The organism is Rhizobium sp. GCM10022189 (genome assembly GCF_042656325.1).
Taxonomy (GTDB): domain Bacteria; phylum Pseudomonadota; class Alphaproteobacteria; order Rhizobiales; family Rhizobiaceae; genus Rhizobium.
This window is the reverse complement of sequence record NZ_JBHSOR010000046.1, coordinates 220256-275435: the sequence shown is the minus strand read 5'-3', so window position 1 is coordinate 275435 and position 55180 is coordinate 220256. Positions and strand designations below refer to the sequence as shown.

Below are 55180 nucleotides of genomic sequence, written 5' to 3'. Positions count from 1 at the left end.
CGCTGCAAAAGACGATGAAGGTCATGTCGGCCGTCATGTGGGATACGGCATTGCGCCCACCCGTCAGAATGGTCTCTCCGAGGCAGATGATGACGAAGAGGGCGCAGCGCTCGGCCATGTGTTCGCCGGAAACGCTTAGCGTTTCCTTTGGCGCGCTGCCGATGCCGGGCACGGGATATCGAAGCAGGGGAGCGGCATATTCGAAGGCGATTGCCAGTCCCCATAAGACAAGCCGCCATTCGAACTGCGCAAGGGCTCCGGCAGTCCAGAGACATCCCGCCGCCGCCGACCAGGCGGTCACGCGCAGGAACGTTTCCGCCGACTGCCGGTCCTGCGGGAAGAATGCCCAGGCGGTGAAGGCCGAACGCCCGGTCTGTATCAGCACGTAGATTGCAGCGAAGGGGAGCGCGTGTTCGCCAAATGCCTCGGGCAGCGCGATTGCCAGCAGGATGCCGGCAAGCATCAGCGCAAACAGCAGAAAGCGGACGGGCTCACGGTCCGTGTCGAGGAGGTTTGTAACCCATGTCGTGTTGATCCAGAGCCACCAGACGGCCAGAACCAGGAGGGCGGCCTCACCAATCGTCGCGGAGGTAAAGTCGGCGGCAAGCGTATGAGAGAGCTGAATCAGGCCGAACACAAAGACGAGGTCGAAGAAGAGTTCGGGAAAGCTCGCCCGCGATCTGCTCGCGTCCCGCTTTCGGATCCATTGCCTCCTGTCATCCCCCTGCTCCATTGCCACCTCTCAAGGATCCGCATAGCCGGCGCGGGCCGTTCCAACTTGCCGAGGTCATCTGCAAAATCCTCGATGAAGCCATGCACTGAAAGCTAGTGCGCAACGAATGATTGGCGAGAGCCACCTCATGGCTTGCCGAGGGCAAGTCGAACGAGGAGATCGCAACAAATCTCGGTGTGGGGATGGGCACTACGAAAGCCCATATGAAGGCTATCTATGAAAGGATCGGCTCTGACGGACGCGTTGCCGCCCCCGTCATCGCTCATTCGACACCGCTGTTTGCGACACTGCCGCCGTCTCAGGCGGCGTTCGGGTAGCGGGCCGCGTACCAGGCCTTGAACAGGCGGTACTGGTTTTCGAGGTGACGGCGCTGCGAGTCGCTCAGCCTGTCGGTCTCGTTGAAATGCAGCGTGTATTCCTTCTCGCCGTTCAGCACCATCAGATACTTGTAATGCAGGACGAGGTCCGGGCCTTCGTCATAGGTGGACAGGACCATCAGCGCCTCTTCGAGCTCGCGGGCGGCACTGCGTGCGGCGGCATCGCCCTTGGCTGCCTTTTCGCAGAGCGAGACGAGATGCAGCACTTCCTTCGGCAGCGCGTTACCGATGCCGGTGATGGCGCCGCCGGCACCGCAATTGACGAAACCGTGATAGACGCCGGTGTCGACGCCGACCATCAGCGTCAGCGCATCATCGCCCGACGTGATGTTTTCGGCGGCATAGGTCATGTCGCTCTTGCCGCCGAATTCCTTGAAACCGACGAGGTTCGAAAAGCGCGAGCGCAGGTCGAAGAACAGGTCGGCGCGCGTCGCAAAGCCGTAATAGGGGCTGTTGTAGATGACGGCCGGAAGGCCCTTGGCAGCTTCGAGAATCGCCGAAAAATGATCCCGCTGGGCCGAAACGGACGAACCGCGCGACAGCACGCGCGGAATGACCATCAGCCCCTTGGCGCCGACGGCCGCCGCATGGGCAGCATGGGCAACAGCCGACTTGGTATTGACGGCGCCGGTGCCGACGATGACGGGCACGCCCGCCTCGACGAGGCGCTTGACGCCCTCCTGGCGCTGCTCGTCCGTCAGCAGCGGCCAGTCGCCCATCGAACCGCAATAGACGACGGCGGACATGCCGAGGTCGACCAATTCCCTGCCCTTGCGGGCAAGCGCATCAAAATCAGGGGTACGGTCATCCTTGCACGGCGTCATCAGCGCCGGGATGCAGCCTTGGAATACGGAACCAGTCATCGCCAATCTCTCGCTCTCTGGAAATGCCTCGATTGCGGGGTTGATGAGGCATTTAGCACCTTGCCGACTTCTTGTCGACAAGAAAAATACAGAAAGCGGTTTCCGTTGGCGGCGCGGAGCGGCTGGCCCGACTACAAGACCAGCCCGGCATTGTGGCGGGAATCGGCGGTGATATAGGAGCGGATCTGCCGGACGATCTGATCGGCATGCGCGGAGGCGAGGCTGTCGGCGAGGACCACGTCGCGATGGATGATGGCCTGGATCATCTCCTCGTGTTCACCGACATACTGGCGCGGCAGGATATCGTTGAAGGAGGAATAATAGAGCCTGAGAATACGGCGGCCTTCATCGAGAAGCCGGGTGAAAAGCTCGACATAATAGCGGTTGCGGCCCGCCCGGGCGATGGCGATATGGAAATCGCGATTGGTCGATATCATGCCGAGTACATCGCGCTCGGCAACAGCGGCTTCGAAAGCCTTCTGCTCGACACGGATGGCGGCGATATCGCCCTCGGCATGGTTGGCCGCGGCAAGCCGGGTCGTGACGCGATACATCAGCGTCAGCGCATCGAAGAACTCCGGCAGGCCGAGAAAATCGATATTCGAGACGATCGTCGCGCGGTTCGTCAGCGTGGTAATCAGCCCCTCGGCGGCAAGCCTCACCAGCGCTTCGCGGATCGGCGTGCGTGACAGCGCGAAACGATCGGACAGCTGCTGCTCGTCGATAGGGCTGCCCGGCGGCAGTTTCAGTTCGATGATTTCGTTTCGAAGCGTCTCGTAAACCGTCGATACGCCGGAACCGCGCCGGTGCGTTTGCAGTTTTTCGGTCTCGTCCACGCGCCCATCGTCCTTTCAAGCAGCCGAGTTCACGCTCAGTCTACTAGCGAATCCACGGGTGGACTTCAAACTGAATATACTTTCTGTCGGCACGCCGAATTCTGAATGTTCTCTTCGCCGTTGCCGGAAAATCAGCGCCTATTCCTGCCTGCCCGGCTTGCCGACACGCAGCGCGTCGCTCAATTCCATGCGGGCCGTACCGATCAGCTGCTCCATCGCGAAACGCGCCGCGTCGGGCCGGCGCATGCGGATCGCATCCAGCACATCCTGATGCCGGGCGATCGCATAGTCGTGGCTCTGGCTTGCCCGGTTTGTCAGGCGGAAGCTGGCAAGCAGGGCGGCGCGGATGGCGGTGGCGAACTGGCGGAAAACCCAGTTGCCGCTGGCATTGATGATGGCGGTGTGGAATTCGAGGTCGGCCTGGCTCCAGGCTTCGTTGTCGCGGGCATTGGCCGCCACCATGTCCTCGAAGGCTTCGGCGATCTGGGCGAGCTGTTTTGCCGTGGCATTCGCCGCAGCCTGAGCGGCGGCGGCCGGCTCGAGGAGCTGGCGGGCATCGAGCAGCGAATCGTAGAAGCTGCGGTCGTCGCTGAATTCCAGCGTCGCATCGAGGACAAGCGGATCGAGATAGTTCCAGTTCTCGCGCGGCAGCACACTGGTGCCGGCGCGGGTACGCGAGCGCACCATGCCGAGGGCCGAGAGATATTGCATGGCTTCGCGCAGGCTGGTGCGGCTGACGCCATAGACTTCGGAAAGCTCCGCCTCGTTCGGCAGCAGCGATCCCTCGGCAATGTCGCCGGAGACAATCTGGCCGATGAGCTTCTTCAAAAGCTCCTCGCGCACGGTGCGCCGCCCCTGTTCGGGCTTTGTCACCGCGCTCCCCGTTCGCAGAAGTCCCGATCGCGTGCTCATTGCATCCCCCGTACTGCTCGCCTCGCCGTCACCATGAGCAGCGCCATGCTTTCTCATCAATGGACAACAGCAGACCCGGCTGGCTTCTCCCAAGAAATCTCATCGTCACGCGCGGCTGCCGCGTCCGGCGGCCGACGAACGCATATTGTCGAGCAGGACGGCGATCAGAAGAATAAGACCGCGCACCACATATTGATAGAAGGCCTGGATGTTGAGCAGGTTCATGACGTTTTCGGCAATGCCCATGATCAGCACGCCGACGATCACGCCCGTCATCGCCGCCCGGCCGCCGGCAAGCGAGACGCCGCCGAGCACGCAGGCTGAGATGACGGAAAGCTCGAGGCCGGTCGCCGCGTTCGGCTGGCCGGATGTGATGCGCGAAGCCAGCAGGATACCGGCAATCGCGCAGACGAGGCCCTGCAGCGCGAAGATCCAGATGCGCATGGTGACGACATTGACGCCGGCAAGGCGCGAGGCCTCCGGATTGCCGCCGATCGCCAGCGTGTTCTTGCCGAAGACGGTGCGGTTCAGCACGAAGCCGAAGACGATGAAGAGCAGGATCATGATCCAGATCGGCGTCGGCACCGTCAGGAAGCGCGACAGCGCCAGCTGATAGAAGGCCGGATCGTTGATGCCGACGGCGCGGCCGTCGGAAGCGATCAGCGCCAGGCCGCGGACAATCTGCATGGTCGCCAGCGTCGTGATCAGCGCATTGATGCGGAAGCGAGCGATCACCACGCCGTTGACGACGCCGACGATGCTGCCGCAGATCAAAGCGGCGAGCAGGCCGAGCGGAATGGAGCCGGTCGAGTTCGACACCATGACGGCGATCATGCCGGAGAAAGCGACGGTCGAACCTACCGACAGGTCGAAGTCGCGCGAGGCGAGGCAGAACATCATCGTGCAGGCGACGATGCCGATCGTCACCACCGACTGCAGGAGGCCGAGCATGTTGCGTTCGGTCAGGAAGCTCGGCACGGTCAGCGAGACGATCACGAAGGCGATCGCGAAGATCACCACCAGACCCTGTTCGCCGAGAAGGATTTTTTTCAACGCGTTCATGACTGCTCTTCCTGAAATTAGATTGTGCCGGCGGCGTTCTTGTCGGGCAGAGCCGCGGTCAGAATGCTGCGTTCGTCGAAATCGGCGCGCACCACATTGGCGACAACGCGGCCCTGGCACATGACCATGATGCGATCGGAAATGCCCATGACTTCGGGCAGCTCGCTGGAAATGACGACGATCGCCATGCCGCCGGCGGCAAGTTCGTAGAGGATTTCATAGATTTCCGACTTGGCGCCGACATCGATGCCGCGCGTCGGCTCATCGATGACGAGCACCTTGACGCCCTGTTCCGACAGCCAGCGGCCGAGAATGACCTTCTGCTGGTTGCCGCCCGAGAGATTGATGATGTCCTGCTTGCGCGAGGGCGTGCGGACCCGCAGCTTGGCGATGAACTGGTCGGCGACCGAGGCTTCCTTCTTCGGGTTCAAGACGCCGAAGGGCGAGAAGTGGCGGCGCGAGGAGATGGCGATATTCTCTTCGATCGAGCGACCCTGGATAATGCCGTCAAACTTGCGGTCCTCCGGGCAGAGCACCATGCCGGCACCGATCGCCGCCTTCGGATTGTTGGGGGAGACGGCCACGCCATCGATCGCAACGCTGCCCTGATGGCGCTGATCGGCGCCGTAGAGCAGCCGCGCCATTTCGCTTCGCCCCGCCCCGATCAGGCCGAAGAAACCGAGAATCTCACCCTTGCGGACCGAGAAGCTGATGGGGGTGCGAAGCTTCGAACCTGAGAGGTTCTTGACCTCGAGACGCACTTCGCCGAGCGGGCGCGGGCGCCAGCCCCAGATATTGCTGATCTCGCGCCCGACCATTTCCGCGATGATCTGTTCGCGCGTCGTCTCGGCAACTTTTGGATGATGGGCGGCAAGCCTGCCGTCGCGCAGCACCGTCAGGCTGTCGCAGAGACGGAAGATCTCGTCGAGGCGATGCGAGACATAGAGGATGACGGTGCCCTTGGCCTTGAGCTTGCCGATCAGCGAAAAGAGGATTTCGCTTTCACGCGATGACAGCGAGGAGGTCGGCTCGTCAAGCGCGATGACGCGCGCATCGAGCATGACGGCCTTGGCGATCTCCACCATCTGGCGGGCGCCGATCGACAAAGACGATACTTTTGCGGAAGGGTCGACGTCGATGCCGATGTCGTCCAGCCTGGCGCGCACCGTCTCGATCAGCACCTTGCCGTCGATGATGCCGGCCTTGCCGGGAAAACGGCCGAGCCAGAGGTTTTCGGCAACCGTCAGCTCCGGAACGAGCTGCAGTTCCTGATGGATGACGATGACGCCGGCATGGAAGGCATCGCGGACGGAGCTGTATTTCTGCTCGACGCCATCGATGAGAATGCTGCCTTCATCGGCGGACTGGTCGCCCGAGAGCACGCGGATCAGGGTGGACTTGCCGGCGCCGTTTTCGCCCATCAGCCCGTGCACGGCGCCTTTTTCAACGCCGAAGGAGACGTTGGACAGCGCCTGAACGCCCGGATAACCCTTGGAAATGGAATTGAATTCGAGGAAAGCCATCATCGCTCCGTCGAGAATATGCCCGGCGGCGGGACATGCCGCCGGGATGAAATCATCATCAGGGGATGATTATTCGATGCCGAGGTCCTTGCGAACCTTTTCATAGTCGCCGCGCAGGGCAAGCGAACCCGAGGTCAGCGTGACCTTGGCCGGCTCCTTGCCGTTGGCGATCCAGTCATACATGTCGAGGGCGGTTTCGTAGCCGTGACGCTTCGGCGAGATGATGACCGTGCCGAAGAAGCCGGTCGCGGACGGTTTCTTGAACTCGTTGATCGCCGATTCCGCACCACCGATGCCGACGCCGATCATGTTGTCGGCGGCAATGCCGACCGATTCCGATGCACGCACGGCGCCGAGTACGGCTTCGTCGTTGAGGCCGAAGGCGACCCAGTACTTGACGTCGGCGTGCTTGTTGAGAACGGTGGTCGCAGCATTGAGCGCTGCTTCCGTATCGGTCTTGGCCTGCGGGGCGTCATAGATGTTCTCGGCCGGGAAACCGGCAGCCTTCAGAACCGAGATCGCGCCTTCGACACGATCGACGGCAGTCGGCAGCTGGTCGTAGGAGACGCGGATTGCGCCGACATTCTTCATGTCCCAGCCGCGCTTCTTCATTTCGTCGACGATCGCCTGACCCACACCCTCGCCGATCTTGGTGGCGGAAATGCCCATATGCGGCACGTCTTCCAGCGGCTTGCCGTCGGCGCCGACCAGACGGTCGTCGACCGTCATCAGCTTCAACTGGTTGGCGGCAGCCTTGGCGACGATACCGGGGCCGAGCTTGACGTCAGGCGTGCAGATGATGAAGCCCTGGGCGCCCTGCGCACCGAGATTGTCGATCGCCGACTGGACCTTCTCGCCGTCTTCGGCGCCGATCTTGACGACGGTGAAGCCTTTTTCCTTGGCGGCCTGGTCGGCGAACTTCCATTCATCCTGGAACCACGGCTCTTCCGGCTGCTTCACGATGAAACCGATCTTGACATCCTCCGCCAGAACGGAGCCGGCGGCCAGAACGGCAAAGGCACCGGCGAGGACGGCTGCTTTGAAGAAGCGCATAATCTCTCTCCCTAAAATCTCGATCTGCCGCTCACTCGGCAGCGACTACTGAATAGGAACAAACATCATACCAGTCAATATTTGTGTATGATTATTTCTGCGATTATGCCGATGGAAAGCCGGCTAAAACCGTCCCGTTGGCCACAATACCCGGGAAAAGCGGATAAACGCAGCGCCAAACACCCAGGAAGCGTAAAATAAATCCTATATATATTGACATTCAGCCGGCCGATAATAACTGTGCCGCCACAGTCCGGATCAGCCTAGATCGCGTGGAGAAGGCATCACGTCATGGCCATCATCGATTTGCAGGACGGCCCGCTTTCGGCCCGTGTTTCGACAGCCGGCGGCGTGCTGCTCGACTTCTCCTGGACACGCGACGGCCGGAAAATCCCGCTCCTGAGACCGGCCGAAGATGAAGCGGATGCGCTCTCATCCGCCGGCTATCCGCTCGTTCCCTTCGGCAACCGTGTGAAGGGCAACCGCTTCACCTTCGAGGGGCGAGACTACGACCTCCGGCCGAACAGGGACTGGGATCCGCATTACCTGCATGGCGACGGCTGGCTGGGAGAGTGGGAGCTTCGCTCCGGAAGCGCCAGCGAGGCGCTGATCGCTTTCCGGCATCGGGCCGACGGCACACCCTATAGCTACGCGGCGGAGCAGCACTTTGTGCTGACGGCAACGGGGCTTCAACTTGCCATGCAGGTGAAAAACACCGGTGACGAAGCCCTGCCCTTCGGGCTTGGCTGGCATCCCTTCTTTCCCCTGACAGAGGGTACGACGCTTCTTGCCAAAGCCGAGCGTTTCTGGACGGAGACCGAGGGCTGGCTGCCGGGAGAGCCCGCCGATATCCCCGTCGATCTCGATTTTTCGCAGGCTGCACTCCTGCCGCGGCGCTGGATCAACAATGGTTTCGAGGGCTGGGACGGCAGGGCGCGCATTGCCTGGCCGGAGAGCGGCACGGCACTCGACCTGACGGCCGACCCCATCTTCCGCCACGCCGTCATTTTCCTGTCGGACCAGCGCTTCGATCCCGGCTTTCGCGGCGATTATTTCTGCTTCGAGCCGATGTCCCATCTCGCCAACGGGCATAATCTTCCCGGCCTCGGCGACCTCACCGTTCTGCGGCCCGGCGAAAGCCTTGCGGGCTCGATCCGCCTGCAGCCGCGGGAAATCGCCTGATCGTCACGAATGCGCATAGAGAGGAAACAGACGATGCCAAACCGCCTTTCCGGAAAACGGGTCTTCATAACGGGTGCCGCACAGGGGATCGGACAGGCGATCGCAGAAGCATTCGCGGCCGAAGATGCCCGCCTCTTCCTCGTCGATCGCGACGAAAAGCTGCTGCAGGAAACGGCAGCAAGCCTTGCCGCAAAGGGCGCCGTGCTCGGCTATCAGGCGGCCGATATCAGCGATGGCGATGCCATCAAGGCTGCCGTCGCCAAAGCGGCGGAAGAGATCGGCAGCATCAATGCCCTCGTCAACAATGCCGGCGTCAATGTCTTTGCCGAGCCCTTGCAGACAACCGACGAGGAATGGCAGCGCTGTTTCGACATCAACCTGAAGGGCGCCTGGCATTGCTGCCGCTCCGTGCTGCCGCAGATGATCGCGCAAGGCGGCGGCGTGATCCTCAACATCGCCTCGACCCATGCCTTTACCATCATTCCGCATACCTTCCCCTATCCGCTCGCCAAACATGCGCTCATCGGCATGACCAAATCGCTCGGCATCGAATATGCGCCTGACGGCGTGCGGGTGAACGCGATCGCGCCCGGCTATGTCTCGACCCAGAAGGTGATCGACTACTGGAACAGTTTCCCCGATCCGGAACAGGCGAAAGCCGAGACGATGAGGCTGCATCCGGGCGGGCGCATCGCCACGCCGCGGGAGATTGCCATGGCGGCGGTCTTCATGATTTCGGACGAATGCACGTTCATGAACGCCGCCTGCCTGACGATCGACGGGGGCCTGAGCGTCATGCAGCACCAGTAATTGGCAGCACCAGCCATTGCCGGCTCAGCGCTCGCCCTTGACCTGGATCAGATAGGGCGGCGTCAGGCCCGCGGGCATGGCGGGCAGGTGCTGCAGGATCTTCAGGTTGGGATCGAGCGCCCGGCGCAGGTGATTGGCAAGTGCGGCGCAGGCCCCCTCGATATCGCTGGCAAGCAGCGCGTCGTAGACGCGCGTATGCTCCGATATCATCGCCGAAATCTCCTCCTCCGTGCGGAAATTCGCGAAAGTCGAGTGGGTGGCGATCAGCACCCGCTGGCTGCGGCGCACGGCTGCAAGAAGCACCGTGTTGGGGCAGCCTGACAGCGAATCGAGATGCAGGTCGGCCTCCACCCGCTCCAGCTTTTCCGGCGGCTGCGGATAGGGGCCAAGAGTAGCGAGCCTTTGCCTGCGCTCCTCAAGCGCATCCTTGTCGAGGAAAGGATAGGCCTGACGCAGGGCCTCCGGCTCCAGCAGGCGGCGCATGTCGTAGTGATGGCGAAAGACCCGGGCACTGAGCGGGCCGGCGTACCACCGGTTATTGCTGTCCTGTTCGATGATGCCGCTGCGCTCGAGCTGGGTCAGCACTTCATGGGCGATGGTGCGGCTGACATCGTAGTGCTGGGCAAGGGCCGTCTCGTTCAGCAGGAAACGGCCATAGGCCAGACAGACGGCAACGGCGTGCTCGACTTCCGGATAGATCTGTTCCCTCCGGTTGACGACCGGCACGGTCAGCGAATGCGGCAGGTCGAGGCCGGCGGCAAAAAGGTCGCCGCGCTGCGGCGCGCCACCCGGCACGATGAAACCGCGCCCCTCGAAGGTGTGGATGAGTCCGTCCCCCAGCAGCCGCCCCAGCGCGATGCCGGCCGGAATACGGCTGACATTGAAGGCGCGCGCGACGTTCGCCTGGCCGAGGACAAGACCCGGCGCCAGTGCGCGCCGTTCCAGATGGTCGCGAAGGACCTGGTAGATCGTCAGATAGATCGGCTCTGACCGCACAGCCGCAACGGCGGCGTCAGTCTCCACCCCGCTCTGCACCGTCATGTCTGTTCCAGAGGCTCTCTGCCCATTCCCCGATGCGCCCGATCAGTTTGCGGGCGGCCCTGCCTGCACGATCCATGATGAAGAAACCATGGATGGTTCCCTGCCATTCCTCGTAACAGACGTCATTTCCGGCGGCAATCAAGCGCTGTGCATAAGAGCGGCCCTCGTCACGCAGCGGATCGTGATCGGCCGTGACGAGCAGGGCCGGAGCCAGACGCGAGAGGTCGGGTGCAAGCAGCGGCGACACGCGCGGGTCGGACGGCGGCGTGCCGCCGCAGAGATAGTTTTCCGCGAACCAGACCATCGTCGACTGATGCAGGGAAAAATCGCTCGAAAACTCCGCCCGGCTGGCGCTCGTGCCGGCAAGATCGGTCGCGGGATAGATCAGAACCTGGCCGGCAAGCGGGACGGCAAGATCGCGCGCCCGGATTGCCAGCGACGCGACAATGCTGGCGCCGGCGCTGTCGCCGGCCAGAATCAGCCTGTCCGCATCGAGCCCAAGCACCCCGCCATTTGCCTGAAGCCAGAGCAGCGCCGCCTCTGCATCCTCCAATGCCGCCGGAAACGGGGCTTCCGGCGCCTTGCGATATTCGACCGAAAGCACATTGGCCCGCGCCGCATTGGCAAGCGTGCGCACCGGCCCGTCATGGGTTTCGATGCTGCCGACCATCCAGCCGCCGCCATGGAAGAACAGGATGGTCCGGCGCGTGCCGGCCATGCGGTAAAGCCGCGCCTTCAGCCCGATATCGCCATTCGGGATTTCCAGATTTTCGATACGGGCAACCTCGTCCTTTACCCCCCAATGAAGAGCCAGCCGGATTTCTGAATCGGCACGTGCCTGCTGCGGCGAAAGCGTTTCCATCGCCGGTGCGCCAAGCGCCTCCTGCTCCTCCAGCAGGGCTCGGTATTCCGGCAGAAGCCTCGACCGGTCCGCAGGCGCTCGTTTGTGTTCCGGCTCCATCGACGCCTCCCCGCTGATTGCCTGATGCGATGGAAACGGAAGATGGCAAGAAAGTCAATAATCGAATATTGCATGCGATATTCGATCGTGTTAGCGATTGGACATGGCAATGCTGGAAGAGGACCGGGCTTGCCCAAACGGGAGGATGTCATGACGATTCGCAGTTTCATTGCTGCAGGCCTTGCATGCTCTGTGGCGCTTGCGCCGCTCGGCGCCTTTGCCTCAGACAACAAGATCGCCCTGGTTCCGGGCGGCCCGCACCCCTATTTCGCGCCCTGGGAACAGGCAGCCGCCGATGCCGCCAAGGATTTCGGCATCGCTGCGGTGGAATACAAAGTGCCGAGCGAATGGAAGCTCGAAGCCCAGACCGAGCTTCTCGAAAGCCTGGCGGCCCAGGGCACCAACGGCTTCGGCGTCTTTCCGGGCGATGCCGTCGGCATCAATGCCACGCTCTCGGAAATGAAGAGTAACGGCATTCCTTCCGTCGCGCTCGGCGGCTGCGCACAGGACCCGACCGATACCGGCCTTTGCCTGGCGACCGACGTGTCGCAATCGGCCTATCTCGGCACGAAGGCGCTGATCGAGGCGATGGGCGGCAAGGGCACGATCGTCCATCTGGCCGGCCTGCTTGTCGATCCGAACACGACGCTGCGCGTCAAGGCGGTGGAAAAGGCCGTCACCGAAACGAACGGCGCCGTGACCCTCCTGCAGACGGTCGGCGATACCGACAGCCAGGAACAGGGCGACCAGAAGGTCAATGCCCTGCTGGCAGCCCAGAAGGACAAGATCAACGGCCTGATCGCCACCGGCTATATTTCCTCGGTGGTGGCCGCGACTGCGCTCAAGAATCTGGGCGACAAGAAGATCAAGCTCGTCGGCATCGATGACGACAAGATCATCCTCGACGGCATCCGCGACGGTTTCGTCGCCGGCACGATGGCGCAGAACCCTTATGGCCAGGCTTATATCGGCGCCTATGTACTCGATCAGATGGCGGCCGGCTGCAGCGTGAAGGCCGATGCGCCGTGGATCGCCACGCCGCAGACGGCGCATTTCGTCGATTCCGGCACGCTGCTGATCTCCGCCAAGAACGTCGACAGCTACAAGGACGACCTGAAGGCACTGACGAAGAAGCTGCAGGCAGGCTTCAAGGACACCTACCTCGCCTGCAAGTAACGCAAGCGGCGCGGGGCCGAACGTCCCGCGCCCGTCATTCCCTTTTCACGAAACCGGTCATCCCAGCGCATGGCACCCATCGACAATGATAGTCCCGTCCCCGATGCAGGCCGACCAAGCCTGCTGGGACTGCTGACCAGGGGGCCGGCCCAGCTTGGCCTGCTGATCATCCTCCTGATCCTGTGGGGCGTCTTCACGGGCCTCGCGCCGGGCTTCCTGTCGCGCTTCAACCTGAATTCCATGGGGCGCTCGGTGGCGATCGATGTCGTCGTCGGCTTCGCGCAGATGGTGGTGCTGGCAACCGGCGGCATGAACCTCTCCGTCGGAGCGATCGGCGTCTGCTGCGTGATGGTCGCCGGCTACCTGATGCAGGCGGCCGGCCTGCCGATCCCCGTCGCAATCCTCCTGACGCTCGCCTTCGGCGGCCTGCTCGGGATGCTCAACGGGCTGGCGATCGTCAGGACCGGGGTCAACAGCTTCATCGTGACGCTGGCGAGTGCCAGCCTGTTTTCCGGCGGCATGCTGATCTTCACCAAGGGCGTGCCGCTGAACGGCCTGCCGGCAACCTTCGGTGCCTTCGGGCGAAGCGGCGTCGGTCCGGTGCCGTCGCTCGCAATCGTTGCCCTGCTGATCGGCGCCCTGCTCTATATCCTGTTCAAGCATACGGTGCTCGGCCGGCAGATTCTGGCCGTCGGCGCCAATGCGCGCGCGGCGGAAATGTCCGGCATTCCAGTCGGGCGGATCACGATCTTTGTGCATGTCCTTTCGGGCGTGCTCGCCGGTGCCGCGGCTCTGATGCTGACCTCCAGGCTCTCGGCGGCCATGCCTGCCGTTGCCGGCGACGACTGGCTGCTGCCCTCGTTCCTGGCGCCCGTGATCGGCGGCACGGCGCTTGCCGGCGGCATGGTGTCGGTCATCGGCACGATCCTCGGCGCGCTGCTGGTTGCCACCATCCGCAGCGGCCTGCTCGTGCTGCAGGTCGGAAATTTCTGGCTGCAGCTCTTCCTCGGCATCTTCCTGCTCTCGGCGATCCTCTTCGAGCGCTACCGGGCAAAGCTCGCCATCCGCGAACAGACGAGGCGGGCATGAAGACGCTGCTTTCCTTCGCCGCACGCACGCAATGGTCCGGCATTCTCGCAGGCGTCATCGCCGGCGCCGTTGCGCTCAGCCTCGCATCTCCCGCCTTCATGACCGAATTCAACTGGTTCGTCATGCTGCGCAGCATCTGCGTGTCGCTGCTCGTCGCCTTCAGCCAGATGGTGATGCTGGGCGTCGGCCAGATGAACCTTTCGGTCGGGGCGCTTGGCGGGCTCGTAGCCGTCGTCACCGGCGGGCTGATGGACGTCTGGGGCCTGCCGGCCATTGTCGCGATCATGCTCGGCATCGCCTTCGGCGGCCTTGCCGGCTTCATCAATGGCTGGCTGACGGTGCGCACCGGCATCAACGGCTTCATCGTCACGCTGGCGACGGGATCGGCCTTTGCCGGCATCAATCTCGGCATCACCAAGGCCATCCCCTTCTACAATCTGTCGCCCGCCTTCGTCGCCTTCGGCAACGGCCGTTTCGGACCCTTCCCGTTGCTCCTCATCGTGCCGCTGGTCGTGACCGTGCTGCTCGTCGTCTTCTTTGCCCGCACGGTCGAGGGCCGCTACATGCTGGCGGTCGGCGGCAATGCCCCTGCGGCGGAACTCTCCGGCATCTCCGTTGCCCGCGCCACCATCATGGCGCATGTACTCTCGGGCCTGCTGGCGGCGACCGCCGGCGTGCTGGCCGTCGCCCAGCTCGGCTCGGCGCAGCCGACGATCGGGGCGGACTGGGTGGTGATTTCCTTTGCAGCACCGATCATCGGCGGCGCAAGCCTTGCCGGCGGCTCCATCTCCATCCTCGGCACGTTCATTGCCGTGCTGCTGGTCGGGCTCATCCAGAATGCCATGGTGCTGCTTGCGGTCGACCCCTACTGGGTCACGTTCCTGCTCGGCGCGCTGATCCTTGCCGCCGTCTGGATCAACCGCTACCGCGCGATCCGCGTCGGGGAGGATTGAGATGGCGCTCGTTCTCGACAAGATCGGCAAATCCTTCCCGGGTGTCAGGGCGCTCAACAATGCCGCGCTGACGCTCAACGGTGGCGAGATCCATGCCCTGATGGGCGAAAACGGCGCCGGCAAATCGACGCTGATCAAGATCATCACCGGCGTCCACCGGCCGGACAGCGGAACAGTCACGCTCGATGGCGCGCCGCTGTCGCTTGCCTCGCCGCGCGACGCCATTGCGCTCGGCATTTCGGCCGTTCACCAGGAGCGCAACCTCATTCCGCGCTTTTCCGTGGCCGAGAACATTCTTCTCGAAGGCCTGCCTGTCCGGAACGGCCTTGTCGATTTCCGCCGCGCCAATGAGGAGGCGCGGACGCATCTGAACAAGGTCGGCCTCGATATCGATCCCGCCACCGAGGTGCGGCGCCTGAGCGTCGCGCAGATGCAGATGGTGGAGATCGCCAAGGCGCTCAGCCACCGGGCGAAGGTGCTGCTGCTCGACGAGCCGACTGCATCGATCACCGATGCCGAGACCGAAATCCTCTTCCGCCTCGTGCGGCAGCTGCGCGATCAGGGAACGGCGATCCTCTTCGTCAGCCACAAACTGGAGGAAGTCCTGAGCCTTTGCGATCGGGTCACGGTCCTGCGCGACGGCGAAACGACGCTGCGCGGCGCGCCGATGGCCGGCATGACGCGGCAGACGCTGATCGAGGCGATGATCGGCCGCGCCGAGCGCCCCGTCATCGCGCGTTCCGGCCAGCCGCAGGAAGGGGTGCCGAAGCTCGAACTGCGCGATATCGCCACTGCCGCCGGTCATGACGACATCTCCTTCTCGCTTCGCCGCGGCGAAATCCTCGGCCTCTACGGCCTTGTCGGCGCGGGACGCACCGAACTCGTCCGCGCCGTCATCGGCAAGGACAAGCTGACCTCCGGCACGGTGCTGATCGACGGCAAGCCGGCGCGCATCCGCTCGGTCGAAGAGGCGATCAAGCGCTTCCGCATGGGTTACGTCAGCGAAGACCGGAAATACGAGGGCGTCATCCTCTCCCATCCGATCCGCACGAATATCGCCATGACCGTCTGGGGCAGGATCGCCTCCGCCCTCGGGCTGATCGGCGCCGGCCAGGAGCGCAAGACAGCCACGCCGCTTGCCCGGCAACTGGAGATCCGCACGCCCAATCTGGAACAGCTCGTCGGCAATCTCTCGGGCGGCAACCAGCAGAAGGTGTCGCTTGCCAAGTGGCTCGCCGCCGATGTCGACATCCTCTTCATCGACGAGCCGACCGTCGGCATCGACATCAAGGCCAAGGCCTATATTCACGCGCTGATCAACGGCCTTGCCGACAGAGGCATGGCGATCCTGCTGATATCGAGCGACATGCCGGAAATGGTGGCGCTCGCCGACCGCATCCTCGTCATGCACGATTTCAGGATCGTCCACGAACACGAAAACGACCGCAAATACGAAACGGCCAGCCGCGCCATCATGTCGGCGATCCATGCGGCCGAACCCGCTCAGGCCCAGACGGCAAGCTAGGAGGAACCATGGCCCGCATTGAAAAGATCGAACTGCGCATGGTGGACCTGCCGCCCAAGGTGAAGCGCACCGATGCGATCCAGAGCTTCGTCAGCCAGGAAACGCCCATCGTCACCATCACCGATTCCGACGGCGCTTCCGGCACAGGCTATTCCTACACGATCGGCACCGGCGGCTCCTCCGTCATGCGGCTGCTTGTGGACCATCTGGCGCCGCTGCTGATCGGCGAGGATGCCGATTGCATCGAGGCGATCTGGCACAAGCTGGAATTTGCAACCCACGCCACGACGATCGGCGCGATCACGGCGCTGGCACTCGCCGCCGTCGATACCGCGCTCTGGGATCTGAGGGCGAAAAGACAGATGCTGCCGCTCTGGAAACTCGCCGGCGGCGCCAAGGAAAGCTGCCCGCTCTATACGACCGAGGGCGGCTGGCTGCATATCGGGAAGGAAGCGCTTGTCGAAGACGCACTGCAGGCGAAAGCCAAGGGTTTTTCCGGCTCGAAGGTCAAGATCGGCAAGCCGCACGGCGCCGAGGATTACGAGCGGCTGTCGGCGGTGCGGGCCGCGCTCGGCGACGGTTTCGAGATCATGACCGACTGCAATCAGGGTTTTACCGTCGATGAAGCGATCCGTCGCGCGTCGCGCCTGAAGGAACTCGATCTTGCCTGGATCGAGGAGCCGCTGCCGGCCGACGATCTCGACGGTCATATCCGGCTGTCGCGCTCGACGGCGACGCCTGTCGCGGTCGGCGAATCCATCTACTCAATCCGGCATTTCCGCGAATATATGCAGAAGGGCGCCTGCTCCATCGTGCAGGTCGATGTCGCCCGCATCGGCGGCATCACGCCCTGGCTGAAAGTGGCGCATGCGGCCGAAGCCTTCGATATCCCCGTCTGCCCGCATTTCCTGATGGAACTGCATGTCAGCCTGGTCTGCGCCGTCCAGAACGGCAGATATGTCGAATATATCCCGCAGCTCGACGACCTCACGACAAAGGGCATGGAGATCCGAAACGGCCGCGCCATCGCCCCTTGCGAACCCGGCATCGGCATCGAATGGGACTGGGATGCGGTGAAGGCCCGCAGCATCGCGGAGTTTACGACGGAAATCACACAAGGGCGGTAGCGACATGCAGCGCATGGGCATGGTGATCGGCCTGGAGCCGGACAAGGTCGCGAACTACAAGGCGCTTCATGCCGCCGTCTGGCCGGAGATCCTGACGCTGCTTTCGGCCTGCAACATCACCAACTATTCGATCTTCCTGAAAGAGCCGGAAAACCTGCTCTTCGGCTATTGGGAATATGTCGGCGACAACTTCGAAGCCGACATGGCGAAAATGGCCGCCGATCCGGCAAACCGGGCATGGTGGGAAGCCTGCATGCCCTGCCAGAAGCCGCTTTCGACCCGCCGGGAAGGCGAGTGGTGGGCGATGATGCCGGAGGTGTTTCACCTCGATTGAGGCAGGGCTCGCAAGCGCGCCCGGCATGCAACGCATCGGGGAAGCCATAGAATTGCAATCCTGCAATCACTGCATTATATGCAATCAATGATGAATGGGGGCTCTCATGGCCAGCATGACGATCCGCAACATTGATGATGCGCTGAAACGGCGCCTTCGAATCCGCGCCGCCAGCCACGGTCGGTCTATGGAAGACGAAGCGCGCGATATTCTCCGGTCTGCGCTGGCCACGAGCGAGCCAACTCGTAGCCTTGTCCAATCCATCAGAGCGCGCCTGACGCCGACAGGTGGCGTCGATCTCGATATTCCCGCACGTGAGCCCATTCGTGACCCGCCGGACTTCGAGCAATGATCATTCTCGACACGAACGTCCTTTCCGAGCTGCTCTTGCCTTCCCCAAACCCAGTCGTCGTCGACTGGCTGGCTGAGCAGACCCCGGCTTCGGTGTTCACGACATCGATCACCGAGGCCGAAATTCTCTACGGCTTGCGATTACTCCCGGAGGGTCGTCGTCGTCGGGAGCTGGAGGCCGCGATATTGCCGATCTTCAGGGAGGATCTCGCAGGTCGCGTTCTATCTTTTGATCGTGACGCGGCGGATATATATGCCACCATAGCGACTGCCCGGCGCACGGCCGGTCGGCCGATCAGTCAATTTGATGCACAAATTGCGGCAATAACCTTATCCCGCGGCGCATCGCTTGCGACGCGCAACGAAGCCGATTTTCAGGAGATCGGTTTGGAAGTCATCAATCCTTGGATGCCGCGCTAATCTGCGCAAAGCGATCCGATCAAATCCGACATCCGACGCTGGCCCCCGACGGGCTTGTGGAACCCTTCTGCCCCGCCATACGTTTCCAGCGCATTCTCGCCTGCCAGTTTCGAACCCATCGACAATTGCAGCTCCACGGATCGGGATGACAACGCAGCAGATCCTCGCTTTCTCCGTCATCGCCGTCATGATGGGGGTCTTTATCTGGGATCGGTTCAGATACGATGTCGTCGCATGCTGCGCGCTTGTTCTTTCCGTTGCGATCGGCATCGTTCCGCCGGACAAGGCCTTTGCCGGTTTCTCCGACGATATCGTCATCATCGTCGGCAGCGCACTGATCGTTTCGGCCGGCGTGGCGCGTTCGGGCGTCGTCGATCTGGCGATCAAGCGCTTCTTCCCGAACCTCGCCACGCACAGCCAGCTTGCCCTGCTGATGATCGCCGTGGCGCTGCTGTCGGCCTTCATCAAGAATATCGGCGCGCTGGCGATCATGATACCGGTCGCCTTTCAGTTTGCCAGGAAGTCGGGCGCCTCGCCCTCCAGATATCTGATGCCGATGTCTTTCGCGGCCCTGCTCGGCGGCTTGATGACCCAGATCGGCACGTCGCCCAATATCGTCGTCTCGCGGCTGAGGGAGGAGATGACGGGCAGCTCGTTTACGATGTTCGATTTCACGCCGGTCGGCGGCGTCCTGACGATCGTCGGCATTACCTTCCTGATTTTCTTTCATTGGCTGGTGCCCAGCCGGACGAAACAGAGCAGTTCGATCGAAGAAGCGGTCGAAATCAAGAACTACACGTCGGAAGTGCTCGTAACTGCAGAATCGGCGGCCCTGGAAAAGCCGGTCAGCGCCCTCGTCAGGCCCGGCGATGGCGAGGCGATCGCCACGGCCGTCCTGCGCGGCGCGACACGCATGTCCCCTTTCCCCGACCTGACCTTGCGGGAGAACGATATCGTCCTTCTGGAGGGGCCGCCGGACGCACTCGACCGCATCGTATCGGCCGGCAAGCTGAAGCTTTCCGGCAAGCCGATCGTCGAAAAGGGACAGATGCAGGCGGAGGTCATCTCGATCGAGGTGGTGATTGGCCAGGAGTCGCCGCTGAAGGGCCGATCCGCCAGGCAACTCGCACTTGCCTATACGCGCGGCGTCAACCTGCTGGCCGTCAGCCGGCACGGCGAACGGCTGAAGGAGCGCCTCGCCAACCTGAGCCTTGCCGCCGGCGATGTGCTGGTGCTGCAGGGAAGCCGTGAAAACCTTCCCGTCGTCATACAGGATCTCGCCCTTCTGCCGCTCGCCCAGCGCGAGATCATGCTCGGCACGCGCAGGCGCGCCTTCATTCCGCTGATCATGCTGGCGCTTGCCATGGCAACGACGGCCGTCGGGCTGGCGCCGGTGCCGGTCGCCTTCTTTGCCGCGGCACTCGGCATGGTCGTCTTCCGGGCAATCCCGCTTGCCGACATCTACAAGTCGGTCGACGGGCCGATCCTGATCATGCTTGCGGCCCTCATCCCGGTTTCCGACACGCTGCGGACGACGGGCGGCAGCGACCTTATCGCGCACGCGCTCGGCGATATCGCCAAGGGCTTGCCGGCCTGGGGCGCGCTCGGGCTGATCCTCGTCGCGGCGATGGCCGTGACGCCCTTTCTCAACAACGCCGCCACCGTGCTCGTCATGGGGCCGATCGCCGCCGGTTTTGCCACCGATCTCGGCTTCCGGCCGGAGGCCTTCCTGATGGCGGTGGCGATCGGCGCGGGCTGCGACTTCCTGACCCCGGTCGGCCACCAGTGCAACACGCTGGTCTTCGGCCCGGGCGGCTACAGGTTTTCCGACTACCCGCGCCTCGGCCTGCCATTGTCCTTGCTGATCATCCTGATCAGCATTCCGGCACTGCTCTTTGTCTGGCCGGTGCGCTGACGATCGGGCGCTGGCTCGCAAGAGAAACTCCCGGCCTATGCCTGGAACAGGGGCAGCCTGACGACGACCCTTGCTCCGCCTCCGGGCGCCTGATCGATCTGCAGCCTGCCGCCGTGCGCTTCGGTCAGCGACCGGGCAACGGCAAGGCCCAGCCCGGCACCGCCGGTCTTGCGGGCACGGGAGGTTTCCAGCCGCACGAAGGGCTCCAGAATCACGTCCCGCTGCTCGGGCGGGATGCCCGGTCCCGGATCGTCGATGACAAGCTGCAGCCAGGCCCCCTCGACCGTCAGCACCAGATGGGCGCCGCCGCCATATTTCACGGCATTGTCGATCAGGTTGGCGAAGATGCGCCGCAGCGCCAGCCGGTCGCCGATCACGAGAGCCGTTTCCGGCGGCAGCGGCACAAAGGTGACAGGCGCGCCCGCGGCACAACGGTCCGCGATTTCCGCCGCCAGCAGCGGCACGAGATCCAAAAGTTCCTCGCCAAGCGTGCCGACACCGGCACGGCCGGCGAGCAATGCATTGTCCAGCAGCTCGATCATGTCGTTGATCTCCGCTGCCGCCTTCTCCCGTGCGGCCTCATCGGGAATGCTCTCAAGCCGAAGGCGAAGCCGCGTCGCGAAGGTGCGGACGTCATGCTGGATGCCGCCGATCAGTGCCAGGCGGGCGCGGACGATGGCATGCAGCCGCCCCTGCAGCCGCTCGAAGGCGTTGACGAGCGCACGGGTTTCGGGTGCCGCCCCTCTCAGCCTGGGCAATTCGACCGGCGCACCGGTCGGATCGATCCGGTCGACGGCTGCGGCAAGCCGTGTCAGCGGCCGTATCTCGCGATGGAGCGCCACCAGCGCCAGGAGGCCGAAGAGCGTGCCGATGAGGCCGGCGCCAAGTCCGGCAGGCAGGCCGAACCAGTTGACGATGAAAGGCGTCTTCGTTTCCAGCACAAGGACCCGATCGGCGGACAGACGGATACGAAACTGAACCGGGTTGACGATGCCCCGGAAGATCCGCAGCCCGTGAACTCTCCGCCGTTCCGGCTTCAACAGCCGGATCGAAAGCAGGCTGTCGCCGAGCGCTTCGCGGTAGACGCCGTATTCCGCATCGTTCCACAGGTCCGTTGTATCGTCCGGGGGCGCATCGCTCCCGGACAGGCTGGCGTCGAGGATCGGGGAATTGATGGCGTCGATCAGCAGCGGCCAGCGAGCCGGCGGTTCTCCCTTCAGCAAGGAGGCGATTGCGGCGATCTGCCGGGGCGGCGGGCTGGAGGCGGTACGCGAGAGCCCGTTTACGACATAGTAAGAGGCGATCAAGGCGATCCACAGCGACAGGAAACCGACGCCGCCGATGGCGATCAGCCGCCGCGAAAGACTGAGGCGCGGCATCAGGACACCGGACGTACCGGCGCTGTCAGCAGGTAGCCGCCATTGCGCACCGTGCTGATCAAGTTGCTGCCGGGGCTTGCCGCCTCGAGTTTCTTGCGCAGCCGCGAAACCAGGAGATCGACGGTGCGATCGAACGGATCGGCGCTGCGGCCGTGCGTCCAGTCGAGGATCTGGTCGCGGGAGAGAACCCGGCGCGGCCGCAACAGGAAACAGGACAGCAGTTCGAATTCGCCGCTCGTCAGCGCCACCAACCCGTCCGGTGCCGCCTCGAGCTGGCGCGCGTCGAGATCGGCGACGAAACGGTCGAAGGCGTAGCGCCGGCTCGGCGGCTGGAAGGGCTGCGGCGAGGCGCGCCGCAACAGCGCCCTCACCCGCGCCAGCAGCTCACGCGGCCCGAAGGGCTTGACGAGATAGTCGTCGGCGCCGAGCTCCAGCCCCACGACACGGTCGGTCTCATCGCTCTTGGCGGTCAGCATGAGGATCGGCAGCGGCCGGGCCGCACGCACGCGCCGGCAAATGGAAAGCCCGTCCTCTCCCGGCATCATCAGGTCGAGGATCATCAGATCCGGCTCGAGACGGCGCAACACCTCGTCCATCGCGCGGGCGTCCTCGGCAGTCTCAACCGCATAGCCTTCCCGCGACAGAAGACTGCCGACGAGCTGCCTGATTTCGGCATCGTCGTCAACGATCAGGATTGCGCGGGCTTCGTGCTCCATGAGGCGACCATGAAGAAGCGTTCCGGCGAAATCAAGCGTGGCCGGGCCATCGATACAAATTGCTACAAACGGGCGACAAAAGCCTACATTTCAACATCCGCCGGACAAAAGCGGCATACATCGGCCCGCCATCCTCGGCCCTGCATCGACGGCAACCTGTGCAGCCGGTGCAAGGACCCAACGCCATGAGCCAATGCCATGAGGATGTCACGATGACCAGAACACTTGCCACCGGCCTGCTTGCCGGTTCGCTCGCCCTCCTTTCGTTCGGACAGGCCTATGCCTGGACCCGCGACGGACATGTCAGCGGCCCGCGCGGCACCGCCTCCGTCCATGCCAGCGGCGGCTGCGCCAACGGCGCCTGCTCGCGCAGCATCACCCGCACCGGACCTCGCGGTTACAGCACCACCCGCAGCGGTTCGGTTGCCTGCGACGGCGCCTATTGCACCGGCACGCGCACCACCACCGGCCCTTACGGCAACAGCGTGACCCGCTCGGGCAGCTTCTATCGCTACTGAACGGAGGCAGCGCCGGCAGCCGGCTGCCAGCATCCGCTCCGTTCGCAGCTCTTTCCCGGGAGACTTCCATGTTCCAGAGCGACCCATCGCTGCGCGTTGCGATCGCCGTCATCGCTCTTGCTTTCATGCTGCTCGAATATCTGATCGGCAAGCTCGCGGAGCACGATACGCACGACCTGAAGGAATCGGCCGCCTCGTTCGGCGTAGCCGCCGTTCACAGCCTGCTGCGCACGGCCGAGGCGGGATTTGTCGCAGTGCCTTTCATGCTCGCGTACCGCCACCGTGTCTTGGACATCAATCTGACCACGGCCAGCGGACTGATCGCCCTCTTCGTCGCCGTCGATTTCGTCTACTACTGGCAGCATCGCGCCTCGCATCGCATCCGCTGGCTCTGGGCCACGCATGCCGTCCATCATTCCACGACGAAGCTCAACCTGACGGCGGCCATGCGGCTCGGCTGGACCGGCAACATTTCCGGCAATTTCCTCTTCTTCGTGCCTCTTGCCTGGCTCGGTTTCCATCCGTTTGCGATTGTCGCCACGCTGGGGCTGAACCTCGCCTACCAGTTCTTCATTCACACGGAACTCTCGCCGCGTCTCGGGATCCTGGAATGGGTGCTGAACACGCCGGCGCACCATCGCGTGCACCATGCCTCCAATGCCGGCTGCCTGGACAGGAACTACGGCGGCATCCTGATCGTCTTCGACCGCCTGTTCGGCACCTTTGCCGAAGCGCCGAAGACGGAGCCTCTGCGCTATGGGCTGCGCGGCCGCAGCGCTTCGCTCAATCCGATCCGCATCGCACTCGGCGAGTGGGTGCTCATGTGGAGAGATCTGCGCCGGGCAGCGGGCCTGCGGGAAAAGCTCGCGACCCTCTTCGGCCCGGTGGCCCCAGGACAGCGCCCGCCGGAACGGCGGGCGGAAACGGCGGGCGAAAGCCGACCCGCCCCGATCACCACAACAGAAGGAATAATGCCATGACCCGCAAAACGCTCAAAGCCGCCGCACTTTCCATTCTCGCCTGCACCTGCCTGGCCGGAGCGGCCATGGCAGAGACGCAGCTTGCGCCCGAAATGCGCCAGAAGGCCTTTGCCGTCGCCCGCGTCTGCCGCACGGATCTTGCGACCTATTGCAACGGTGTCGAGCGCGGCGGAGGCCGCATCGCCGCCTGCCTCAAGGACAATGCCGAAAAGCTGTCCTCGCCCTGCCGTTCGGCGCTTGCCGACATCCGCCAGCAATAGGATGACGCCATGTTCCGTAAAATGCTTCTCGCGCTCGCCCTGCTCACGGGCATGAGTTCCGCCGCCGCAGCTGCGACCAGGGGCGTTGCCGCCGGCGACGTCAATCTGAGAGCCGGCCCCTCGACCGCCTATCCCGTCGTCACCGTCGTTCCGGCCGGCGTATCCCTGACGACCTATGGCTGCGTTGCGGGCTATACCTGGTGCGACATTGCTGTCGGCAGCTACCGGGGATGGGTTTCGGCAAGCTACATCCGGGTCGTCTGGCAAGGCGCACCCGTGATCGTCACGCCGCTGCTGGCGCCCCGCATCGGCCTCACCGTCATCGCCTACGACCGTGCCTATTGGGACCGCTATTATCCGCGCTATCCCTGGTATCACACCTGGCGCAACTATCCGCCGGCGATCACACCGCGGGTGGAAAGCTTCGACCGCACCGTGCAATGCGCCAACGGCGCCTGCAGCGCCACGCGCGCAACCACCGGGCTCTATGGCGGTTCTGCCCTTCATACCCGCACATGCGCCGATGGCGAATGTACCGCGACGCGGCAATGGGAAGGCCCCGCCGGCAATGGCGGATCGCGCGTGCGAAACTGCAGTCGCGCCGACCAGTCCTGCACGGTCACGCGTACCGGACCGCGCGGCAACAGCCATACGCGCATTTTCGAGCGCTGAAGCGCAACAGGTGAGGATTCAGCGCCGGGAAGATTGCAGGGCGGGCACGCTCACCCGCAGCCGGGGCGCTGCGAAATCGAGGAAGTGACGCATCTTGAGCGGCATCTGGCCGCGTGAGAGATGAATCAGATGAATGGGGGCAGGCTCCGGTTCGAAATCCTCGAGCACCAGCTTGAGCGCGCCGGAAGCAACCGCCTGCGCGACCTGATAGTGGAGCAGGCGGGTGACGCCGACACCGCGGATTGCCGCCTCCGCCGCCGCATCGGTCGTGGTGACGGAAAGCCGCGGGACGATCGCCACGTCGATCGTCCCTGCGACACCGGCCTTGCGGAACTGCCAGCCGGCGGCCGGGGTCAGAACCTCGACGCCGATGCAGGGCAGGTTCAGGAGATCGGCCGGCTCCTTCGGAACGCCGCGGGCGGCAAAGAGATCCGGACTGCCGCAGACCACCCGGCGCACCGAGCCGACGCGTGTGGCAACCATGGCGCTGTCGGGCAGATTGCCGATGCGCACGGCCATATCGACATGCTCTTCGACGAGATCGATGTTCCGGTCCGAAAGGACCAGCCGCACATTGATCGCCGGAAAGGCGGCCAGGAAGTCGGCCACGACAGGCAGGACGTGAAGACGGCCGAACTGGACCGGGGCGGTCATCACCAGTTCGCCCTTTGGCATGGCAAATTCGCCGGATGCCTGACGCTCGGCCTCCTCCAGCTGTTCAAGGATACGTCTTGCCGCCTCGATATAAGTCACCCCGGCATCGGTCAGTGCGATCCTGCGTGTGGTGCGGGTCAGAAGCTTCGTTCCAAGCAGCACTTCCAGCTCGGTGATCTTGCGGCTCAGCGTCGGCAGCGGAACTTTCAGCGACCGGCTGGCCGCAGACAGGTTTCCCTGGTCCACCACCTCCAGCAGCATCGACATGGCTTCGAACCGGTCCAATTCATTCTTCCATTTTCTGGTAAAATCACTTTCAACCAGAGCATATTCTCTTTGTCAGTGGAAATCGACACATTCAAGCCGCCAAGCCGATACCGGTTTTGCTTTTCCACCAAGGAGATTTCCATGTCCCGTATTTCCATCCCCAGCAAAGACGACGCCCCGGAAGCCACCAGGCCGACGCTTGACGGCATCCAGAAGGCGCTGGGTTTCGTTCCGAACATCTTTCGTCTCGTCGCCAACAGCCCGGCCGCACTGGCGGCATTCACCGGCCTTCAGGGCGGGCTTTCGAGAACGCTCGATGTCAAGACGCGCGAGCGGATCGCCCTTGCCGTCGCGGAGGTGAACGGCTGCGACTACTGCCTCTCGGCCCACACCTATATCGGCCTCAACCTCGCAAAGATTAGCCCGGAAGAAATAGCGTTGAACCGCAAGGGCGCATCCGCCGATGCGAGGGCGAATGCCGCCGTCGGCTTTGCGGCCAGGGTTGCGCAGATGCGCGGTCACGTCTCCGATGCCGATATCGCCACCGTGCGTGCTGCCGGCTTTTCGGACGCTGAGATCGTGGAAATCGTCGCTCTGGTCGTCGAGAACACCTTCACCAATTATCTGAACGAGGTCGCCAGGACCGACATCGACTTCCCGGCGGTTGCGGCTGCCAGTGCGGCCTGACGGATGAGGAGCGGGGCTGGCGCTCCGCTCCCTCCAACCCTTGAGGAGACGGATCATGTCCTATGGATTTCTCGACATAGCCTCGACGCCCAGTGTGCGCGCCGCGCAGGCCGAAATGGGCGTTCAGGAATTCTGGACCAACCTGCCGAGCGACCGGAGCTTCGACCGGTTCACCGAAAACGAGCGCACCTTCATCGGCTCCCGCGACAGTTTCTACATGGCGACCGTTTCCGAAACCGGCTGGCCCTATGTCCAGCACAGGGGCGGCCCACAGGGTTTCCTGAAGGTGCTCGACGACCGCACGCTTGCCTTCGCGGACTATCGCGGCAATCGCCAGTACATCAGCACCGGCAATCTCGCCGCCAACGACAAGGTCTGCCTGTTGCTGATGGACTATCCCCGCCGCGCCCGGCTGAAGATCTATGCCCATGCCGAAAAGCTCTCGCTCGACGCCGACCCGAAGCTAGCGGAGCTGCTCGCCACGTCTTCCTATCGCGCAAAGCCGGAGCGCCTCTTCCGCCTGCGCCTCGAGGCCTTCGACTGGAACTGCCCGCAGCACATTACCCCACGCTATACCGAGGCCGAGATTGCTACGGCCGTTGAGCCGCTGCGCCAGCGTCTGGCAGAACTGGAGGCGGAGAATGCGGCTTTGCGGGCCAAGGTTGCTTCGGCCGGGAACGCAAAATGAGCTAAAGGACCTCCGACGCTGGCTTGTTCAATGCAGCGCCGGAGTTCTTGGTGGACCAGGAACTGGTTTGAGATGGTGGATTGACCATTCATGGCAACGGCTGGCGGGATGGTTTCTGTCAGCCCGCCGCCCCTGAGGTCGGCCCGCGCAGCGTGTCTGCGGCGGTAAGATAAGAAGCGCGAAGACAGGCTCCGGGCGGCCCCTACTTCACATAGAGCGAGCGCGAGCGCTCCAGATGCTTGAGCACCGCCGCCTCGGCGCCGTCGGCGTCGTTGGCGGCAAGGCGCTCCAGGATCTCTTCATGTTCGGCCAGCGTGTATTTCTCCTTGCCGGTCCAGATCAGCATTTCCGTGTGATATTCCTTCAGCCATGCCAGCATGGCTTCGCTGACGGCCACGTAGATCGGATTGCCGGAAATCTGTGCGATACGGGTGTGGAACCGCATGTCGGCGGAAATGAACTCCTCGGCGCGCCCGAGCGAGGCACGCTGCTCGTCGATGATGTCGCGCAGCGCATCGACATCGGCCGGCTTTGCCCGCTGGGCCGCCTCGCGCGCCATGCCGCGCTCGAAGAAGATACGGGCGCTCTTCAGGTGCTCCAGCGAATCCGCCGATTGCGACAGCATGATCTTCGCTGTCAGGTCGACCTGCCGAAAGATCGACTGGGCGGTCAGCTTCAACACCTTCGCCCGCTCGCCGTGCGAGATGCTGACAAGCCCCTTGTTGGCGAGGGATTGCATCGCCTCGCGGATGGCGGGGCGGCCGACGCCGAAGCGTTCCATCAGAACGCGCTCGGAGGGCATCTCGTCGCCCGGTTGCAACTCTCCTGAGGTGATCAGCCGTTCCAGCCGGTCAAAAACCTCATCGGACAGTTTTCGACGGACAATGGGCTCGATGGCTGAGGTCATGGCGTCTCGCTGGCTCAAATCTTCTCTCCCCCTTAGCATTTTCACCGACCGACGACAAAGCGCGCCACGCGAAATTCACATCTGTTGAAAATTTCCATTGCAGAAAATGGAATACTCATTATACCAGATTACAAGTTGACGCCATGCCTTCTTGACGTGGCGAGAGGAGCAACCGGCAATTTCATGATGATAGTCCTGACCTACCGCATCGAGACGCCAGGCAGCGTCGAAGCGATGGCGCACAAGATCGCTTCCGATCAATCGACCGGCACCTTCGTTCCGGTTCCGGGCGAGACCGAAGAATTGAAATCGCGTGTGGCCGCGCGCGTGCTTGCCGTCCGTCCGCTGAAAGACGCCAGCCATCCCTCCTGGCCGGAGGCGGCGGACGGCGTGCGCCTGCAGCGCGCCGATGTGGATATCGCCTTCCCGCTCGATGCGATCGGAACGGATCTTTCGGCCCTGATGACGATCGCGATCGGCGGGACCTTTTCGATCAAGGGGATGACGGGCCTGCGCGTCGTCGACATGAAGCTTCCCGAAGCCTTCAGGAATGCCCATCCCGGCCCCCAGTTCGGCATTCCCGGCAGCCGGCGCCTGACCGGCGTCGAGGGACGGCCGATCATCGGCACGATCGTCAAGCCGGCGCTCGGCCTGCGGCCGCACGAGACGGCCGAGCTCGTCGGCGAACTGATCGAATCCGGCGTCGACTTCATCAAGGATGACGAGAAGCTGATGAGCCCCGCCTATTCGCCGCTGAAGGAGCGTGTGGCGGCCATCATGCCCCGCATCCTCGATCACGAGCAGAAGACCGGCAAGAAGGTCATGTATGCCTTTGGCATTTCACATGCCGATCCCGACGAGATGATGCGCAACCACGATCTCGTACTCGAAGCGGGCGGCAACTGCGCCGTCGTCAACATCAATTCGATCGGCTTCGGCGGAATGAGTTTCCTGCGCAAGCGCTCCGGCCTCGTGTTGCATGCGCATCGCAACGGCTGGGACGTGCTGACGCGCCACCCCGGCATCGGACTCGACTTCAAGGTCTATCAGCAGCTCTGGCGGCTGCTCGGCGTCGACCAGTTCCAGATCAACGGCATCCGCGTGAAATATTGGGAGCCGGACGAGAGTTTCGTCGCCTCCTTCAAGGCGGTCAGCACGCCGCTCTTCAGCCCCTCCGACTGCCCGCTTCCCGTTGCCGGTTCCGGCCAGTGGGGCGGGCAGGCGCCGGAAACCTACCAGCGCACCGGCCGCACGACCGATCTTCTCTATCTCTGCGGCGGCGGCATCGTCAGCCATCCGCACGGACCGGCCGCCGGGGTGCGCGCCGTGCAGCAGGCCTGGCAGGCGGCAGTCGCCGGCATTGCGCTCGACGAATATGCAAAAGATCATCCCGAGCTTGCCGCATCGATCGCCAAGTTCGGCGACGGCAAGGCGGCGTGACGATGCGAGACCTGCTCGTCAGCTACTACGGCGACGATTTCACCGGCTCCACCGACGTGATGGAAGCGCTCGCCAGCAACGGCATTGCGACCGTGCTCTTTCTCGGCATTCCCGATCAGGCCCTGCTCGACCGCTTCGGGGATTGCCGTGCCGTCGGCCTTGCCGGAACGAGCCGCAGCGAGAGCCCGGCCTGGATGCAGGAAAACCTGACCCCGGCTTTCCGATGGTTGAAGGATCTGCAGGCGGGCATCTGCCACTACAAGGTCTGCTCCACCTTCGATTCCGCGCCCGAGGTGGGCAATATCGGCAAGGCGATCGAGATCGGCAAAGAGATCTTTGGCCAGCCGCTGGTACCCGTCATCGTCGGCGCACCGCAGCTCAAGCGCTACACGGCCTTCGGCAATCTCTTCGCCGCCTATCAGGGGCGTGTCTTTCGCATCGACCGGCATCCGGTCATGAGCCGTCATCCCGTCACGCCGATGCATGAGGCCGATCTTGCCCTGCATCTCGGCAGGCAGACCGACCTTGCCGTTTCGCTCGCCGACCTGACGATGCTTGCTGCACCCGATGCCGATGCCATGATCGACCGGCTCATAGACGAGGGTTCGGGCATCCTGCTGCTCGATGTCGCCTCCGCCGAGAGCCAGTCCGCCGCCGGCCGGCAGCTGCAGCGCATCACGGCAGCCAGGGGTGCTTTCGTGGCCGGCTCCTCCGGCATCGAATATGCGCTCCTCGATGCCTGGCGCGAAAAGGGCATGACCGGTCCGGGTGTCGAGTTCCAGCCGCCGGGCAAGGTGGACCGGCTCGCCGTCGTTTCCGGCAGCGTTTCGCCGACGACGGAGCGGCAGATCCGCACGGCGATTGCCGACGGCTTTCACGACGTCCCGCTCGATCCCCTGGCGCTGGTCGGCACCAATGCCCAGGCGGCACTGGACGTCGCGGTCGCCGCCGGCCTTGCCGCCCTGAAGGCCGGCCGAAGCGTCATCCTGCACACCGCGCTTGGCCCTTCCGCCGATCGCGGCACCGACATCGACCAGCTGCCGGGCGCCCGTCACCGGCTCGGTCGCGCGCTCGGAACCATCCTGCGCCGTCTCGTCGAAACCGAAGGCCTTTCGCGCGCCGTCATCGCCGGCGGGGACACATCGAGCCATGCGCTGAAGGAGTTGCGCGTCGATGCGCTGACGACCCTGCTGCCGCTGCCGCAAACCCCCGGTTCGCCGCTCTGCACGGCCCACGGCGGCTACGCGCCCACCGACGGGCTGCAGATTGCGCTGAAGGGCGGCCAGGTCGGGGCGGACGGCTATTTCTCGCAGATCCGGGATGGGAGGAAGGACTGATGGCCAATCAGGGCGACTTCCATCCACTGCCGATAATGGAATGGTGATTGACTCATCATACCAGTTAAGATACCAATCCAGCATACGAAGGTGAGGAAATATGACTGCAATTGCCCTCTTTGGCGCCGGCGGAAAAATGGGATACCGGCTGGCCAAGAATCTCAAAGGTTCCCGTTTTGACGTTCGCCATGTCGAGGTCAGCGATGTCGGCAAGGCGCGCCTGAAGAACGATCTCGGCATCGACTGCACGCCGGCCGATGCTGCGCTCGACGGCGCCGAGGTCGTGATCCTGGCCGTGCCGGATACGGCGATCGGCAAGGTTGCCGCCGGCATCGCCGACAAGCTGAAGCCCGGCACGATGGTCGTGGCGCTCGATGCCGCCGCCCCCTTTGCCGGCCACCTGCCGGAGCGCGCCGACCTCACCTATTTCGTGACCCACCCGTGCCATCCGCCGATCTTCAACGACGAGACGGACATGCAGGCCAAGAAAGACCATTTCGGCGGCCTGTTTGCCAAGCAGCACATCGTCTCCGCCCTGATGCAAGGCCCGGAAAGCGCTTATGCCCTCGGCGAAGAGATCGCCAAGGTCATCTGGGCGCCGGTCATGCGCTCGCACCGCGTCACCGTCGAGCAGATGGCGATGCTGGAACCCGGCCTTTCGGAAACCGTCTGCGCCTCTCTGCTCGTCATCATGCGTCAGGCAATGGACGAGTGCATCGCCCGCGGCGTGCCGGCGGAAGCGGCCCGCGACTTCCTGCTCGGCCACATGAACGTGCTCGGCGCCGTCATCTTCAAGGAAGTCGACGGCGTGTTCTCGGATGCCTGCAACAAGGCGATCGAGTTCGGCATCCCTGCCCTGATGCGCGACGACTGGAAGAAGGTCTTCGAACCTCAGGAGATCGCCGACAGTATCCGGCGCATCACCTGACACGACCGCGGCAGGGCTCGCCCTGCCGCCCTGCCGGCCCGGAGGGGACAAGCGGGCCGGTCTTTGATTTCGCATGAGTATCAGCCGAACCGGCCTTGGTTCGGCCATGCGTCAAACCTGGGAGGAGAACCATGAAAATTACGCGTAGACTGACCCTTGCCGCCTTCGCCGGCGCCCTGTCGCTCGGCGTTGCGATGCCGGCCTTTTCGGCTGACCTGATCGCCATCATCACGCCGGCCCACGACAACCCCTTCTTCAAGGCGGAAGCCGTCGGCGCCGAGGCCAAGGCCAAGGAACTCGGCTATGAAGCCCTCGTCATGACCCATGACGACGATGCCAACAAGCAGTCGGAAATGATCGATACCGCCATCGGCCGCGGCGCCAAGGCGATCATCCTCGACAATGCCGGCGCCGACGCTTCGGTTGCCGCCGTCAAGAAGGCCAAGGATGCCGGCATCCCGTCCTTCCTGATCGACCGCGAAATCAACGCGACCGGCGTCGCCGTCGCCCAGATCGTATCGAACAATTACCAGGGCGCCCAGCTCGGCGCGCAGGAATTCGTCAAGCTGATGGGCGAGAAGGGCAATTATGTCGAGCTCGTCGGCAAGGAGTCGGACACCAATGCCGGCATCCGCTCGCAGGGCTATCATGACGTCATCGACGACTATCCGGACCTGAAATTGGTCGCCAAGCAGTCGGCCAACTGGAGCCAGACGGAAGCCTATTCGAAGATGGAAACCATCCTGCAGGCCAATCCCGATATCAAGGGCGTAATCTCCGGCAACGACACGATGGCCATGGGCGCGATCGCCGCGCTTCAGGCCGCCGGCCGCAAGGACGTGATCGTCGTCGGCTTCGACGGTTCCAACGACGTGCGCGACTCCATCAAGTCGGGCGGCATCAAGGCCACCGTGCTGCAGCCGGCCTATGCGCAGGCCCAGATGGCTGTCGAACAGGCTGATGCCTACATCAAGAACAAGACGGCACCGAAGGAAGAAAAGCAGCTCATGGACTGCGTTCTCATCAATGCCGACAATGCGGGCAAGCTCGAGACCTTTGCTCTGGCAAAGTAAGGCGGACCGACTGCTGCAGGGAGCGCGGGAGACCACGCTCCCTGTGGCCTATTCTCATGGATTTCGAGGTTGACAGCATGTTGAGGATCAGGGGCGCCCTGATTGCCGCTCTCGTAGCGGCGGCTTTGCCCGGCTGCAAGATCATCAAGACACCGACTGCGGAAGAAAAGGCCGCGGCCGCAGCCAGGAGCGCTTTCGACCCGAATGCCAAGGTCGAGGCGATATGGCAGCCGCAGGTGGTTCCCTATTACGAAAAGCGGGCCGGCGAGCTGAAGGATGTCACAGCCCTCGCCGCATCGAGCCCCGATCAGGCGGGGGAGAAATACGGCAACCCGCACAAGCAGGCGAGTTCGCCCTGGACCTATGCGGTGAAATTCACCGGCAAGGTCGTCGCGGCCGATACGGCCTCGCGCGCCGCAACGCTCGATGTCGATGCCGACGGCGACGGCAAGGCCGACGCGAAAGTGCAGATCGGCCCGGCCATCCGCGGCACGGCGTTGCGCGACACATTGGATTTCGTCAATTTCAACGAATTCAAGAACCAGATCGAATGGGCGCAGTTCGGCAAGTCCTTCAACGAAAAGGCCAATAGCGCCTTCCTTTCGGCGATCCCGCGCGACGGGCTGGTCGGCAAGACGGTAAGTGTGACCGGCGCCTTCCCGCTGCCGTCAGGCGGCGACCTTCCGCTCGTGACCCCTTCGGCGCTGACGGTGGCACCATGACGACCAGCGAGGCTTCCAAGGACGATATCATCCTGCGCCTCGACGACGTGTCGAAGGTCTATTCCGGTATCGTGGCCGTCAAGCGCGCCAATCTCGAGCTGCGCCGGGGCGCCGTCAACGTGCTGGTCGGCGAAAACGGTGCCGGCAAATCGACCCTGATGAAGATCATCGCCGGCGTCGAGCGACCGACACTCGGGAACATCATTCTGGACGGCGAAACCGTTTCCTTCGCCAGCCCCGCGGATGCGCAGGCCCACGGCATCGGCATGATCTTCCAGGAACTCAACCTCTTCGCCAACATGTCTGTTGCCGAAAACATCTTTGCGACGCGCGAACTCACCCGCGGCGTGCTGGGCATCGACCACAGGGAACAGGTCCGCAAGGCCAACGAATTCCTGGCCCGCCTCGATGCCGGCATCGATGCCGAGACCATGGTCGAGGATCTGCCGATCGGCCAGCAGCAGCTTGTCGAGATCGCCAAGGCGATGTCGCTGAATGCGCGCATCCTCATCATGGACGAGCCGACTTCGGCGCTGTCTGCGGCGGAAGTCGAGATCCTCTTCAAGGTGATTGCGGAGCTGAAAGCGCAGGGTGTGGCGATCGTCTATATATCGCACCGCCTCGAAGAGCTGATGCGGATCGGCGACTACATCACCGTGCTGCGCGACGGGCAGATCACCGGCCAGGCAATGGTCAAGGATATCGACACGCGCTGGATCGTGCGCTCGATGATCGGCTCGGACGCCAAGGATTTCGCCAAATCCGTCGATCATGCCGTCGGCAGGGAAATGTTCCGTGCGGAGAACATCAGCCTGCCGCGCCCGACCGGCGGGCTGGCCGTCGACAATGTTTCGCTGTCCGTCAGGGCGGGCGAAATTCTCGGCATTTACGGATTGATGGGCGCCGGGCGCAGCGAGTTCTTCGAATGCGTGATCGGCCGCCATGCACACTCGACGGGCAAGATCTTCATCGACGGCAAGGAAGTGCGCGCCCGTGACACGACGCGGCGCATCCGCCGCGGCCTGGCACTCATTCCCGAGGACCGGCAGCGCGAGGGCCTGGTGCAGGTTCTCTCCATCGCCTCCAACCTCACGCTTGCGAGCCTTGGCCGCTTCACGCGCCTGTTTCATATCAACGCCAAGGCCGAGAAGAACGCCATTGCCGAGGCGATCCGCGACCTTTCCATCAAGGCGCCGAACCCGGATTTCGAAGTGACCTCCATGTCCGGCGGCAACCAGCAGAAGGTGGTCATCGGCAAGGCGCTGATGACCAATCCGAAAGTTCTTCTGATGGACGAACCGAGCCGCGGCATCGATGTCGGCGCCAAGGCGGATGTCTTCCGCACCATGCGCCGGCTTGCCGCCAATGGCCTCGCCATCCTGTTTTCAACCTCCGACCTCGAAGAGGTCATGGCGCTTTCCGATCGCATCGCCGTGCTCAGCAACGGCCATCTCATCGCCGTCTTCGACCGCGCTGAGGCAACGGAAGAGGCCATTATCGCAGCCTCCGCCAAGGGGCACGAACATCAAGGGAAACTTGCGTCATGACGGCGGCTACCGCATCCACTTCCGCGCCGAAGGGCGCCAACGGCTCCTTCCTCCTGACGCTGATGAAACTTCGCACCTTCATCGCGCTCTTTGCCGTCATCATCTTCTTCTCGATCTTCGCGCCGAACTTCACCTCGACCGCCAACATGATCCTGATGTCGAAGCACGTCGCGCTCAACGCCTTCCTGGCGATGGGCATGACCTTCGTCATCATCACCGGCGGCATCGACCTCTCGGTCGGCTCGATCGTCGGCCTCTGCGGCATGGTCGCCGGCGGTCTCATCCTCTACGGCATCGAACTGCCGATCGGCTATACGGTCTATTTCAACCTGGTCGAGATCGTGCTGATCACGCTGTCGATCGGCCTCGTCATCGGCCTCATCAACGGCCTCTTGATCACCAAGCTCAATGTCGCGCCTTTCATCGCCACGCTCGGCACGCTCTATATCGCCCGCGGGCTGGCGCTGCTTTCCTCCGACGGCCAGACCTTTCCAAACCTTGTCGGCCGGCCGGAATATGCGACGACCGGCTTCGATGTCTTCGGTGCCGGCCGTATTCTCGGTCTGCCGGTATCGATCTGGATCCTGATCCTCCTGGCGCTGGTGGCCGCCTATGTGGCGCGCTCGACACCGATCGGCCGGCATATCTTTGCCGTCGGCGGCAACGAGCGCGCCGCCCGCATGTCCGGTATCCGCGTCGATCTGGTGAAGATCTTCGTCTATATGTTCTCAGGCCTTTGCGCGGCGATTGTCGGCATCGTCATCTCTTCGGAGCTGATGGCCGCGCATCCGGCAACCGGCGAAAGCTTCGAACTCAACGCGATCGCCGCGGCCGTTCTCGGCGGCACCTCGATGTCGGGCGGGCGCGGCACGATCGGCGGCACGATCATCGGCGCCTTCGTGATCGGCATCCTTTCCGACGGTCTTGTCATGATGGGGGTTTCCTCTTTCTGGCAGATGGTCATCAAGGGTCTGGTGATCATCATCGCGGTCGTTGTGGATCAGGCGCAGCGCCGCCTGCAGCAGCGCGTCACCCTCATGCAGATGGCAAAGGCAGGTTGAAATGGCTGATTTGAAAGGTGCCTTGATCGGTTGCGGCTTCTTTGCGATCAACCAGATGCACGCATGGAAGGACGTGGACGGTGCCGCGATCGTGGCGATCTGCGACCGTGACCCGGAACGCCTGAAGATCGTCGGCGAACAGTTCGGCATCGACAGGCGCTACACGGATGCTGCCGCCATGTTTGCCGATGGCGGCTTCGATTTCGTCGATATCGCCACCACGGTCCAGAGCCATCGGGCATTGGTGGAATTGGCCGCCGGCCACAAGGTCCCCGCCATCTGCCAGAAACCTTTTGCCCGGACGCTTGCCGATGCCAAGGCAATGGTGGAGGCCTGCCGGACAGCCGGTATCGCGCTGATGGTACACGAGAACTTCCGCTGGCAGACACCGATCCAGGCTGTCCGACGGCTGCTCGACGACAAGGCGATCGGCATACCCTTCTGGGGCCGTTTCTCCTTCCGCTCCGGCTATGACGTGTTTTCCGGCCAGCCCTATCTCGCCGAAGGCGAACGTTTCATCATCGAAGATCTCGGCATCCACACGCTCGATATCGCCCGCTTCATTCTCGGCGACGTGAAAACGCTGACGGCCCGCACCAGACGCGTCAATCCCAGGATCAAGGGCGAGGATGTCGCGACGATCCTGCTCGACCACGAAAGCGGCGCGACCTCCATCGTCGATGTCAGCTACGCGACGAAGCTCGGCAACGAGCCTTTCCCGGAAACGCTGATCGAGCTCGACGGCACGGACGGAACGATCCGCCTTTCGGCCGGCTACCGGCTGGAAGTCACCAACGCAGCCGGCACCATCGTCTCCGATGCCTCGCCGCAGCTGCTTTCCTGGGCATCGCGGCCCTGGCACAATATTCAGGAAAGCGTCTACGCGATCCAGAAACATTGGGTCGACCGGCTGAAGAACGGCGGCGAGCCGGCAACGTCGGGCGCCGACAACCTCAAGACCTTCGCCCTTGTCGAAGCCGCCTATGACAGCGCCGCATCCGGCAGGACGATCGATGTGGAGGCGATGCTGAAATGAGCACGGACGCCTTCGCCCTCTACGGCACGCATGAGGCCGAAGACCATCCGGTCCGCCTGACTGCCGGGCGGCTCTCGGCCGATCTCGCCAACGGCAACCTGCGCACGATCCGCTACGACGGCGTCGAGGTGCTGCGCGCCGTCTCCTACCTGGTGCGCGACCGCGACTGGGGCACCTATAGCCCTGCGATAAGGGACCTTTTCGTCGAGCAGGCGAAAGACGGCTTCTCCGTCCGTTACGTCGCCCGCTGCGAGGGACCTGACGGCTCCAGCCTTGCCGTTTCCGTGGGGATTGTCGCGACGGAGCATGAGCTGGCCTTCGAGGCGGCAGCGCTCTCGCCGGGCGGTTTCGAGACCAATCGCTGCGGCTTCTGCATCCTGCATCCGATCGTCGGTATTGCCGGAAGGCCGGCGAAGGTCGAACATGTCGATGGCCGCGTCGTGGAGACGCGTTTTCCCGACCGGATCGACCCCTGGCAGCCCTTCAAGGACATGCGCGCGATCACCCATCAGGTGGTCCCCGGCGTTTCGGCCGAATGCCGCATGGAAGGCGACACGTTCGAGATGGAAGACCAGCGCAACTGGTCGGACGCTTCCTACAAGACCTATGTGCGCCCGCTGGCGCTTCCCTGGCCCTACCGGATCGCGGCAAACGAACCGGTGCGGCAGAGGATCGTCCTGTCCCTCAAGGACACCAGAAGCGGACAGACGGTAACCGGTGGCCCGGCGGCGGGCAGTATCCGGCTCGAACCGGGTGAACAAGGCGGAACCATGCCGGCCATCGGCCTGATCGTCACGCCTGAAGAAGCCCGGGCCGTGCTTGCGGCCCGTGACCTGCTTTGCGAAATCGCGCCGCAGGAGCTGCTTTTCCACTTCGATCCGGATGCCGGCCACGGCACGCAGGCACTGAAGGATTTCGCTGCCGTCGCGGCCCTTCACCGCGGCGGCTCGACGCTGGAAATCGCCCTGTCCTGCAGGCAGGCGCCGGCCGCCGAAACGGCTGAAATCGCAAGGCAGATGCAGGCTGCCGGCTTGCGCCCGGACGCCATCCTGATCTCCCCTTCCGTCGATCGGCAATCGACGCCGCCCGGCAGCAAATGGCCGGAATGCCCGCCGCTCGAAGAGGTCTATGCCGCCGCCCACGAGGCTTTTGCCGGCATCCGCATCGGCGGCGGCATGCTGAGCTATTTCACCGAGCTCAACCGCAAGCGCGTGCCGGCCGACCGCCTCGGCTTCGTCAGCCACTGCACCAACCCGATCGTCCATGCCGCCGATGATCTGAGCGTCATGCAGACGCTGGAGGCGCTGCCCTTCATCACCGGCTCGGTGCGTGCCATCTACGGCGACAAACCCTACCGGATCGGCCCCTCGACCATTCCCATGCGGCAGAACCCCTACGGCAGCCGCACCATGGACAATCCCGCCGGCGGCCGCATTCCGATGGCAAACCGCGATCCGCGCCACAATGGCCGTTTCGCGGAGGCCTTCGCGCTGGGTTATGCGATCCGCGTGCTCGATGCCAACCTCGAATGCCTGACGCTTTCGGCGCTCACCGGCTCCTTCGGCCTCGTTGCCGGCAAGGGCGAGCCGGCCGCCGAAGGAAGCACCCGGCCAATCTTCAATACCGTCAAGCTATTGTCGGGTCTTGCCGGCTCGTCCTGGCTGAGCTGCATCTCGTCACATCCCGCGCGCCTGCTGGCCTTCCAGTCGGGCGCGAGGCTGCATATGGTCAATCTTACGGCAGACGAGCAACGCGTCGATATCGGCTTCGCAGCCACGTTGCGCGACAGCAGCGTGACACTGACGCCCTTCGAGACGGCGTCGATCGAACTCACCGCCTAGGGGGCTCGGGCACGTCCTGCAGGCCGTTGGGCAACAGCAGCCGCTTGAGCTTGAGCCGAAGTCAGACCGGATCCAGAACGCTCTCACCTGTGCCCGGTCCAATCTCAAGAGCGTGCTGTCGCTGGACGAGCTTGCCGAAGCCGCGCGCCTGATGCTGGAGGATGGCCGCCATACGGTTGAGACCGTCGCCCACGAGACGGGCTTCGTCGACCGCGAACGCATGCGCCGCGCATTCATTCGTGTCCTTGGCCAGCCGCCGCAGACGGTGCGTCGAGCGCTGAAGGAGACACGCCGGGAAATCCTCAAGGCCTCCTGAGCCGAAGGGACTTTTGGCCGAACGAAAATCCGTCAGGCTGCCGCCTCGACCATTCCCGAAGCCCGCTGGATCGCCTGCGGCGATTGGCCGAAGGCCCGCAAAAAGGCCTGCCGCATGCGCTCGCGGTCGCCGAAACCCGTTTCGCGCGCAATCACCTCGATCGGATGGCGGCTGGTTTCCATCATGAGCCGCGCCGCCTCCACACGCAGGCGTTCGATCGCCTTGGCCGGCGTCTGGCCCGTTTCCTCGCGGAAAACGCGGCTGAACTGCCGGGGGCTCAAACGGGCGGCTTCCGCAAGCGTTTCGATGGAACGTTCGTTCGCCAGGTTTTCCCTGGCAAAGGAAAGGGCCATCTGAACACGATCCGATTTCGGATCCATATCCAGAAGCACGGAAAACTGCGATTGGCCCCCGTCGCGGCGCTGATAGATCACCATTTTGCGCGCGATGGCGCGCGCTGTTTCCAAACCGAGATCCCTCTCGACGATGGCAAGCGCCAGATCGATGCCGGCGCTCATCCCGGCGGAGGTCCAGATCTGGCCATCGACGACGAAGATCCTGTCCTCATCGAGAGTGACGTTCGGATAGCTGTTTTCAAATGTGCGGACATGCGCCCAATGCGTGGTCGCACGCTTGCCCTCGAGCAGTCCTGCCGCAGCCAGCACGAAGGCACCGGTGCAGACCGAGGCGATACGCCTGGACCGTTCCGGCGCGCGCTTCAGAAACTCGATCAGGGTCTGGGAGGGAAGACGGCAATCATTGTCTCCGGTGACGATCAACGTGTCGAACCCGCCGTCGCCGAGCGGCTCGGTATTGACCGAGAAGCCCTCCGAGGTGCGCACCGGACCGCCATGCTCGGACACGATCGTCAGCTCATAGGCCTTTTCCTTGCTGTTGAGATTGGCGTATTCGAAGACAGTGGTGACGGCGAGGCCAAGTGATTGAAAATTCGGGTAAACGATCAATCCGACAGTGTGCATGTCAGCTCCGGAAGCGGCGGCTAGAAACGTTGCTTACGATGAAAATAAGCCATCGCGGGGGCTGGTTTCAAGAACCGAGCCGCATGTCCGAAATCCTTGCATCTATGTCATTGAGGATACGAATTTTCGAGATCAGTATCCGGGACATCGCCGACGAGGTGTCGGCAGAGAACCAGGAGAAAGCCCCATGACATCAACGCAGTTCAAGGGCACGGCCCTCATCACGGGCGCATCGAGCGGCATCGGCGCAGTCTACGCCGACCGTCTCGCAAAGCGCGGATACGACCTGATCATCGTTGCCCGCAACGCACAGCGCCTCGACACGCTTGCCGAGAGGCTGGGCAAGGAAACCGGCCGGACGATTACGACCGTCGCAGCCGATCTCGCCAACAAGGCCGAGCTTGCCAGGATCGAACATATCCTTCGCAAGGACGCCACGATCACCGTGCTCGTCAACAATGCCGGCGTCGGCTCGGTCGCATCCGTTCTGCAGGACAATGTCGATGAAATGGAAGCGATGATCGAACTGAACATCACGGCGCTGACGCGCCTGACCTATGCGGCCGCGCCGGGCTTCGTGGCGCGCGGTGCCGGAACCATCATCAACATCAGCTCCGCCGTCGGCATTGCCGTCGAAGCCCTGAACGGCGTCTACAGCGCTTCCAAATCCTATGTCCTCAGCTTCGGCCATGCCCTGCAGCGCGACCTGGCAGACAAGGGCGTCAGGGTGCAAACCGTCCTTCCGGCCGCGACCGCCACCGATTTCTGGGATGTTGCCGGCTACGCGGCACAGAAGGCCAAGCCCACGACCATGTCGGCCGAAGATCTGGTCGATGCCGCACTCAGCGGTCTCGACCAGGGCGAACTGGTGACGATCCCGCCGCTGCATGACGGCGATCAGTGGCTTCGCTGGGAAGCCGACCGCCGCGCCTTCGCGCCGAATTTCGGCAATTCAAAGCCGGCACCGCGCTACGCGATCTGAAACGACCATCCGGACAAAGGGAAGAAGACAATGAATCTCCTCACCATCGGTGCGGCGGCTGTCGCCATGGTCGCTGCAATTGCATCCCCGAGCCTCGCTTCGGCCCAATCTCGCGGCAAGGTTCTCGTCGTGATGTCGAGCGCGCATGAACTCGATCTTCGCGACGGCAAGACATACGAGACCGGCTACTACCTCAACGAATTCGTGGTTCCCTATCGCAAGCTTGTCGATGCCGGCTACGAACCGGTCATCGCCAATCCGAAGGGCGATCTGCCCGTCATGGACAATAATTCCAACAATAAGATGTTCTTCGGCGGCGACGATGCGGCGCGCGCCGCAGCACTGGACTACGCAAAGACCATCGAACAGCTCAAGCATCCCAAGACGCTCGAGCAGGTGGTGAAGGAAGGAACCAGCGATTACGTCGGTCTCTTCATCCCGGGCGGCCACGCGCCGATGGCCGACCTCCTGAAGGACCGGAACCTTGGAAAGATCCTTTGAGCTTCCATGACACGGCCCGGCCGACCGGCATCATCTGTCACGGCCCGATCGTCCTTCTGTCGGCGCTGCCGGATCCGCAGGCTTTCGTTGCATCGATGATCGCAAATGACGGCAAGGCAAATTCGCTTGCTGCCGGCTGGCCCTATGCCGGATATCGCGCGACGATTTTCTCGACCGGCGAAGAACAGGCCTTGGAAGGCCCTGCCGGTCTCGGCGGCAATGTCCAGTTTTACCCCGTCAACGCCCTTGCCGAGGCGGGCGCGCATGTCGATACGGTGGCCAACTGGCGCAGCAATGTCATTGTCGACCGGGAGCTGATCACCGCTCAGCAGCCGATGTCGGCTCCGCAATTCGGCGATGTGTTCGTCGCCAGGCTGAATGAGAAGAAGTAACGCCATCCGCCTCTCGGACGACAGGGACCGCCGGCTATTTGGCCGGCGGTTTCATTTTGCATCCGCTTTTTCGCCTGCAGGCAAATTCTGAGCAGGATCGCCATGGTTAGCTCATCATACCAGTTGACATGTAAATGATCATACTGCAAGAAGGGCGCCAGCTTACAAGAGGAGGACGTAATGCTGACGCTTTCTGCAAAATTGAAGTCTTCATGCATGGCCGCCATCGCTGTCGCGGCTGTTGCGGTCACGCCCGTCAAGGCCGAGGACATCACGCTCTGGACGCTGAACTTCGACAACAATGCCGCCAATGTGGCGCTGAAGAAGGTTGCGAGCGACTTCGAAGCGGCAAATCCCGGAACGCATATCGAGATCGTCCAGCGCGCCGTCGACGAGCACAAGACGGCGCTGCGTGTGGCGGCCGGCTCCAACCGCGGCCCCGATATCTATTTCAGCTGGGCAGGCCTTGGCCTCGGCGGCGAATATGTGAAGGCGGGCCTGTCACTGCCACTCGACAAGTATTACACCGAATACAAGTGGAACGACGAGCTGCTTCCCTCGGCAGCCGCCTTTGCCGATCTCTATCCGGGCGGCAAGCACGGCACGCCTTTCACCTTCAAGGGCGAGGCCGTCTACTACAACAAGAAGCTCTTCCAGCAGGCCGGCATCACCGAGGAGCCGAAGACCTATGAGGATCTTCTGGCGGCGGCCGACAAACTCAAGGCAGCCGGCATCCCGGCCTTCACCTTCGGCGGCACCGTCAACTGGCACGTCATGCGCCTGATGGACGTCATTCTCGAAACCAAGTGCGGCGCCGAAAAGCACGACCAGCTGAAGCTGATGAAGCTCGACTGGACGAAGGAACCCTGCGCCACCGACAGTTTCGCCGAATTCGCCAAGTGGACGAAGGACTATACGCTGCAGCCCTTCATGGGCATCGACAACAAGCAGTCCTATAGCTTGTTCACCGCCGGCCGTGCGGCAATGATGCTCGAAGGCGACTGGTTGGTCGGCCAGCTCTCCGGCAGCGGCGCCAATCTCGACGATTACGGGATCTTCCCCTTCCCGACCAATACCAACCGGCTCTACGGTTTCGCCGAGTACAATTACATCAGCACCAAGACCAAGAACCCGGACATGGCTGCGAAGTTCATCGACTATTTCCTGTCGACGAAGGTGCAGCAGGATCTCGTCGGCCAGATCAGCTCGATCTCGGTCAACAAGAACGTCCAGTACACCAACCAGAAGCCCCTGGAAGCCGAGTGGCTGGATATCTTCAAGACCTACGACAAGATCTACATGAACGGTGACCAGGCCTTCCCGCTTGACGTGACGACGGAATATTTCCGCGTCATCAACGATGTCGCCTCCGGCAGCATCGAGCCGGCCGAGGCCGCCAAGCAGATGCAGGCCTTCATCGCCGGCAGAACCTGACCCCTCCCGAGACGCCGGCTGGCCGACACCCGTGTCGGTCGGCCGGCGCCGCATCCGCAAGACCGGCAGGGGATACCCTGCCCCCGGAGGTGAGAATGTCCTTGCGCCAAACAACGCATGATCCGCGCGTGCAGGCCTTCATGCTGCTCGTGCCCGCGCTCGCAATCTACGCGATCTTCGCGCTCTACCCGATGGTCAACGTCGTCGTTTTGAGCTTCCAGAAATGGAACGGGCTCGACCCGCAGCGGCCCTTTGTCGGCTTTGCCAACTATCAGGCGATCTTCACGCGCGATCCGGTCTTCTGGGTCGCCTTCAAGAACACCGTGATCTGGACGCTGATGAGCCTCGTCTTCCCGCCGCTCGTCGGGCTTCTGCTGGCGCTCAGCCTCAACCAGAAGATCTTCGGCCGCAATGGGCTCAGAGCAATCTTCTACCTGCCGGTCATCATCGCGCCGATTGCCGTCGCCACCATGTGGAAGTGGATGTACGATCCCTTCTTCGGCCTGTTCAGCCAGATGCTCACCTCCTGGGGCATGCAGACCTGGATCAAGGACTGGCTCGGCAACAAGGACATCGCGCTCTATTCCGTCTTCGTCGCCTATCTCTGGCAGACCGTCGGTTTCTCGATGGTCCTGTTCCTCGCCGGCCTTCAGAACGTGTCGCAGACGCTGGTCGAGGCGGCCCGCATCGACGGTGCCGGCCGCTGGGCCGTCTTCAAGCACGTCACCCTGCCGGCGCTGCGCCCGACCATCACCATCGTGCTCGTCCTGTCGATCATTTCGTCGCTGAAAGCCTTCGATATCGTCTACGGCCTGACCGGCGGCGGCCCTGCCCAGTCGACGCAGATGCTGGCGCTCTGGGCCTTCACGCAGGCCATGCAGATCTTCGATTTCGGCCGCGGCGCCGCCATCTCGGTCGTGCTGCTCCTGATCACCATGGCGATCGTCATCCCCTATCTGCGCTGGACGCAAAAGCATGAGGAGGTCGAATCGTGACAGTTCTCGGCGCTCAAGCCAACGATATCGACATCGATACGAAGCCCCTTCGCCTGAAGCGCGATCCCATCCTCATCGGCCTGTGGATCGCCCTTATCCTCGTGGCGCTCATCTGGGTGGCACCCTTCGTCTTCATCGTCTTCACGTCGCTGAAGACGCCGGCGGCCGTGACCAGCACCGGCGCCTTCATGCCGCCGACCGAATTGGCCTTCCAGAACTATGCCGACGCCTGGAGCCGGGGCAATTTCGCCAGCTCCTTCTTCAACAGCGTCATCATCACCGTCATCAAGGTGCCGCTCGGCCTGGCGCTGTCGGCGATGGCGGCCTACGCGATCGCCAAGATCAAGCTCAGGATCGGCAAGGCGCTGCTCCTGCTCGTCGTCTTCGGCACGATGATCCCCTTCCAGGTGATGCTGGCTCCCCTCTTCACGCTGGTGAATTCCTTCGGGCTCATCGATACCTATCCCGGCGTCATCCTGCCCTATATCGCCTTCGGCGTTCCCTACCAGGTCTTCATCCTGCACGGTTTCTTCAAAGGCATTCCGAAGGAGCTTTCGGAAGCGGCGCTGATCGACGGCGCCACCCATTTCACCATTTTCCGGCGCATCTTCCTGCCCGTCTGCCTGCCGGTTCTCGCCGCGCTGCTGATCCTCGACTTCGTTTCCACCTGGAACGAATTCGCCATGGCGCTCGTCCTCCTGCAGGACCAGCACATGTGGACCCTGCCGCTCGGCCTCATGTCGTTCCAGGGGCAGTTTTCCAGCAATTACGGGCAGCTCAACGCCGCGATCGTGATGACCGTGCTTCCGGCGACGATCGTCTACCTGATGTTTCAGCGCTACTTCGTGTCCGGACTGACCTCCGGCGCCGTGAAGGGCTGACCCGCGCAATTCATTCTACGAGGAGAGACATATGTCCGATGCAGCAGTCGAAAAATGGGGCGTGTTCGAAGCGGCCTTTGCCGGCCCCGCCGAGGGCAATCCCTATCTCGACGTGGCATTCGATGCCGTGTTCGCGCACAAGAGCCGCGAGGTCCGCGTGCCGGGCTTTTACGACGGCAACGGCACCTACCGCATCCGCTTCATGCCTGACGTCGAGGGCGAATGGTCCTTCAGGACGCGCTCGAAGACAGCCGCGCTCGACGGCAAGACGGGTTCGTTCGTGGCAACAGCGCCGTCCGCCGGCAATCACGGCCCGGTGCGGGTGCGCAACAAGTTCCATTTCGGTTATGCCGACGGCACGCCCTTCTTCTCCTTCGGCACGACCTGCTACGCCTGGACGCACCAGCCGCTGGAGATGCAGCGGCAGACGCTGGAGACCCTGAAGAAGACGCGTTTCAACAAGATCCGCATGGGCGTCTTCCCGAAGGACTATCCCTATAATACCAACGAACCGCTGCACGCCTGTTTCGAAACGGGAGCCGATGGCAAGCCCGATTTCGACCGGCCGAACCCGGCTCTCTTCCAGCATTTCGACCGGCAGGTGGCCGCCCTTTGCGCGCTCGGCATCGAGGCCGACATCATCATCTTCCACCCCTATGACCGCTGGGGCTATGCCGATATGTCGGCCGAGCAGGATTTCCGCTATGTCGCCTATCTGGCGGCGCGGCTTTCGGCCTACCGGAACATCTGGTGGTCGCTTGCCAACGAATACGATTTCCTGATCGACACCAAGCCGATGGAGCAATGGGACCGCTATTTCCACATTCTGGAGGAAAACGATCCCTACCAGCACCTGCGCTCGATCCACAACGGCGACGTGACCGCGAATTTCGACCATCGCAAGCCCTGGGTGACACATACCTGCATCCAGAACCCCGACGTCAAGCGCACGCAGGAATGGCGCAACGCCTATGGCAAGCCCGTCGTCAACGACGAGCCGGAATATGAAGGCGATATCCTGCAGTCCTGGGGCAACCTGTCTGCCCGGGAACTGGTGCACCGCTACTGGATCACCGTGGCGCGCGGCGGTTATGCCGGCCATGGCGAAACCTATTCGCATCCCGAGGACCTGATCTGGTGGGCCAAGGGCGGCGAGTTGCGCGGCGAGGCCTGGAAACGCATCGGCTTCCTGCGCGACCTGCTCGAAGCCGATGTCAGGCACGGACTGGAGCCGATCGGCATCCTTGGCGAGTGGCCCTGGTCGCGCGTCTCGGGCGCGCGGGACGGCGACGGCGATTTCCGGCTGATCTATCTCGGCGAGCACCAGCCGGTGATCTGGTCGTCCGGCCTGCCGCTCGACGACGACAATTACGATGTCGATATCATCGATACCTGGGAGATGACGATCACCCCGGCCGAAAAGGTCGCCGCACCCGTCCCGCATCCCACCCGCCACGGCGCCATCGTGCGCGGCGGCAAGCCCGACGCGGCTTTCGGCGTCAAACTGCCGCGCAAGCCGCACCAGGCGCTGCGCGTGCGCAGAAAGCGCTAGGAAGAAGGAGCCCCCATGTCCGGCCTGAGCATCCAGAACGTCAAGAAATCCTTCGGCGCAGTCGATATCATCCACGGCATCGATGTCGATATTGCCGATGGCGAATTCGTCATCCTCGTCGGCCCGTCCGGCTGCGGCAAATCCACGCTGTTGCGCATGATCGCCGGCCTTGAAGATATCAGCGCCGGCAAGATCAGCATCGACGGGCGCGTCGTCAACAATCTGCAGCCGAAGGACCGCAACATTGCGATGGTCTTCCAGAACTACGCGCTCTATCCGCAGATGACGGTCGCCCAGAACATGGGCTTTGCGCTGGAGCTTGCCGGCGCCAAGCGGCCGGAAATCGACAGGAAGGTGGCGGAGGCCGCCGCCATCCTCGGCCTGCAGCCGCTTCTGGAACGCAAGCCGGCGCAGCTTTCCGGCGGCCAGCGCCAGCGCGTCGCCATGGGCCGCGCCATCGTTCGCGATCCGAAGGTCTTCCTCTTCGACGAGCCGCTGTCGAACCTCGACGCCAAGCTGCGCGTCAAGATGCGGGCGGAGATCAAGGCGCTGCACCAGCGCCTGAAGACGACGATCGTCTATGTCACGCATGACCAGATCGAGGCCATGACCATGGCTGACAAGATCGTCGTGCTGCAGGGCGGACGGGTCGAGCAGATCGGCAGCCCGCTCGAACTCTACGACCGGCCGCGCAACATCTTCGTCGCCGGCTTCCTCGGCTCGCCGGCGATGAATTTCCTCGAGGGCACGCTTGAGGCGGGCAGCGGGCCGAGCCTCGCTCTGGCCGGCGGCGCCCGCGTCAAGCTCTCGCAGGCGCCGGGAAATTCCGCCGGCAGGCCGCTGACACTGGGCATCCGCCCCGAGGATATATCGCTCGGCGGCGACGAGGGTGTCGATGCCGTCGTGAAGGTGATCGAGCCGACCGGCTCGGAAACCCATGTCGCCGTCGAAATCGAGGGCAAGGAACTGACCTGGGTCGTGCGCGAACGCGTCAACCTTGCACCCGAGCAGCGCGTCAAACTCTCCTTCGCGACCCCGAAAGTGCATTTCTTCGACCGGCAGACACAGAACCGGCTCGACGCTTGAGGCTGCATGCAGACCGATCTATGAGCCGGGCGGCCTGACACCGCCCGGCTCTTTTCACGGTGGTGGTCCGCCCCCGTCAGGTCACCGTGCTGAGCGTGCGCGCAACGGCGTTGCGCCAACCGACGATCCTTGCCTGCCGGTCGATATCAGCCATGTCGGGCTCAAAGCTCCGGTCGCGCGCCCAGGCGCGGGCAAACGCCTCCTGTCCCGGCCAGACACCGGCCTTCGATCCGGCAAGCCAGGCTGCGCCGAGCGCCGTCGTCTCGAGCGTGGCCGCGCGATCGACGGGGCTGGAGAGAATGTTGGCAAGGTGCTGCATCGTCCATTCGGAAGCCGACATGCCGCCATCGACGCGCAGAACCGTTTCGATCGGATGGTCGCCCCAATCGCTTCTCATGGCGACGAGAAGATCGAGCGTCTGGTAGGCGACGGATTCCAGGACCGCACGCGCCAGTTCCGCCGGGCCGCTGTTGCGCGTCAGGCCGAAGATCGCGCCGCGCGCCTCCGGATCCCAATAGGGAGCGCCGAGGCCCGTGAAGGCGGGCACGATATAGACACGCTGCTGCGGATCGGCCTTGTCGGCCAGCGCACCGGTTTCCGATGCCTTGTCGATGATTCCGAGACCGTCGCGCAGCCATTGCACGGCCGCCCCGGCTATGAAGATCGAACCTTCCAGCGCATAGGTCGTCCTGCCGTCCAGGCGATAGGCGATGGTCGTGAGTAACCGGTTCTTCGAGCGCACCAGATCGTCACCCGTATTCAGCAGCGCAAAACAGCCGGTTCCATAGGTGGATTTCACCATGCCCGGTTCGAAACAGGCATTGCCGATCGTTGCCGCCTGCTGATCGCCGGCAACGCCGAGGATCGGGATGGCCGCACCGAAAATAGCGGGATCGACGGTGCCGAAATCGTCGGCACAATCCCTGACCTCGGGCAGCAGCGCCCGGGGGATGCGCAGGATCTCGAGCAGTTCGTCGTCCCAGTCGTTCTCGGCAATATTGTAGATGAGGGTTCGCGAGGCGTTGGTGGCGTCGGTGACATGCGCCCGCCCGCCGGTCAGCTTGTAGATGATCCAGCTGTCGATCGTGCCGAAACAGACTTCGCCGGCCTCGGCGCGGGCGCGCAGTCCCTCGACATTGTCCAGCAGCCAGCGCAGCTTCGTGCCGGAGAAATAGGGATCGAGAAGCAGGCCGGTCTTGGCGGTAAAGAGCTTTTCATAACCGTCGACCTTCAGCCGGTCGCACATTTCCGCCGTACGCCGGTCCTGCCAGACGATCGCCTTGTGGAGCGGCCGGCCGGTGGCTCTTTCCCAGACGACGGTCGTCTCGCGCTGGTTGGTGATGCCGACGGCGGCGATTGCGCCCGGTGCCGTGCCGCTCCTTGCCAGCGCATCGCGCGCCGTCGAAAGCACCGTATCCCAGATTTCGTCGGCATCGTGCTCCACCCAGCCGGTCTGCGGGAAATGCTGGGTGATCTCCGTCTGCGCCGACGACACGATGTTCATCCGAGGGTCGAAAACGATCGCCCGCGACGATGTCGTGCCCTGGTCGATGGCAAGGATATGGCCGCTCATGACTTCTGTTTCCTGCGCAGCAGCCATCGTTCCGCCGGAACGGCAGCTCTGTTCCCGTTTGTGTTCTGGAAGTGATGTCGACCTTCCCGGCGCGCTGCCGGGAAGGCCTGAAGGCTTTCGGGCCTGCGGCCCGGTCGATCAGCCTATTTCTTGGCTTCGGCCCAGCTCTTGACGAGCTCGTCATAGTTGACGGTGATGGGCTTTTCCTTCTCGTTTTCGATCTTCAGCTGCGGAGCAAGGTTGCCCTTGGCGACGGCGTCCTTGTTCCAATATTCAAGATCGTGCTCCTCGGCGAGTTTCGGGCCGATATCGCCCTGCACCTTGGCGCGTTCGAGGCGCTGCAGCACTTTTTCCTGCTCCGAGCAAAGCGAGTCCATCGCTTCCTGCGCCGTCTTTGCGCCCGAGGAGGCGTCACCGATCGCCTGCCACCACAGCTGTGCGAGCTTCGGATAGTCAGGAACGTTCGTACCGGTCGGCGACCACTGCAGGCGGGCCGGCGAACGGTAGAACTCGATCAGGCCGCCAAGCTTCGGCGCGCGGTCGGTGAAGGATTTGTGGTCCAGCGTGGACTGGCGGATGAAGGTCAGGCCCACATGGCTCTTCTTCACGTCGACGGTCTTGGACGTGACGAACTGGGCATAGAGCCAGGCCGCCTTGGCGCGGTCGTCGGGGGTGGACTTCATCAGCGTCCAGGAGCCGGCGTCCTGGTAACCGAGCTTCATGCCGTCCTTCCAGTAGACGCCGTGCGGGCTCGGTGCAAAACGCCATTTCGGCGTGCCGTCGGCATTGACGACCGGCAGGCCATCCTTCACGAAGTCGGCCGTGAAGGCGGTGTAGGTGAACATCTGCTGGGCGACTTCACCCTGAGACGGGACCGGGCCGGATTCGGAGAAGGTCATGCCCTGGGCGGCGGCCGGTGCATAGGCCTTCATCCAGTCCAGATATTTCTGGATGGAATAGACGGCTGCCGGGCCGTTGGTATCGCCGCCGCGTGCGACGCAGGAGCCGACGGGCCGCGAGTTTTCATCGACCTTGATGCCCCATTCGTCAACCGGCTTGCCGTTCGGGATGCCCCTGTCGCCGTTGCCGGCCATGGACAGCCACGCATCGGTGAAGCGCCAGCCGAGCGACGGGTCCTTCTTGCCGTAGTCCATATGGCCGTAGACCTTCTTGCCGTCGATCTCGCGGCCGGTGAAGAACTCGGCAATATCCTCATAGGCCGACCAGTTGACCGGCACGCCGAGATCGTAGCCGTACTTCGCCTTGAAGTCCGCCTTGTTCTTCTCGTCGTTGAACCAGTCGTAGCGGAACCAGTAGAGGTTCGCGAATTGCTGGTCGGGCAGCTGGTAGAGCTTGCCGTCAGGCGCGGTCGTGAACGACTTGCCGATGAAGTCGTCGATATCGAGGCCCGGATTGGTGACGTCCTTGCCTTCGTTTGCCATGAAATCGGTCAGCGAGCGGGCCTGCTGGTAGCGCCAATGGGTGCCGATCAGGTCCGAGTCGTTGATATAGGCGTCATAGATGTTTTCGCCCGACTGCATCTGCGTCTGCAGCTTTTCAACGACGTCACCCTCGCCGATCAGGTCGTGGGTGATCTTGATGCCGGTGATCGCCGTAAAGGCGGGCGCCAGCACCTTCGATTCATATTCGTGCGTGGTGATCGTTTCGGAAACGACCTTGATATCCATGCCGGCGAAAGGCTTGGCAGCGTCGATGAACCACTGCATTTCCTTTTCCTGGTCGGCGCGCGTCAGTGTCGAGACGTCGCCGATCTCCTTGTCGAGGAAGGCCTTCGCCTCGTCCATGCCGGCATAGGCGGAGCCCGCCATGGCCAGCAAAATGCCTGCTGTCGTCGTCAGTAGATGCCGTCGCATAATATCCTCCCAGGTTTAGCGATTGCAGTCTTCACGTCTCAGGCGGCCAGTACCCCCGGCCTCCATATCACCCTGGCATCACACGTAGCGGAACACGCCGATGGCGTAGACCACGGAGAGGCCAAGAGCCCACCAAAGGCTCGGTCCGACAAGACCCAGCCATGCGAGATGAATGAACGCTGCCCCCAGCAGCGAGATGAAGAGCCTGTCGCCGCGCGTGGTTTCGAAACGAAGCAGACCAACGCGCGGCGAGCCCCCCGGCGAAAGGAATTCCCAGACGCTCATGGCAATCAGCAGCGCCAGGATCGTCAGGAAGAAGAGCGCCGTCGGCAGCGTCCAGGCCATCCAGGAAAAGTTCATGTCCGGTGCTCCTCAGACGCGGCCCAGGGCAAAGCCCTTGGCGATGTAGTTGCGGACGAAATAGATGACGAGCGCGCCGGGGATGATGGTAAGCACGCCGGCCGCCGCCAGCACGCCCCAGTCCATGCCGGCCGCCGAGACCGTGCGCGTCATGATCGCCGAGATCGGCTTTGCCGCCGTCGTCGTCAGCGTGCGGGCCAAGAGCAGCTCCACCCACGAGAACATGAAGCAGAAGAAGGCGGCGACACCGACGCCGCTTGCAATCAGCGGCATGAAGATCTTCACGAAGAAGCGCGGGAAGGAATAGCCGTCGATATAGGCTGTTTCGTCGATCTCCTTCGGCACGCCGGACATGAAGCCTTCCAGGATCCAGACGGCGAGCGGCACGTTGAAGAGGCAGTGCGCCAGCGCCACCGCGATATGCGTGTCGATCAGCCCGAAAGCGGAATAGAGCTGGAAGAAGGGCAGCGCGAAGACCGCCGGCGGCGCCATGCGGTTGGTCAGCAGCCAGAAGAACAGGTGCTTGTCGCCAAGGAAGCGGTAGCGCGAGAAGGCGTAAGCGGCGGGCAGTGCGGCGAGCACGGATATGACCGTGTTCATCGCCACGTAGATGATCGAATTGATATAGCCGCTGTACCAGGACGGATCGGTGAAGATGACCGCATAGTTCCTGATCGTCGGGTTCTGCGGCCAGAGCGAGAAGGCGCCGGTAATCTCGGCATTCTCCTTGAAGCTCATGTTGACCAGCCAGTAGATCGGCAGAAGCAGGAAGACGATGTAGATCGTCGTGACCACCCAGGAGAGGTTTCCGGCGGGCTTGTGTTTCATCGTCGAAACCATGGCTCTCTCCTTTCTCAAGCGTTCGCGTCGCTGCTGGTCATGACCGTGTAGAAGATCCATGACAGAAGCAGGATGATCAGGAAGTAGACGATCGACATGGCCGCCGCAGGCCCGAGGTCGAACTGGCCGACGGCCATCTTGACGAGGTCGATCGACAGGAAGGTGGTCGAATTGCCCGGTCCGCCGCCGGTGACGACGAAGGGCTCGGTATAGATCATGAAACTGTCCATGAAGCGCAGCAGCACGGCGATCAAAAGCACGCGCTTCATCTTCGGCAGCTGGATGTAGCGGAAGACGGACCAGCGCGAGGCGCCGTCGATCTTGGCCGCCTGGTAATAGGCGTCCGGGATCGAGACGAGGCCGGCATAGCAGAGCAGCACGACGAGGCTCGTCCAGTGCCAGACATCCATGACGATGATGGTGATCCAGGCATCGAGCGGATCGCGCACGTAGTTATAATCGAGGCCGATCGCTTCCAGCGTGTGGCCGAGCAGGCCGATATCGACGCGGCCGAAGACCTGCCAGATCGTGCCGACGACATTCCACGGGATCAGCAGCGGCAGCGCCATCAGCACGAGGCAGACCGGAACGCCGATACCCTTCTTCGGCATGTTGAGCGCGATGAAGATGCCGAGCGGAATTTGGAGCGCCAGGATGATGAACGAGAAGAGCAGGTTGCGCTGCAGGGCCTCCCAGAAACGGTCGGAATGCAGGATATCGTCGAACCAGTCGGTGCCGGCCCAGAAGAACTCGTTATTGCCGAACGTATCCTGCACCGAATAATTCACCACCGTCATCAGCGGGATCACCGCCGAGAAGGCGACGAGCAGCAGGACCGGCAGAACCAGAAACCAGGCCTTGTTGTTCCAGGTCTTTTCCATAATTCAAGCCTCCCTGCCGACACGCCAGGAATCGGCGTAGATGCTGATCGCCGCGGGGTCGAAACGGACCCTCGCATCCTCGGGGATCTCGGCGTCTTCCGGCACGACGATCGCCAGCGGCTGGCCGGCGAAACGGGCGCGCACGATCTTCTGGCGGCCGATATCCTCCACCTTGGAGATCGAGACCGGCATGCCGTCGCGGCCGAGCCGGATGAATTCGGGGCGGATGCCGAGTTCGACCCTGGCCGCCCGCGCCGTGTCGGGCGCATAATCGAGATTGATCGTTTCCTCGCCGACGCTGACGCTGGAGCCGGCGACCCTGGCCGGCATGACGTTCATGCCGGGCGAACCGATGAAATAGCCGACGAACGTGTGGCTCGGCCGCTCGAAGAGCTCGGCCGGCGTGCCGATCTGGACGATTTCGCCCTCATACATGACGACGACCTTTTCGGCGAAGGTCAGCGCTTCCGTCTGGTCGTGCGTGACATAGACCATGGTGAAACCGAACTGCTTGTGCAGGCGCTTCAGCTGCGAGCGCAGCACCCATTTCATATGCGGATCGATGACGGTCAGCGGCTCGTCGAACAGGATGGCGTTGACATCGTTGCGCACGAGGCCGCGGCCGAGCGAAATCTTCTGCTTCTGGTCCGCCGTCAGGCCCTGCGCCTTGCGTCTGGCCCAGTCGGTCAGGTCGATCATCTCGAGGATTTCGCGCACGCGCCGGTCGACTTCGGGTTCGGCCACGCCCCGGTTGCGCAGCGGGAATGCCAGATTGTCGTAAACGGTCATCGTGTCGTAGATGACCGGGAACTGGAACACCTGGGCGATGTTGCGCGCCTGCGTCGAAAGATCGGTCACGTCGCGGCCGTCGAAGAGGATGCGCCCGTGCGAGGGCTGCAGCAGGCCGGAAATGATGTTCAGCAGCGTGGTCTTGCCGCAGCCGGAAGGCCCAAGCAGCGCATAGGCGCCGCCGTCGGTCCATTCGTGGTCGACTTCCTTCAGCGCATAATCCTTGTCGGATTTCGGATTGGGGCCGTAGGCGTGGCGGATATGGTCGAGCGTGATGCGTGCCATTGAAACCTCCTATGCCGCCTGGCTGCCGGTTGCGATTGCCCGCCCGTCCGGCCCGAAGGCCATCAGATGGCGGGTGTCGAGGAAGACGGCGATCTCGGTATCGGGATCGATGTCGTGAATGCCATGCGCCAGCATCACCCAGCGCACGCCGTTGAAATCGACATGCACGAAGCTTTCCGAGCCGGTGATTTCGGAAATCTGCGTGCGGGCCTGAAGCCGCGGCGAGGCCGGCGTCTGGGCCTCGAGCGACAGATGATGCGGATGGAAGGCGATCGTGACGGCCCCGTCAGGCGTGGCAGCCAGATGCGGCGGCACGATGATCTCGGCACCGGCCCCATGCCGGAAGATGGCGCCGTTCTTTTCCACCTCGATGAAATTCAGCGGCGGGTCGGCAAAGGTCTTGGCGGTGACGAGATCGACCGGGCGGCGATAGACCGAAATCGTCTTGCCGAACTGGGTGACGCGGCCTTCGCTGAGCGTTGCCGTATTGCCGCCAAGCAGCA

At 63.1% G+C, this 55180-nt stretch carries 56 protein-coding genes and 1 pseudogene (2 of these 57 cut by a window edge); 36 read left to right on the top strand and 21 right to left on the bottom strand.

Translation table 11 applies throughout. The features are described 5' to 3' along the window. Window positions 1-733, bottom strand: the 5' portion of a protein-coding gene (locus ACFPWW_RS19495) for a low temperature requirement protein A (RefSeq protein ID WP_377312992.1). The gene continues 452 nt to the left of window position 1, outside the view; the window shows 733 of its 1185 coding nt (coding positions 1-733); its start codon is at window positions 731-733; its stop codon lies off the left edge, out of view. 110 nt (window positions 734-843) lie between these two features. Here ACFPWW_RS19495 and ACFPWW_RS19490 point away from each other — a divergent pair, with 110 nt between their 5' ends. After that, the gene (locus ACFPWW_RS19490) at window positions 844-1050 is read left to right on the top strand and encodes a helix-turn-helix domain-containing protein (protein WP_377312991.1); all 207 of its coding nucleotides are present in this window, start codon (window positions 844-846) and stop codon (window positions 1048-1050) included. Here ACFPWW_RS19490 and ACFPWW_RS19485 read toward each other — a convergent pair. From ACFPWW_RS19485 to ACFPWW_RS19460, 6 genes are all read right to left on the bottom strand, one after another. Continuing rightward, window positions 1032-1973, bottom strand: a complete 942-nt coding sequence (locus ACFPWW_RS19485; RefSeq protein WP_112571238.1) for a dihydrodipicolinate synthase family protein — start codon at window positions 1971-1973, stop codon at window positions 1032-1034. The genes ACFPWW_RS19490 and ACFPWW_RS19485 overlap by 19 nt on opposite strands. Window positions 1974-2104: 131 nt before the next feature. Continuing rightward, window positions 2105-2809, bottom strand: a complete 705-nt coding sequence (locus ACFPWW_RS19480; RefSeq protein WP_112753155.1) for a GntR family transcriptional regulator — start codon at window positions 2807-2809, stop codon at window positions 2105-2107. 138 nt (window positions 2810-2947) lie between these two features. Next, window positions 2948-3721 carry a FadR/GntR family transcriptional regulator gene (locus tag ACFPWW_RS19475; RefSeq protein ID WP_112571242.1) on the bottom strand — a complete coding sequence of 258 codons (774 nt, stop codon included), beginning with the start codon at window positions 3719-3721 and terminating at the stop codon, window positions 2948-2950. A gap of 105 nt (window positions 3722-3826) precedes the next feature. Next, the gene (gene araH / locus ACFPWW_RS19470; RefSeq protein ID WP_112571244.1) at window positions 3827-4783 is read right to left on the bottom strand and encodes an L-arabinose ABC transporter permease AraH; all 957 of its coding nucleotides are present in this window, start codon (window positions 4781-4783) and stop codon (window positions 3827-3829) included. 17 nt (window positions 4784-4800) lie between these two features. Further along, window positions 4801-6306 (bottom strand): L-arabinose ABC transporter ATP-binding protein AraG, encoded by a 1506-nt coding sequence (araG, locus tag ACFPWW_RS19465; protein WP_377313041.1) that lies wholly within the window; start codon window positions 6304-6306, stop codon window positions 4801-4803. Between the two features lie 69 nt (window positions 6307-6375). Next, window positions 6376-7359, bottom strand: a complete 984-nt coding sequence (locus tag ACFPWW_RS19460) for an arabinose ABC transporter substrate-binding protein (RefSeq protein ID WP_112703016.1) — start codon at window positions 7357-7359, stop codon at window positions 6376-6378. A 291-nt stretch (window positions 7360-7650) separates the two neighbouring features. On the opposite strand from ACFPWW_RS19460, the gene ACFPWW_RS19455 reads away from it, so the two are divergent. Together ACFPWW_RS19455 and ACFPWW_RS19450 are read left to right on the top strand one after the other, a co-directional pair. Beyond that, the gene (locus ACFPWW_RS19455; RefSeq protein ID WP_377312990.1) at window positions 7651-8541 is read left to right on the top strand and encodes an aldose 1-epimerase; all 891 of its coding nucleotides are present in this window, start codon (window positions 7651-7653) and stop codon (window positions 8539-8541) included. 33 nt (window positions 8542-8574) lie between these two features. Then, window positions 8575-9351 carry an SDR family oxidoreductase gene (locus tag ACFPWW_RS19450; RefSeq protein ID WP_377312989.1) on the top strand — a complete coding sequence of 259 codons (777 nt, stop codon included), beginning with the start codon at window positions 8575-8577 and terminating at the stop codon, window positions 9349-9351. Between the two features lie 24 nt (window positions 9352-9375). Here ACFPWW_RS19450 and ACFPWW_RS19445 read toward each other — a convergent pair whose 3' ends face one another. Next, on the bottom strand, window positions 9376-10392 hold the full coding sequence (locus ACFPWW_RS19445) for a GntR family transcriptional regulator (RefSeq protein WP_112703013.1): 1017 nt from the start codon (window positions 10390-10392) through the stop codon (window positions 9376-9378). Further along, the gene (locus ACFPWW_RS19440) at window positions 10364-11353 is read right to left on the bottom strand and encodes an alpha/beta hydrolase (RefSeq protein ID WP_377312988.1); all 990 of its coding nucleotides are present in this window, start codon (window positions 11351-11353) and stop codon (window positions 10364-10366) included. The genes ACFPWW_RS19445 and ACFPWW_RS19440 overlap by 29 nt, the downstream gene beginning before the upstream one ends. 150 nt (window positions 11354-11503) lie before the next feature. Between ACFPWW_RS19440 and ACFPWW_RS19435 the strand changes: the two genes are divergently transcribed. From ACFPWW_RS19435 to ACFPWW_RS19395, 9 genes are all read left to right on the top strand, one after another. Further along, window positions 11504-12529 carry a sugar ABC transporter substrate-binding protein gene (locus ACFPWW_RS19435; protein WP_112703011.1) on the top strand — a complete coding sequence of 342 codons (1026 nt, stop codon included), beginning with the start codon at window positions 11504-11506 and terminating at the stop codon, window positions 12527-12529. A gap of 69 nt (window positions 12530-12598) precedes the next feature. Then, a complete protein-coding gene (locus tag ACFPWW_RS19430) occupies window positions 12599-13618 on the top strand; it encodes an ABC transporter permease (RefSeq protein WP_377312987.1) in 1020 nt (339 codons plus the stop codon). Next, on the top strand, window positions 13615-14571 hold the full coding sequence (locus ACFPWW_RS19425) for an ABC transporter permease (RefSeq protein ID WP_112703009.1): 957 nt from the start codon (window positions 13615-13617) through the stop codon (window positions 14569-14571). The genes ACFPWW_RS19430 and ACFPWW_RS19425 overlap by 4 nt, the downstream gene beginning before the upstream one ends. Before the next feature lies 1 nt (window position 14572). Beyond that, entirely contained in the window at window positions 14573-16096 is a 1524-nt protein-coding gene (locus ACFPWW_RS19420) for a sugar ABC transporter ATP-binding protein (protein WP_377312986.1), read from the top strand. An 8-nt stretch (window positions 16097-16104) separates the two neighbouring features. Further along, window positions 16105-17223, top strand: coding sequence for a mandelate racemase/muconate lactonizing enzyme family protein (locus ACFPWW_RS19415; protein ID WP_377312985.1), 1119 nt, complete (start codon window positions 16105-16107; stop codon window positions 17221-17223). Window positions 17224-17227: 4 nt separating this feature from the next. Then, window positions 17228-17557: an L-rhamnose mutarotase gene (locus ACFPWW_RS19410; protein WP_112571264.1), complete on the top strand. Its 330-nt coding sequence runs from the start codon at window positions 17228-17230 to the stop codon at window positions 17555-17557. Between the two features lie 106 nt (window positions 17558-17663). Beyond that, a complete protein-coding gene (locus ACFPWW_RS19405) occupies window positions 17664-17909 on the top strand; it encodes a FitA-like ribbon-helix-helix domain-containing protein (RefSeq protein ID WP_112703091.1) in 246 nt (81 codons plus the stop codon). Then, window positions 17906-18328 carry a type II toxin-antitoxin system VapC family toxin gene (locus ACFPWW_RS19400; protein WP_113412771.1) on the top strand — a complete coding sequence of 141 codons (423 nt, stop codon included), beginning with the start codon at window positions 17906-17908 and terminating at the stop codon, window positions 18326-18328. The genes ACFPWW_RS19405 and ACFPWW_RS19400 overlap by 4 nt, the downstream gene beginning before the upstream one ends. 145 nt (window positions 18329-18473) lie before the next feature. Further along, complete coding sequence (locus ACFPWW_RS19395; protein ID WP_377312984.1) at window positions 18474-20243, top strand: SLC13 family permease; 1770 nt, start codon at window positions 18474-18476, stop codon at window positions 20241-20243. A gap of 35 nt (window positions 20244-20278) precedes the next feature. On the opposite strand, the gene ACFPWW_RS19390 is transcribed toward ACFPWW_RS19395, so the two are convergent. Both ACFPWW_RS19390 and ACFPWW_RS19385 read right to left on the bottom strand, forming a co-directional pair. Further along, window positions 20279-21622: a sensor histidine kinase gene (locus ACFPWW_RS19390; protein WP_377312983.1), complete on the bottom strand. Its 1344-nt coding sequence runs from the start codon at window positions 21620-21622 to the stop codon at window positions 20279-20281. Next, the gene (locus tag ACFPWW_RS19385) at window positions 21622-22338 is read right to left on the bottom strand and encodes a response regulator (protein ID WP_377312982.1); all 717 of its coding nucleotides are present in this window, start codon (window positions 22336-22338) and stop codon (window positions 21622-21624) included. The genes ACFPWW_RS19390 and ACFPWW_RS19385 overlap by 1 nt, the downstream gene beginning before the upstream one ends. A gap of 212 nt (window positions 22339-22550) precedes the next feature. Here ACFPWW_RS19385 and ACFPWW_RS19380 point away from each other — a divergent pair, with 212 nt between their 5' ends. The 4 genes from ACFPWW_RS19380 to ACFPWW_RS19365 all read left to right on the top strand — a co-directional run bounded on the left by ACFPWW_RS19380 (window position 22551) and on the right by ACFPWW_RS19365 (window position 24768). Next, the gene (locus tag ACFPWW_RS19380; RefSeq protein WP_112571274.1) at window positions 22551-22856 is read left to right on the top strand and encodes a hypothetical protein; all 306 of its coding nucleotides are present in this window, start codon (window positions 22551-22553) and stop codon (window positions 22854-22856) included. A gap of 68 nt (window positions 22857-22924) precedes the next feature. Next, window positions 22925-23836, top strand: coding sequence for a sterol desaturase family protein (locus ACFPWW_RS19375; protein WP_377312981.1), 912 nt, complete (start codon window positions 22925-22927; stop codon window positions 23834-23836). Then, window positions 23833-24096 carry a cysteine rich repeat-containing protein gene (locus tag ACFPWW_RS19370; protein ID WP_377312980.1) on the top strand — a complete coding sequence of 88 codons (264 nt, stop codon included), beginning with the start codon at window positions 23833-23835 and terminating at the stop codon, window positions 24094-24096. The genes ACFPWW_RS19375 and ACFPWW_RS19370 overlap by 4 nt, the downstream gene beginning before the upstream one ends. A gap of 9 nt (window positions 24097-24105) precedes the next feature. After that, a complete protein-coding gene (locus ACFPWW_RS19365; protein ID WP_377312979.1) occupies window positions 24106-24768 on the top strand; it encodes an SH3 domain-containing protein in 663 nt (220 codons plus the stop codon). An 18-nt stretch (window positions 24769-24786) separates the two neighbouring features. Here the strand turns inward: ACFPWW_RS19365 and ACFPWW_RS19360 are convergent, their stop codons facing one another. Next, a complete protein-coding gene (locus ACFPWW_RS19360) occupies window positions 24787-25707 on the bottom strand; it encodes a LysR substrate-binding domain-containing protein (protein WP_112571282.1) in 921 nt (306 codons plus the stop codon). Window positions 25708-25830: 123 nt separating this feature from the next. On the opposite strand from ACFPWW_RS19360, the gene ACFPWW_RS19355 reads away from it, so the two are divergent. Both ACFPWW_RS19355 and ACFPWW_RS19350 read left to right on the top strand, forming a co-directional pair. Beyond that, the gene (locus tag ACFPWW_RS19355; RefSeq protein ID WP_377312978.1) at window positions 25831-26376 is read left to right on the top strand and encodes a carboxymuconolactone decarboxylase family protein; all 546 of its coding nucleotides are present in this window, start codon (window positions 25831-25833) and stop codon (window positions 26374-26376) included. Window positions 26377-26431: 55 nt separating this feature from the next. Beyond that, window positions 26432-27064 (top strand): pyridoxamine 5'-phosphate oxidase family protein, encoded by a 633-nt coding sequence (locus ACFPWW_RS19350; RefSeq protein ID WP_377312977.1) that lies wholly within the window; start codon window positions 26432-26434, stop codon window positions 27062-27064. Between the two features lie 202 nt (window positions 27065-27266). On the opposite strand, the gene ACFPWW_RS19345 is transcribed toward ACFPWW_RS19350, so the two are convergent. Then, the gene (locus ACFPWW_RS19345) at window positions 27267-27971 is read right to left on the bottom strand and encodes a transcriptional regulator NanR (RefSeq protein WP_377312976.1); all 705 of its coding nucleotides are present in this window, start codon (window positions 27969-27971) and stop codon (window positions 27267-27269) included. A gap of 183 nt (window positions 27972-28154) precedes the next feature. On the opposite strand from ACFPWW_RS19345, the gene oiaX reads away from it, so the two are divergent. The 10 genes and pseudogenes from oiaX to ACFPWW_RS19295 all read left to right on the top strand — a co-directional run. Next, window positions 28155-29411, top strand: a complete 1257-nt coding sequence (oiaX, locus tag ACFPWW_RS19340) for a 3-oxo-isoapionate-4-phosphate decarboxylase OiaX (RefSeq protein ID WP_377312975.1) — start codon at window positions 28155-28157, stop codon at window positions 29409-29411. A 2-nt stretch (window positions 29412-29413) separates the two neighbouring features. Further along, window positions 29414-30748 carry a four-carbon acid sugar kinase family protein gene (locus ACFPWW_RS19335; RefSeq protein ID WP_112702996.1) on the top strand — a complete coding sequence of 445 codons (1335 nt, stop codon included), beginning with the start codon at window positions 29414-29416 and terminating at the stop codon, window positions 30746-30748. Between the two features lie 100 nt (window positions 30749-30848). Further along, window positions 30849-31676 (top strand): phosphogluconate dehydrogenase C-terminal domain-containing protein, encoded by an 828-nt coding sequence (locus tag ACFPWW_RS19330; RefSeq protein ID WP_112571295.1) that lies wholly within the window; start codon window positions 30849-30851, stop codon window positions 31674-31676. A 131-nt stretch (window positions 31677-31807) separates the two neighbouring features. Continuing rightward, window positions 31808-32749: a D-ribose ABC transporter substrate-binding protein gene (locus ACFPWW_RS19325; protein ID WP_112571297.1), complete on the top strand. Its 942-nt coding sequence runs from the start codon at window positions 31808-31810 to the stop codon at window positions 32747-32749. A 77-nt stretch (window positions 32750-32826) separates the two neighbouring features. Beyond that, the gene (locus ACFPWW_RS19320) at window positions 32827-33471 is read left to right on the top strand and encodes a DUF2291 family protein (protein WP_112756465.1); all 645 of its coding nucleotides are present in this window, start codon (window positions 32827-32829) and stop codon (window positions 33469-33471) included. Then, entirely contained in the window at window positions 33468-35018 is a 1551-nt protein-coding gene (locus ACFPWW_RS19315; RefSeq protein WP_113499878.1) for a sugar ABC transporter ATP-binding protein, read from the top strand. The genes ACFPWW_RS19320 and ACFPWW_RS19315 overlap by 4 nt, the downstream gene beginning before the upstream one ends. Further along, complete coding sequence (locus ACFPWW_RS19310; RefSeq protein WP_377312974.1) at window positions 35015-36079, top strand: ABC transporter permease; 1065 nt, start codon at window positions 35015-35017, stop codon at window positions 36077-36079. Before ACFPWW_RS19315 ends, ACFPWW_RS19310 begins: the two co-directional genes overlap by 4 nt. A 1-nt stretch (window position 36080) precedes the next feature. Then, on the top strand, window positions 36081-37115 hold the full coding sequence (locus ACFPWW_RS19305; RefSeq protein ID WP_377312973.1) for a Gfo/Idh/MocA family protein: 1035 nt from the start codon (window positions 36081-36083) through the stop codon (window positions 37113-37115). Continuing rightward, on the top strand, window positions 37112-38956 hold the full coding sequence (locus ACFPWW_RS19300) for a hypothetical protein (RefSeq protein ID WP_377312972.1): 1845 nt from the start codon (window positions 37112-37114) through the stop codon (window positions 38954-38956). The genes ACFPWW_RS19305 and ACFPWW_RS19300 overlap by 4 nt, the downstream gene beginning before the upstream one ends. Window positions 38957-38975: 19 nt before the next feature. After that, a pseudogene (locus ACFPWW_RS19295) lies at window positions 38976-39272 on the top strand (helix-turn-helix domain-containing protein); the annotation flags it as partial. Window positions 39273-39304: 32 nt separating this feature from the next. On the opposite strand, the gene ACFPWW_RS19290 reads toward ACFPWW_RS19295, so the two are convergent. Further along, the gene (locus ACFPWW_RS19290; RefSeq protein WP_377312971.1) at window positions 39305-40252 is read right to left on the bottom strand and encodes a GlxA family transcriptional regulator; all 948 of its coding nucleotides are present in this window, start codon (window positions 40250-40252) and stop codon (window positions 39305-39307) included. A gap of 187 nt (window positions 40253-40439) precedes the next feature. Here ACFPWW_RS19290 and ACFPWW_RS19285 point away from each other — a divergent pair, with 187 nt between their 5' ends. The 8 genes from ACFPWW_RS19285 to ACFPWW_RS19250 all read left to right on the top strand — a co-directional run bounded on the left by ACFPWW_RS19285 (window position 40440) and on the right by ACFPWW_RS19250 (window position 48075). Then, a complete protein-coding gene (locus ACFPWW_RS19285) occupies window positions 40440-41234 on the top strand; it encodes an SDR family NAD(P)-dependent oxidoreductase (RefSeq protein WP_113412757.1) in 795 nt (264 codons plus the stop codon). A gap of 30 nt (window positions 41235-41264) precedes the next feature. Next, window positions 41265-41735: a hypothetical protein gene (locus ACFPWW_RS19280; protein ID WP_377312970.1), complete on the top strand. Its 471-nt coding sequence runs from the start codon at window positions 41265-41267 to the stop codon at window positions 41733-41735. Then, window positions 41732-42127, top strand: a complete 396-nt coding sequence (locus tag ACFPWW_RS19275) for a hypothetical protein (RefSeq protein WP_377312969.1) — start codon at window positions 41732-41734, stop codon at window positions 42125-42127. The genes ACFPWW_RS19280 and ACFPWW_RS19275 overlap by 4 nt, the downstream gene beginning before the upstream one ends. Before the next feature lie 180 nt (window positions 42128-42307). Beyond that, window positions 42308-43561, top strand: a complete 1254-nt coding sequence (locus ACFPWW_RS19270; protein WP_112702987.1) for an extracellular solute-binding protein — start codon at window positions 42308-42310, stop codon at window positions 43559-43561. Between the two features lie 95 nt (window positions 43562-43656). Beyond that, a complete protein-coding gene (locus tag ACFPWW_RS19265) occupies window positions 43657-44556 on the top strand; it encodes a carbohydrate ABC transporter permease (protein ID WP_112571316.1) in 900 nt (299 codons plus the stop codon). After that, complete coding sequence (locus ACFPWW_RS19260; RefSeq protein ID WP_112702986.1) at window positions 44553-45437, top strand: carbohydrate ABC transporter permease; 885 nt, start codon at window positions 44553-44555, stop codon at window positions 45435-45437. The genes ACFPWW_RS19265 and ACFPWW_RS19260 overlap by 4 nt, the downstream gene beginning before the upstream one ends. 31 nt (window positions 45438-45468) lie before the next feature. Next, window positions 45469-46989: a DUF5060 domain-containing protein gene (locus ACFPWW_RS19255; RefSeq protein WP_377312968.1), complete on the top strand. Its 1521-nt coding sequence runs from the start codon at window positions 45469-45471 to the stop codon at window positions 46987-46989. 15 nt (window positions 46990-47004) lie between these two features. After that, on the top strand, window positions 47005-48075 hold the full coding sequence (locus ACFPWW_RS19250; protein WP_377312967.1) for an ABC transporter ATP-binding protein: 1071 nt from the start codon (window positions 47005-47007) through the stop codon (window positions 48073-48075). A 76-nt stretch (window positions 48076-48151) separates the two neighbouring features. Here ACFPWW_RS19250 and glpK read toward each other — a convergent pair whose 3' ends face one another. From glpK to ACFPWW_RS19215, 7 genes are all read right to left on the bottom strand, one after another. Next, window positions 48152-49648 (bottom strand): glycerol kinase GlpK, encoded by a 1497-nt coding sequence (gene glpK, locus ACFPWW_RS19245; RefSeq protein WP_377312966.1) that lies wholly within the window; start codon window positions 49646-49648, stop codon window positions 48152-48154. 143 nt (window positions 49649-49791) lie between these two features. Continuing rightward, window positions 49792-51522: an ABC transporter substrate-binding protein gene (locus tag ACFPWW_RS19240; protein ID WP_112753187.1), complete on the bottom strand. Its 1731-nt coding sequence runs from the start codon at window positions 51520-51522 to the stop codon at window positions 49792-49794. Window positions 51523-51600: 78 nt separating this feature from the next. After that, entirely contained in the window at window positions 51601-51882 is a 282-nt protein-coding gene (locus ACFPWW_RS19235) for a DUF2160 domain-containing protein (protein ID WP_112571326.1), read from the bottom strand. A gap of 12 nt (window positions 51883-51894) precedes the next feature. Further along, window positions 51895-52722: a carbohydrate ABC transporter permease gene (locus ACFPWW_RS19230; RefSeq protein ID WP_112571328.1), complete on the bottom strand. Its 828-nt coding sequence runs from the start codon at window positions 52720-52722 to the stop codon at window positions 51895-51897. 14 nt (window positions 52723-52736) lie between these two features. Next, window positions 52737-53603, bottom strand: a complete 867-nt coding sequence (locus ACFPWW_RS19225; RefSeq protein WP_112571330.1) for a carbohydrate ABC transporter permease — start codon at window positions 53601-53603, stop codon at window positions 52737-52739. Window positions 53604-53606: 3 nt separating this feature from the next. Beyond that, window positions 53607-54677 carry an ABC transporter ATP-binding protein gene (locus ACFPWW_RS19220; protein WP_377312965.1) on the bottom strand — a complete coding sequence of 357 codons (1071 nt, stop codon included), beginning with the start codon at window positions 54675-54677 and terminating at the stop codon, window positions 53607-53609. A 9-nt stretch (window positions 54678-54686) separates the two neighbouring features. Beyond that, window positions 54687-55180, bottom strand: partial view of an ABC transporter ATP-binding protein gene (locus tag ACFPWW_RS19215; RefSeq protein ID WP_112753188.1) — the final stretch only. Its footprint extends 586 nt past the window's final position; only the last 494 of its 1080 coding nucleotides appear in the window; its start codon lies beyond the right edge, outside the window; it ends in the stop codon at window positions 54687-54689.

Excerpts from the sequence above, each read along its gene's own strand:
- ACFPWW_RS19485 (WP_112571238.1), bottom strand. The coding sequence starts at position 1,973 with ATGACTGGTTCCGTATTCCAAGGCTGCATCCCGGCGCTGATGACGCCG.
- ACFPWW_RS19475 (WP_112571242.1), bottom strand. The coding sequence starts at position 3,721 with ATGAGCACGCGATCGGGACTTCTGCGAACGGGGAGCGCGGTGACAAAG.
- araH (WP_112571244.1), bottom strand. The coding sequence starts at position 4,783 with ATGAACGCGTTGAAAAAAATCCTTCTCGGCGAACAGGGTCTGGTGGTG.
- araG (WP_377313041.1), bottom strand. The coding sequence starts at position 6,306 with ATGGCTTTCCTCGAATTCAATTCCATTTCCAAGGGTTATCCGGGCGTT.
- ACFPWW_RS19460 (WP_112703016.1), bottom strand. The coding sequence starts at position 7,359 with ATGCGCTTCTTCAAAGCAGCCGTCCTCGCCGGTGCCTTTGCCGTTCTG.
- ACFPWW_RS19455 (WP_377312990.1), top strand. The coding sequence starts at position 7,651 with ATGGCCATCATCGATTTGCAGGACGGCCCGCTTTCGGCCCGTGTTTCG.
- ACFPWW_RS19450 (WP_377312989.1), top strand. The coding sequence starts at position 8,575 with ATGCCAAACCGCCTTTCCGGAAAACGGGTCTTCATAACGGGTGCCGCA.
- ACFPWW_RS19445 (WP_112703013.1), bottom strand. The coding sequence starts at position 10,392 with ATGACGGTGCAGAGCGGGGTGGAGACTGACGCCGCCGTTGCGGCTGTG.
- ACFPWW_RS19440 (WP_377312988.1), bottom strand. The coding sequence starts at position 11,353 with ATGGAGCCGGAACACAAACGAGCGCCTGCGGACCGGTCGAGGCTTCTG.
- ACFPWW_RS19435 (WP_112703011.1), top strand. The coding sequence starts at position 11,504 with ATGACGATTCGCAGTTTCATTGCTGCAGGCCTTGCATGCTCTGTGGCG.
- ACFPWW_RS19430 (WP_377312987.1), top strand. The coding sequence starts at position 12,599 with ATGGCACCCATCGACAATGATAGTCCCGTCCCCGATGCAGGCCGACCA.
- ACFPWW_RS19425 (WP_112703009.1), top strand. The coding sequence starts at position 13,615 with ATGAAGACGCTGCTTTCCTTCGCCGCACGCACGCAATGGTCCGGCATT.
- ACFPWW_RS19420 (WP_377312986.1), top strand. The coding sequence starts at position 14,573 with ATGGCGCTCGTTCTCGACAAGATCGGCAAATCCTTCCCGGGTGTCAGG.
- ACFPWW_RS19415 (WP_377312985.1), top strand. The coding sequence starts at position 16,105 with ATGGCCCGCATTGAAAAGATCGAACTGCGCATGGTGGACCTGCCGCCC.
- ACFPWW_RS19410 (WP_112571264.1), top strand. The coding sequence starts at position 17,228 with ATGCAGCGCATGGGCATGGTGATCGGCCTGGAGCCGGACAAGGTCGCG.
- ACFPWW_RS19405 (WP_112703091.1), top strand. The coding sequence starts at position 17,664 with ATGGCCAGCATGACGATCCGCAACATTGATGATGCGCTGAAACGGCGC.
- ACFPWW_RS19400 (WP_113412771.1), top strand. The coding sequence starts at position 17,906 with ATGATCATTCTCGACACGAACGTCCTTTCCGAGCTGCTCTTGCCTTCC.
- ACFPWW_RS19395 (WP_377312984.1), top strand. The coding sequence starts at position 18,474 with ATGACAACGCAGCAGATCCTCGCTTTCTCCGTCATCGCCGTCATGATG.
- ACFPWW_RS19390 (WP_377312983.1), bottom strand. The coding sequence starts at position 21,622 with ATGCCGCGCCTCAGTCTTTCGCGGCGGCTGATCGCCATCGGCGGCGTC.
- ACFPWW_RS19385 (WP_377312982.1), bottom strand. The coding sequence starts at position 22,338 with ATGGAGCACGAAGCCCGCGCAATCCTGATCGTTGACGACGATGCCGAA.
- ACFPWW_RS19380 (WP_112571274.1), top strand. The coding sequence starts at position 22,551 with ATGACCAGAACACTTGCCACCGGCCTGCTTGCCGGTTCGCTCGCCCTC.
- ACFPWW_RS19375 (WP_377312981.1), top strand. The coding sequence starts at position 22,925 with ATGTTCCAGAGCGACCCATCGCTGCGCGTTGCGATCGCCGTCATCGCT.
- ACFPWW_RS19370 (WP_377312980.1), top strand. The coding sequence starts at position 23,833 with ATGACCCGCAAAACGCTCAAAGCCGCCGCACTTTCCATTCTCGCCTGC.
- ACFPWW_RS19365 (WP_377312979.1), top strand. The coding sequence starts at position 24,106 with ATGTTCCGTAAAATGCTTCTCGCGCTCGCCCTGCTCACGGGCATGAGT.
- ACFPWW_RS19355 (WP_377312978.1), top strand. The coding sequence starts at position 25,831 with ATGTCCCGTATTTCCATCCCCAGCAAAGACGACGCCCCGGAAGCCACC.
- ACFPWW_RS19350 (WP_377312977.1), top strand. The coding sequence starts at position 26,432 with ATGTCCTATGGATTTCTCGACATAGCCTCGACGCCCAGTGTGCGCGCC.
- ACFPWW_RS19345 (WP_377312976.1), bottom strand. The coding sequence starts at position 27,971 with ATGACCTCAGCCATCGAGCCCATTGTCCGTCGAAAACTGTCCGATGAG.
- oiaX (WP_377312975.1), top strand. The coding sequence starts at position 28,155 with ATGATGATAGTCCTGACCTACCGCATCGAGACGCCAGGCAGCGTCGAA.
- ACFPWW_RS19335 (WP_112702996.1), top strand. The coding sequence starts at position 29,414 with ATGCGAGACCTGCTCGTCAGCTACTACGGCGACGATTTCACCGGCTCC.
- ACFPWW_RS19330 (WP_112571295.1), top strand. The coding sequence starts at position 30,849 with ATGACTGCAATTGCCCTCTTTGGCGCCGGCGGAAAAATGGGATACCGG.
- ACFPWW_RS19325 (WP_112571297.1), top strand. The coding sequence starts at position 31,808 with ATGAAAATTACGCGTAGACTGACCCTTGCCGCCTTCGCCGGCGCCCTG.
- ACFPWW_RS19320 (WP_112756465.1), top strand. The coding sequence starts at position 32,827 with ATGTTGAGGATCAGGGGCGCCCTGATTGCCGCTCTCGTAGCGGCGGCT.
- ACFPWW_RS19315 (WP_113499878.1), top strand. The coding sequence starts at position 33,468 with ATGACGACCAGCGAGGCTTCCAAGGACGATATCATCCTGCGCCTCGAC.
- ACFPWW_RS19310 (WP_377312974.1), top strand. The coding sequence starts at position 35,015 with ATGACGGCGGCTACCGCATCCACTTCCGCGCCGAAGGGCGCCAACGGC.
- ACFPWW_RS19305 (WP_377312973.1), top strand. The coding sequence starts at position 36,081 with ATGGCTGATTTGAAAGGTGCCTTGATCGGTTGCGGCTTCTTTGCGATC.
- ACFPWW_RS19300 (WP_377312972.1), top strand. The coding sequence starts at position 37,112 with ATGAGCACGGACGCCTTCGCCCTCTACGGCACGCATGAGGCCGAAGAC.
- ACFPWW_RS19290 (WP_377312971.1), bottom strand. The coding sequence starts at position 40,252 with ATGCACACTGTCGGATTGATCGTTTACCCGAATTTTCAATCACTTGGC.
- ACFPWW_RS19285 (WP_113412757.1), top strand. The coding sequence starts at position 40,440 with ATGACATCAACGCAGTTCAAGGGCACGGCCCTCATCACGGGCGCATCG.
- ACFPWW_RS19280 (WP_377312970.1), top strand. The coding sequence starts at position 41,265 with ATGAATCTCCTCACCATCGGTGCGGCGGCTGTCGCCATGGTCGCTGCA.
- ACFPWW_RS19270 (WP_112702987.1), top strand. The coding sequence starts at position 42,308 with ATGCTGACGCTTTCTGCAAAATTGAAGTCTTCATGCATGGCCGCCATC.
- ACFPWW_RS19265 (WP_112571316.1), top strand. The coding sequence starts at position 43,657 with ATGTCCTTGCGCCAAACAACGCATGATCCGCGCGTGCAGGCCTTCATG.
- ACFPWW_RS19255 (WP_377312968.1), top strand. The coding sequence starts at position 45,469 with ATGTCCGATGCAGCAGTCGAAAAATGGGGCGTGTTCGAAGCGGCCTTT.
- ACFPWW_RS19250 (WP_377312967.1), top strand. The coding sequence starts at position 47,005 with ATGTCCGGCCTGAGCATCCAGAACGTCAAGAAATCCTTCGGCGCAGTC.
- glpK (WP_377312966.1), bottom strand. The coding sequence starts at position 49,648 with ATGAGCGGCCATATCCTTGCCATCGACCAGGGCACGACATCGTCGCGG.
- ACFPWW_RS19240 (WP_112753187.1), bottom strand. The coding sequence starts at position 51,522 with ATGCGACGGCATCTACTGACGACGACAGCAGGCATTTTGCTGGCCATG.
- ACFPWW_RS19235 (WP_112571326.1), bottom strand. The coding sequence starts at position 51,882 with ATGAACTTTTCCTGGATGGCCTGGACGCTGCCGACGGCGCTCTTCTTC.
- ACFPWW_RS19230 (WP_112571328.1), bottom strand. The coding sequence starts at position 52,722 with ATGGTTTCGACGATGAAACACAAGCCCGCCGGAAACCTCTCCTGGGTG.
- ACFPWW_RS19225 (WP_112571330.1), bottom strand. The coding sequence starts at position 53,603 with ATGGAAAAGACCTGGAACAACAAGGCCTGGTTTCTGGTTCTGCCGGTC.
- ACFPWW_RS19220 (WP_377312965.1), bottom strand. The coding sequence starts at position 54,677 with ATGGCACGCATCACGCTCGACCATATCCGCCACGCCTACGGCCCCAAT.